This is a genomic window from Pseudomonas graminis, from assembly GCF_004364335.1.
GTDB lineage: Bacteria > Pseudomonadota > Gammaproteobacteria > Pseudomonadales > Pseudomonadaceae > Aquipseudomonas > Aquipseudomonas graminis_D.
In genome coordinates this window covers 55,304-112,974 of record NZ_SOCR01000015.1, presented here as the reverse complement: position 1 = coordinate 112,974, position 57,671 = coordinate 55,304, and the positions used below count along the sequence as shown (strand labels likewise).

General features: G+C 59.0%; 52 protein-coding genes, 2 tRNA genes and 1 pseudogene (1 of these 55 cut by a window edge). 23 read left to right on the top strand and 32 right to left on the bottom strand.

Going from position 1 to position 57,671, the window contains the following annotated elements:
* Positions 1-7: 7 nt before the first annotated feature.
* The 7 genes from EC919_RS24380 to EC919_RS24350 all read left to right on the top strand — a co-directional run bounded on the left by EC919_RS24380 (position 8) and on the right by EC919_RS24350 (position 6,092).
* On the top strand, positions 8-496 hold the full coding sequence (locus tag EC919_RS24380) for an Hcp family type VI secretion system effector (protein ID WP_133776860.1): 489 nt from the start codon (positions 8-10) through the stop codon (positions 494-496).
* A gap of 9 nt (positions 497-505) precedes the next feature.
* Positions 506-1,456, top strand: coding sequence for a hypothetical protein (locus tag EC919_RS24375; RefSeq protein WP_133776859.1), 951 nt, complete (start codon positions 506-508; stop codon positions 1,454-1,456).
* Positions 1,453-1,827: a hypothetical protein gene (locus EC919_RS24370; RefSeq protein ID WP_133776858.1), complete on the top strand. Its 375-nt coding sequence runs from the start codon at positions 1,453-1,455 to the stop codon at positions 1,825-1,827. The genes EC919_RS24375 and EC919_RS24370 overlap by 4 nt, the downstream gene beginning before the upstream one ends.
* Positions 1,828-2,769: 942 nt before the next feature.
* Complete coding sequence (locus EC919_RS24365; protein WP_133776857.1) at positions 2,770-3,126, top strand: hypothetical protein; 357 nt, start codon at positions 2,770-2,772, stop codon at positions 3,124-3,126.
* 484 nt (positions 3,127-3,610) lie between these two features.
* Positions 3,611-3,979 carry a hypothetical protein gene (locus EC919_RS24360; protein ID WP_133776856.1) on the top strand — a complete coding sequence of 123 codons (369 nt, stop codon included), beginning with the start codon at positions 3,611-3,613 and terminating at the stop codon, positions 3,977-3,979.
* A 225-nt stretch (positions 3,980-4,204) separates the two neighbouring features.
* The gene (gene ypfJ / locus EC919_RS24355) at positions 4,205-5,098 is read left to right on the top strand and encodes a KPN_02809 family neutral zinc metallopeptidase (RefSeq protein WP_133776855.1); all 894 of its coding nucleotides are present in this window, start codon (positions 4,205-4,207) and stop codon (positions 5,096-5,098) included.
* Between the two features lie 4 nt (positions 5,099-5,102).
* Entirely contained in the window at positions 5,103-6,092 is a 990-nt protein-coding gene (locus EC919_RS24350; RefSeq protein ID WP_133776854.1) for an alpha/beta hydrolase, read from the top strand.
* Between the two features lie 286 nt (positions 6,093-6,378).
* On the opposite strand, the gene EC919_RS24345 is transcribed toward EC919_RS24350, so the two are convergent.
* The 3 genes from EC919_RS24345 to EC919_RS24335 form a co-directional block, all read right to left on the bottom strand.
* The gene (locus EC919_RS24345) at positions 6,379-6,978 is read right to left on the bottom strand and encodes an HAD family hydrolase (protein ID WP_133776853.1); all 600 of its coding nucleotides are present in this window, start codon (positions 6,976-6,978) and stop codon (positions 6,379-6,381) included.
* Positions 6,975-7,844, bottom strand: a complete 870-nt coding sequence (tesB, locus tag EC919_RS24340) for an acyl-CoA thioesterase II (RefSeq protein WP_133776852.1) — start codon at positions 7,842-7,844, stop codon at positions 6,975-6,977. Before tesB ends, EC919_RS24345 begins: the two co-directional genes overlap by 4 nt.
* Before the next feature lie 128 nt (positions 7,845-7,972).
* Positions 7,973-8,536 carry a GNAT family N-acetyltransferase gene (locus EC919_RS24335; RefSeq protein WP_133776851.1) on the bottom strand — a complete coding sequence of 188 codons (564 nt, stop codon included), beginning with the start codon at positions 8,534-8,536 and terminating at the stop codon, positions 7,973-7,975.
* 127 nt (positions 8,537-8,663) lie between these two features.
* Between EC919_RS24335 and EC919_RS24330 the strand changes: the two genes are divergently transcribed.
* On the top strand, positions 8,664-9,584 hold the full coding sequence (locus EC919_RS24330) for a histone deacetylase family protein (protein WP_133776850.1): 921 nt from the start codon (positions 8,664-8,666) through the stop codon (positions 9,582-9,584).
* A gap of 191 nt (positions 9,585-9,775) precedes the next feature.
* The gene (locus tag EC919_RS24325; RefSeq protein ID WP_166650622.1) at positions 9,776-11,014 is read left to right on the top strand and encodes a TIGR03862 family flavoprotein; all 1,239 of its coding nucleotides are present in this window, start codon (positions 9,776-9,778) and stop codon (positions 11,012-11,014) included.
* Positions 11,015-11,037: 23 nt separating this feature from the next.
* On the opposite strand, the gene EC919_RS24320 is transcribed toward EC919_RS24325, so the two are convergent.
* Complete coding sequence (locus EC919_RS24320; protein WP_133776848.1) at positions 11,038-12,213, bottom strand: acyltransferase family protein; 1,176 nt, start codon at positions 12,211-12,213, stop codon at positions 11,038-11,040.
* A gap of 343 nt (positions 12,214-12,556) precedes the next feature.
* Here EC919_RS24320 and EC919_RS27990 point away from each other — a divergent pair.
* The 3 genes and pseudogenes from EC919_RS27990 to EC919_RS24310 all read left to right on the top strand — a co-directional run.
* Positions 12,557-13,702: pseudogene (locus EC919_RS27990) on the top strand (methyl-accepting chemotaxis protein); the annotation flags it as partial.
* A complete protein-coding gene (locus tag EC919_RS27985) occupies positions 13,679-14,557 on the top strand; it encodes a methyl-accepting chemotaxis protein (protein ID WP_432213845.1) in 879 nt (292 codons plus the stop codon). The pseudogene EC919_RS27990 and the gene EC919_RS27985, both read left to right, overlap by 24 nt.
* A gap of 173 nt (positions 14,558-14,730) precedes the next feature.
* On the top strand, positions 14,731-15,522 hold the full coding sequence (locus tag EC919_RS24310; RefSeq protein ID WP_133776846.1) for a substrate-binding domain-containing protein: 792 nt from the start codon (positions 14,731-14,733) through the stop codon (positions 15,520-15,522).
* Positions 15,523-15,676: 154 nt separating this feature from the next.
* Here the strand turns inward: EC919_RS24310 and EC919_RS24305 are convergent, their stop codons facing one another.
* On the bottom strand, positions 15,677-16,144 hold the full coding sequence (locus EC919_RS24305) for a metallophosphoesterase family protein (RefSeq protein WP_133776845.1): 468 nt from the start codon (positions 16,142-16,144) through the stop codon (positions 15,677-15,679).
* Between the two features lie 3 nt (positions 16,145-16,147).
* Entirely contained in the window at positions 16,148-17,356 is a 1,209-nt protein-coding gene (locus EC919_RS24300) for an MFS transporter (protein ID WP_133776844.1), read from the bottom strand.
* A 425-nt stretch (positions 17,357-17,781) separates the two neighbouring features.
* Here EC919_RS24300 and EC919_RS24295 point away from each other — a divergent pair, with 425 nt between their 5' ends.
* Entirely contained in the window at positions 17,782-18,435 is a 654-nt protein-coding gene (locus EC919_RS24295; protein WP_133776843.1) for a hypothetical protein, read from the top strand.
* 188 nt (positions 18,436-18,623) lie between these two features.
* Positions 18,624-19,640 (top strand): LacI family DNA-binding transcriptional regulator, encoded by a 1,017-nt coding sequence (locus tag EC919_RS24290; RefSeq protein ID WP_133776842.1) that lies wholly within the window; start codon positions 18,624-18,626, stop codon positions 19,638-19,640.
* Positions 19,641-19,852: 212 nt separating this feature from the next.
* Here the strand turns inward: EC919_RS24290 and EC919_RS24285 are convergent, their stop codons facing one another.
* The 6 genes from EC919_RS24285 to EC919_RS24260 all read right to left on the bottom strand — a co-directional run bounded on the left by EC919_RS24285 (position 19,853) and on the right by EC919_RS24260 (position 27,026).
* Positions 19,853-20,590, bottom strand: a complete 738-nt coding sequence (locus EC919_RS24285; protein WP_133776841.1) for an SDR family oxidoreductase — start codon at positions 20,588-20,590, stop codon at positions 19,853-19,855.
* A 2-nt stretch (positions 20,591-20,592) separates the two neighbouring features.
* Positions 20,593-22,125: an FGGY-family carbohydrate kinase gene (locus EC919_RS24280; protein WP_133776840.1), complete on the bottom strand. Its 1,533-nt coding sequence runs from the start codon at positions 22,123-22,125 to the stop codon at positions 20,593-20,595.
* A 151-nt stretch (positions 22,126-22,276) separates the two neighbouring features.
* Positions 22,277-23,365, bottom strand: a complete 1,089-nt coding sequence (locus EC919_RS24275) for an alcohol dehydrogenase catalytic domain-containing protein (protein WP_133776839.1) — start codon at positions 23,363-23,365, stop codon at positions 22,277-22,279.
* A gap of 142 nt (positions 23,366-23,507) precedes the next feature.
* Positions 23,508-24,446 carry an ABC transporter permease gene (locus EC919_RS24270; RefSeq protein ID WP_133776893.1) on the bottom strand — a complete coding sequence of 313 codons (939 nt, stop codon included), beginning with the start codon at positions 24,444-24,446 and terminating at the stop codon, positions 23,508-23,510.
* A 25-nt stretch (positions 24,447-24,471) separates the two neighbouring features.
* Positions 24,472-25,983, bottom strand: a complete 1,512-nt coding sequence (locus EC919_RS24265; protein WP_133776838.1) for a sugar ABC transporter ATP-binding protein — start codon at positions 25,981-25,983, stop codon at positions 24,472-24,474.
* A gap of 95 nt (positions 25,984-26,078) precedes the next feature.
* Entirely contained in the window at positions 26,079-27,026 is a 948-nt protein-coding gene (locus tag EC919_RS24260) for a substrate-binding domain-containing protein (RefSeq protein ID WP_133776837.1), read from the bottom strand.
* A gap of 285 nt (positions 27,027-27,311) precedes the next feature.
* Between EC919_RS24260 and EC919_RS24255 the strand changes: the two genes are divergently transcribed.
* The 8 genes from EC919_RS24255 (at position 27,312) to EC919_RS24220 (ending at position 35,240) form a co-directional block, all read left to right on the top strand.
* Entirely contained in the window at positions 27,312-28,136 is an 825-nt protein-coding gene (locus tag EC919_RS24255; protein WP_133776836.1) for an NAD-dependent epimerase/dehydratase family protein, read from the top strand.
* 66 nt (positions 28,137-28,202) lie between these two features.
* On the top strand, positions 28,203-29,090 hold the full coding sequence (locus EC919_RS24250) for a glucurono-1,5-lactonase (protein WP_133776892.1): 888 nt from the start codon (positions 28,203-28,205) through the stop codon (positions 29,088-29,090).
* Between the two features lie 372 nt (positions 29,091-29,462).
* Positions 29,463-30,224, top strand: coding sequence for a hypothetical protein (locus tag EC919_RS24245; protein WP_133776835.1), 762 nt, complete (start codon positions 29,463-29,465; stop codon positions 30,222-30,224).
* Positions 30,225-30,588: 364 nt separating this feature from the next.
* Positions 30,589-31,500: a TauD/TfdA dioxygenase family protein gene (locus tag EC919_RS24240; protein WP_133776834.1), complete on the top strand. Its 912-nt coding sequence runs from the start codon at positions 30,589-30,591 to the stop codon at positions 31,498-31,500.
* A 33-nt stretch (positions 31,501-31,533) separates the two neighbouring features.
* Positions 31,534-32,655, top strand: a complete 1,122-nt coding sequence (locus tag EC919_RS24235; protein ID WP_133776833.1) for an ABC transporter substrate-binding protein — start codon at positions 31,534-31,536, stop codon at positions 32,653-32,655.
* Between the two features lie 4 nt (positions 32,656-32,659).
* A complete protein-coding gene (locus tag EC919_RS24230) occupies positions 32,660-33,568 on the top strand; it encodes an ABC transporter permease (RefSeq protein ID WP_133776832.1) in 909 nt (302 codons plus the stop codon).
* Positions 33,565-34,353: an ABC transporter permease gene (locus EC919_RS24225; RefSeq protein WP_133776831.1), complete on the top strand. Its 789-nt coding sequence runs from the start codon at positions 33,565-33,567 to the stop codon at positions 34,351-34,353. The genes EC919_RS24230 and EC919_RS24225 overlap by 4 nt, the downstream gene beginning before the upstream one ends.
* Before the next feature lie 65 nt (positions 34,354-34,418).
* Positions 34,419-35,240 carry an ABC transporter ATP-binding protein gene (locus EC919_RS24220; protein WP_133776830.1) on the top strand — a complete coding sequence of 274 codons (822 nt, stop codon included), beginning with the start codon at positions 34,419-34,421 and terminating at the stop codon, positions 35,238-35,240.
* A gap of 32 nt (positions 35,241-35,272) precedes the next feature.
* Here the strand turns inward: EC919_RS24220 and EC919_RS24215 are convergent, their stop codons facing one another.
* From EC919_RS24215 to rlmE, 18 genes are all read right to left on the bottom strand, one after another.
* Positions 35,273-36,232 (bottom strand): sensor domain-containing diguanylate cyclase, encoded by a 960-nt coding sequence (locus tag EC919_RS24215; RefSeq protein ID WP_133776829.1) that lies wholly within the window; start codon positions 36,230-36,232, stop codon positions 35,273-35,275.
* Between the two features lie 3 nt (positions 36,233-36,235).
* Positions 36,236-37,237: a response regulator gene (locus tag EC919_RS24210; protein ID WP_133776828.1), complete on the bottom strand. Its 1,002-nt coding sequence runs from the start codon at positions 37,235-37,237 to the stop codon at positions 36,236-36,238.
* A gap of 458 nt (positions 37,238-37,695) precedes the next feature.
* Positions 37,696-38,046, bottom strand: a complete 351-nt coding sequence (locus tag EC919_RS24205; RefSeq protein ID WP_074888508.1) for a BON domain-containing protein — start codon at positions 38,044-38,046, stop codon at positions 37,696-37,698.
* A 293-nt stretch (positions 38,047-38,339) separates the two neighbouring features.
* Entirely contained in the window at positions 38,340-40,445 is a 2,106-nt protein-coding gene (gene pnp, locus EC919_RS24200) for a polyribonucleotide nucleotidyltransferase (RefSeq protein WP_133776827.1), read from the bottom strand.
* Positions 40,446-40,617: 172 nt separating this feature from the next.
* Positions 40,618-40,887 (bottom strand): 30S ribosomal protein S15, encoded by a 270-nt coding sequence (gene rpsO, locus EC919_RS24195; RefSeq protein ID WP_037015114.1) that lies wholly within the window; start codon positions 40,885-40,887, stop codon positions 40,618-40,620.
* A 151-nt stretch (positions 40,888-41,038) separates the two neighbouring features.
* Positions 41,039-41,956, bottom strand: a complete 918-nt coding sequence (gene truB, locus EC919_RS24190; protein ID WP_133776826.1) for a tRNA pseudouridine(55) synthase TruB — start codon at positions 41,954-41,956, stop codon at positions 41,039-41,041.
* A gap of 3 nt (positions 41,957-41,959) precedes the next feature.
* On the bottom strand, positions 41,960-42,361 hold the full coding sequence (gene rbfA / locus EC919_RS24185) for a 30S ribosome-binding factor RbfA (protein WP_037015118.1): 402 nt from the start codon (positions 42,359-42,361) through the stop codon (positions 41,960-41,962).
* A 161-nt stretch (positions 42,362-42,522) separates the two neighbouring features.
* On the bottom strand, positions 42,523-45,048 hold the full coding sequence (infB, locus tag EC919_RS24180; RefSeq protein WP_133776825.1) for a translation initiation factor IF-2: 2,526 nt from the start codon (positions 45,046-45,048) through the stop codon (positions 42,523-42,525).
* Positions 45,049-45,075: 27 nt separating this feature from the next.
* Positions 45,076-46,557, bottom strand: a complete 1,482-nt coding sequence (gene nusA / locus EC919_RS24175; protein WP_133776824.1) for a transcription termination factor NusA — start codon at positions 46,555-46,557, stop codon at positions 45,076-45,078.
* A 59-nt stretch (positions 46,558-46,616) separates the two neighbouring features.
* Complete coding sequence (rimP, locus tag EC919_RS24170) at positions 46,617-47,075, bottom strand: ribosome maturation factor RimP (protein ID WP_163022007.1); 459 nt, start codon at positions 47,073-47,075, stop codon at positions 46,617-46,619.
* A gap of 127 nt (positions 47,076-47,202) precedes the next feature.
* Positions 47,203-47,279, bottom strand: a tRNA-Met gene (locus EC919_RS24165).
* A gap of 97 nt (positions 47,280-47,376) precedes the next feature.
* Positions 47,377-47,462 (bottom strand) — tRNA-Leu (locus EC919_RS24160).
* Between the two features lie 44 nt (positions 47,463-47,506).
* Positions 47,507-47,890, bottom strand: coding sequence for a preprotein translocase subunit SecG (gene secG, locus EC919_RS24155; protein WP_074888489.1), 384 nt, complete (start codon positions 47,888-47,890; stop codon positions 47,507-47,509).
* Positions 47,891-47,894: 4 nt separating this feature from the next.
* Positions 47,895-48,650: a triose-phosphate isomerase gene (tpiA, locus tag EC919_RS24150; protein ID WP_133776823.1), complete on the bottom strand. Its 756-nt coding sequence runs from the start codon at positions 48,648-48,650 to the stop codon at positions 47,895-47,897.
* 66 nt (positions 48,651-48,716) lie between these two features.
* The gene (gene glmM / locus EC919_RS24145) at positions 48,717-50,060 is read right to left on the bottom strand and encodes a phosphoglucosamine mutase (RefSeq protein WP_133776822.1); all 1,344 of its coding nucleotides are present in this window, start codon (positions 50,058-50,060) and stop codon (positions 48,717-48,719) included.
* A 16-nt stretch (positions 50,061-50,076) separates the two neighbouring features.
* Complete coding sequence (folP, locus tag EC919_RS24140) at positions 50,077-50,928, bottom strand: dihydropteroate synthase (RefSeq protein ID WP_133776821.1); 852 nt, start codon at positions 50,926-50,928, stop codon at positions 50,077-50,079.
* 8 nt (positions 50,929-50,936) lie between these two features.
* Positions 50,937-52,847: an ATP-dependent zinc metalloprotease FtsH gene (gene ftsH / locus EC919_RS24135; protein WP_133776820.1), complete on the bottom strand. Its 1,911-nt coding sequence runs from the start codon at positions 52,845-52,847 to the stop codon at positions 50,937-50,939.
* 189 nt (positions 52,848-53,036) lie between these two features.
* Complete coding sequence (gene rlmE / locus EC919_RS24130; RefSeq protein ID WP_065987607.1) at positions 53,037-53,687, bottom strand: 23S rRNA (uridine(2552)-2'-O)-methyltransferase RlmE; 651 nt, start codon at positions 53,685-53,687, stop codon at positions 53,037-53,039.
* Positions 53,688-53,794: 107 nt separating this feature from the next.
* Between rlmE and EC919_RS24125 the strand changes: the two genes are divergently transcribed.
* Positions 53,795-54,103 carry a YhbY family RNA-binding protein gene (locus tag EC919_RS24125; protein ID WP_074888472.1) on the top strand — a complete coding sequence of 103 codons (309 nt, stop codon included), beginning with the start codon at positions 53,795-53,797 and terminating at the stop codon, positions 54,101-54,103.
* A gap of 170 nt (positions 54,104-54,273) precedes the next feature.
* Here the strand turns inward: EC919_RS24125 and greA are convergent, their stop codons facing one another.
* Positions 54,274-54,750, bottom strand: coding sequence for a transcription elongation factor GreA (greA, locus tag EC919_RS24120; RefSeq protein WP_133776819.1), 477 nt, complete (start codon positions 54,748-54,750; stop codon positions 54,274-54,276).
* A protein-coding gene (gene carB / locus EC919_RS24115) for a carbamoyl-phosphate synthase large subunit (RefSeq protein ID WP_133776818.1) crosses the window boundary here: on the bottom strand, positions 54,747-57,671 show its 3' portion. It continues 297 nt past the right edge of the window; only the last 2,925 of its 3,222 coding nucleotides appear in the window; the start codon falls outside the window, past its right edge; it ends in the stop codon at positions 54,747-54,749. The genes greA and carB overlap by 4 nt, the downstream gene beginning before the upstream one ends.

The window sequence follows — 57,671 nt, the reverse complement described above, 5'->3', positions numbered from 1 at the left end:
GAAACACATGGCGTTTGACGGATTCATCAAACTGGACGGGATCGACGGCGAGTCGCTGGACGAGCGACACAAGGGCTGGATGGAAATCGTCGCCTACGACTTCGGCGTCAGCCAAAGCACTTCGGCCACCGCCAGCTCAAACGGCGGCGCAGGCTCGGGACGGGCCAGCCTCAGCGACTTCAGCTTCAGCAAGCGCCTGGACAAATCCAGCGCTTCGTTGTTTGAGGCGAGTTGCGCGGGCACCCACATCAAGGACCTGACCCTGTGCCTCTACCGCGCCGGTGGGGACAAACTCAAGTACTACGAAGTGCGCCTTGAAGAGGTCATCATTTCCGACTTCAGCCAAAGCGGTGAAAGCGGCGAGCCGCTGGAACATGTGCAAATCAACTTCGGCCGCGTCCGCATTCTGTACACCCAGCAGAAACGCAGCGACGGCGCGGCAGCCGGCAATGTAGTTGGCGGCTGGGACCGCATCGCCAACAAGCGCTTTAGCTGAGGACAGCCCGTGTCCAAGCCCTACGTGTTTATCAATGACCGCATACAGACCTACTTCACACTCAAGAACCGGGTTGGCGGAGGTGCGAAGTTCGATGTGCTTAACGCGCATATTCGTAATGTTGTAGTGATGCCGGGCCAATTGGTGATTGTCAGCGACGGCTCAAACGGCACTCTCACAGCCGAAGAAACCGAGCTGATGAACCTGGCGCGAAACGTTCATCGTCAGGTTAAAGGCGCGGGGAGCCAGCTCATCGAGAACTACGACTTGCTGCAGAACATGCTCAGTTACGGATCACTGGGTATAGGCGCGGCTACCGGGAGTTGGGGCAAGCACCTTGAGGGTGTGAAGAAAACCCTGGAAGACATCGAGCGGCTTTACAAATTGTCGCTGGCGCGCGGAACACCCATCGCCCGGCAGGAATTCATCAACCAGCGGCGAGCGCTGTTTGCCGTACTTGATAAGCAATTGGAAGGCATTGCCCGCTGGGGGACGGGCTTACGCAAAAGAGGCTCTCTGAAGAAGATGCTGGGGTTGTCGACCAAGAGTTATCTGCATACGGGCGAGATCCAGGGCTATGCGGAGCGGGTTGGGCGGATCGCTAGAGTGGCGAAATTGCTGAAATTCGGGACGCCTGTTGGGATTGGGCTGAATGCAATTTCAGCAGGCCTTGAAATCAAGGAGGCATGTTCGACGGGGCGGGAGGAGTTTTGTCGAAAAGCCCGGTACGTTGAAAGTAGCAAATTTCTCGGCAGCACACTGACGGGGTACTTCGGTGGAGAATTAGGTGCATCGGCAGGAACCACGGCGTGCGCCATCGTTTTGGGAGGCCTGACGTCCGGGATAGGCGTGATCGGCTGCGGAATCGTTGGAGGCGTCGTGGGCGGATACGGCGGTGGGCTAATTGGTGAATTCTTCGGCGAAATTACTGGGGAATATCTCTATGAGTGGATGCCATGATGGACGATATACCAACAGGATTGCTCTCACTCATCATGTTACTGATGATCGCCGCTCACATTGTGTGCTCCTATATATTCTTCTACATATACTTGGAAAAGATCGAAGACTACCTACGCGATATCAAAATGATTGCCGTGAACAAGAAGTTCTACGGAGACAGCTTTCTTGGCAGAAAAATGAGAGAAAATTTCGTAACGCTAGTTGCCATCGCACCTGAAATTTTTTGGAGACAGGAGCGTATTCCAAGAGCAAAACTTCTCAAACTGCCTCCCCGACTGTTGTGGGGAGTACGAATCGTTTATTGCTCGATGGTTTTCATCGGTATGAGTGCGGTACTACTCTATTATTTCCGCGCGCCACACAGCTAAACAGAGGCAAAGTGTGGCCAACTCAAATGATAGTTTGAGTCGGCGCTTTCGAAATCTCAAACACGGAGGTGACTTCCTGAATTGTTGAATAGTGAGCAGTCACGGGTCGCCAACTTGACGTAAAGGGGGGGGAATCCCTTGGGATACACTGCAGCTATTGATGACTGGGACCCCATGATCCCTGCATATCTTACGGCCTACTATGATTAGTCTTAACCATTTCGATGTGGACCAACCTTCTGCTTTTGCTGTGGTTTGCGTACACGCATCTGGACTATCTCGAGCATCGTTTGTCAGGGAGTAAATGCATCACTGAGACGAGAAATTTATGGACGGGAGGCATGATTGGCAGGCTTATGCGACTCGGCATGGTATTTATCGTTATGTCCATGCCAAGACTCATGTACGTCAGGGGTCATGCCGAGAAAGATGCCCGCCGGAGTATCCCCCGCCCTTTGAGACGATGGATGTGGGGAATCCACATTGCGCTTCTTACCAACTTCATCGTTTCAATGGCGCTGGCGTGCCTAATAAAAATTTCTGAGCGGTCGTGACTTGCCTTAAGGTTAAAAACATGACTTACCCTACGACTACTGGCCTGCTCGGGCTGACTTTAATAATATCAATGTGGATCAATATCCTCGTCATGGCATGGTTCACCTATCGAAACATTAACCATCTTGAAAACCGACTCTCTAACTGCAAGTGCATCGGTGACACCAAAGCCGTTTGGCAAGGAGGATTAATAGGCAGGCAAATGCGGTTGAACATGGTAGTTACAGTCATTACGCTGCCCAAAGCGATGTATCGGCGAGGCCACATCACAAAAAATGCTCACCACTCTGTGCCTCTTCAGCTTGAATTGAGAATCTGGGGAATTTACAGCTGGCTTTTCGTCAACTGTACCTGCTTGGCTATATTGGCCTGGCTAATAAAATAATTATGATCGAAAAAGTCTTGTGGGTGATGGCCGTGTTTGGAAGCATATTCGTCAATATCATCATAATGATTTACTTCCAGCTCAATAAGTTAACCGCCATGGAGGAACTGCTATCAGACGTAAAACTCGTGCAGTGGAACAAAAGGGTGTGGGGCGGGGGCCTCATTGGCAGGCAGATGAGGCTGAATGGATTAGCGATGATCATCATCATGCATAAGCTTATGAACAGTCGGGGTGAGATACCTCCCGATGCAGATAAGCGGTTGTCTTCGGCGCTCAGGCTTCAACTTCAGGCGCTCTATCTTTTCTCATATGCAAACGGCGCCGCTTTAGCTTGGGTTTATTTCTCCCTAGATTGAACAAGCTTGACAGTGCTCTGCGAGACCTGTTGACCCTCATTAGGGAGGAAATTTGGAGCCGCTTCACCAATGCACTACTTAATCAGCCTACTTTAACTGGCAATGTCCTTCTGGATGATTGCGACCATCTTGACGATGACGATTTTTTGCTACCGAAAGATAGAAATAATTGAAAGTTATCTAAATGACTGCAGATGCATATCTGATGCTCGAAGGATGTGGGGCGACGGCATTATCGGAAGACAGATGCGCATGAACATGGTGACTGTCGTCCTTACTTTTCCGCATTTAATGCACCTCCGTGAAGATATTTCAAAAGACGCAAACTTAAGAGTGCCACGAAATTTAAGGACTTGGATACTCTGACTGTATATCAATCTAATTACAGTATTCGTATGCATGATCGGGCTTTATGCCTTTATCAAAGCACAGTGAGAGAAGTGACAGAAATGACCGACGAATATCTCTATGAATGGGCGCTGTAATGGTAGATATCCCTACCGGACTACTGGCACTCATTTTGACAGTGATCACGGCCTTGCATCTCGCCGGCTACTACATCTTCTTCTACATCAACTTGGAAAAAATCGAAACCCACCTATGCGATATTGAAATGTTTTCATTGAACAGAGATTTCTACGGAGACAGTCTTTTCGGACGAAGAATGAGGGAAACGTTCGTAATGCTGGTCGCAGTCGCACCTGAAATCTTCTGGAGGCAGGAGCGCATTCCTAGGGAAAAACTGCTCAAATTACCTCCCCGACTGCTGTGGGGAGTGCGGATAATTTATGGCTCGATGATCCTCATCGGCGTGAGTAGCGGACTGCTCTACTATTTTCGCGCGCCTCATTAACGCACTCAAAGGGCGTTGCCTTGGCATGGGTCTACTTCTCCGCAGGTTGAAAAACACAAATAAGGTTCCATGCTGCCAACCCCACCAAGCAGCTCTGCAGGTGAGCAATACCTCTGAAGAACCGATTCGCGAACTATTCCCCCTCCTCTCCTCTCTTAGTCCAGCAGACCAGACGTCGTACGCCCGCCGTCTACACTTCCCACACGACCAAAAGAGGATTCCCCCATGCTATGGAAAAAAGGACGTCGCAGTGACAACGTCGTGGACGCACGTGGCGATTCCGGGGGTGGAGGTGGTGGCGGGATGCGCATTGGCGGCAAGGGTCTGGGGATTGGCGGGATCGTGATCATCGTTGCGATCGGCCTGCTGACCGGGCAGGACCCGATGCGGATTCTGGGGGAGATCACCGGCCAGATGGGTTCGGAGCAGACCGCAGCGGTCAACCCGCAAACGCGCCAGGCGCCGCCGGCCAATGACGAACAGGCCGATTTCGTGCGGGCAATCCTGGGCGACACCGAGGACACGTGGCAGCAGGTGTTCCAGCAAATGGGGAGCCAGTACAAGGCGCCGACCCTGATCCTGTTCAGCGGTCGGGTGCAATCGGCGTGTGGCTCGGCCTCTTCGGCGAGCGGTCCGTTCTACTGCCCGGCTGACCAGCGCGTGTACCTGGACATGGAGTTTTTCCGTGAAATGAGTCAGCGCTTCAAAGCAGCGGGAGATTTCGCTCAGGCGTACGTGATTGCTCACGAAGTGGGCCATCATGTGCAGACCTTGCTGGGGGTTTCGGCTAAAGTTGACGCCGCCCGCCAACGCGGCATGAAAATGGAAGGTGACAACGGTTTGCTGGTGCGTCAGGAGTTGCAAGCTGACTGCCTGGCAGGTGTTTGGGCCAACAACGCACAAAAGCGTTTGAACTGGCTGGAGCCGGGTGATATTGAAGAAGCGCTGAACGCCGCCAACGCCATTGGCGACGACCGTTTGCAGCAACAGGGTCAGGGCCGGGTCGTGCCAGACTCGTTTACCCACGGCACATCTGCCCAGCGGGTTCGCTGGTTCAAGACAGGTTTTGCTCAGGGACAAATCAACCAATGCGATACGTTCGCCGCCAAGAGCCTCTGATCACATGATGAAACCGCTTTCGATCCTGTTGTTGGGCACCCTGATGAGCCTCAATGCTCATGCGGCGGATCAGGCGGTCAAATCCATCAGCCCCGACCGGCTGCAGATCAACGGGACGACCCAGGCCACGCTTGGCCTGAGCCAGAGCTGGGTCCGTCCCAGCCCGCAGGTCCAGCGGGTGGTCATTGTTTTTCACGGTCGGCTGCGCAACGCGCAAACCTACCTGCGCAGTGTCGAGCGCGCAGCCAACCAGTCGAGGCAGCGCTCGAAAACGCTGCTGATCGCGCCGCAGTTTCTCGACGAAAAGGACATCGCAGAGCACCGCCTGCCCGAGTCGGTACTGCGCTGGCACGCCAATGACTGGATGGCTGGCGAGAAGTCGTTGGGCCCCAAGCCGGTCAGTTCCTTCGTGGTCATCGATCACATCCTCAAGCGTCTGAGCGACAGCAAGCTGTTCCCCAACCTCAAGGAGATCGTGATTGCTGGCCATTCCGGCGGTGCCCAAGTGGTGCAGCGCTACGCGATGATCGGTGGCAAGGAAGACGCCTTGCTGAAGAAGGAAGGCATCAAGCTGCGTTACGTGATCGCCAATCCATCCTCTTACGCCTATTTCGACGCGACTCGGCCGGTGCCGGCTGATGCGGCGAGCTGCCCGACCTTCGACACCTGGAAGTACGGTCTGAACAAGCTGCCAGCCTATGCCGGCAAGGAAACACCGGCCGAGCTGGAGGCTGCGTACGTGAAGCGGGACATTACTTATCTGCTGGGCGAACTGGACACCGATCCCGAACACCCGGCGCTGGACAAGGATTGTGGCGCCGAAGCCCAGGGGCCTCAGCGTCTGGCCCGTGGTCACAACTACTTCGATTACCTGACCAAGCGTCATCCGGAAGGGTTGAATCAGCGCCTGGTGGAAGTTAAAAACGTCGGGCATAACGGCGACGGGATCTTCACGTCACCTGAAGGGCAGACGGCGTTGTTCAAGGCGAATTGATGTCGGTTAACGGTTGCTGTAGGTCCCGGCTGAAGCCGGTCCCACTGCCTAGACGCGGCACTACGTAGGACCGGCTTTAGCCGGGAAGAGGCCAGCATGTGCGCCATCAATTTGTGGTGAATTGACGGACGCCTTCCCGGCTAAAGCCGGTCCTACTATTCAAACGCAATCCGTCAGTGGGACCGGCTTTAGCCGGGAAGAGGCCGCTGTGAACACCACCAATTTTGTGCGAATTGACGGACGCCTTCCCGGCTGAAGCCGGTCCTACTATTTGAACGCCGCCGCATCATCTCTTTGCGCCAATCAGCGCCCGTAACGCCACGCAGTCTTCAGCATGCCAGTCGGTCAGTTCCGGCCACGGGTTATCCGGCAGGTTGACCAACACGGTCTGAGTGCCGGCCGCTCGACCACAGGCCAGGTCGAACTGATAGTCACCCACCATCACCATTTCCGAAGGCTGCACATTCCACGCGTGCGCCAGTTTCAGCAGGCCACCCGGATCGGGTTTCGGCGCCGCTTCGTCACGACCGAGCACGTCGTCCACCGCAAAGCAGTCGGCGATGCCGATGGCGTCCAGTGTCACGTGGGCAAGCTCCCGCGCGTTGCGGGTCAGAATACCGAGACGATAACCCCGCCCCGCCAGCTCCCTCACCAACTCGACAGCCCCCGCCGCGGGTTTGGACTCAATCGCCAATGCGCGCTCGTGCTCCAGCAGCCAGGCGTGTTTCGCCGCCGCCACATCGGCAGGCAGCGCAGCGAGATGCCCGAGAATGTCGTCCTCCTGGGGGATATCCAGCGCACGCTTGATCGCCGGAAAATCATGGGCAGCGACGGTCAGCGTGCCGTCCATGTCAAATACCCAGTGGCGTACCTGTGTGAGGCTCATGACCAGTCCTTGCGGTGGCGAATCAAACCTTCCTGACTGACCGAAGCAACGAGTTTCCCTGCGCGGTTGAACACGCTCCCACGGGAAAACCCACGGGAGTTGCCGGCCCATGGGCTGTCCATGGCGTAAAGCAGCCAGTCGTCAGCGCGAAGTTCGCCATGGAACCACAGCGAGTGATCGAGGCTGGCGATCTGCATGTCTTTCTGCCAGACCGTCTTGCCGTGGGGCAGCAATGACGTGGTCAGCAGATTGAAATCCGACGCGTAGGCGAGCATGTAGCGGTGCAACGCGGGGATGTCGGGCAGCGTGCCGTCGGCGCGAAACCACACGTATTTCACCGGATCCGCCGGCTTCGGGTTGTAGGGATCAGACTCCGTGACCGGCCGGAATTCGATGGGCTTGGGGCACAGCAGCTTGTCCTTCATGTGTTCCGGAATCAGCTGTTCACGCTGGCGCATCAGTTCAAGCTCCGACGGCAGGCTTTCCGGACCGACTACTTGTGGCATTTGAGTCTGGTGCTCGAAGCCCTCCTCGTCGTACTGAAACGAGGCGCTGCAGGTGAAGATCGGCTGCCCCTTCTGGATGGCCGTCACCCGGCGCGTGCTGAAACTGCCGCCATCACGGACCCGATCAACCTGATACACCACCGGCAGGTGCGCATCGCCGGGTCGCAGGAAATAGCCATGCAGTGAATGCACATGGCGCGCGTCTTCGACCGTCTTGCTCGCCGCCGACAGCGACTGACCCAGCACCTGACCGCCAAACAGCTGGCGAAAGCCAAGGTCCTGGCTGCGTCCGCGAAAGAGGTTTTCTTCGATCGGCTCCAGGCTCAACAGCGACACCAGATCATCCAGCACGTGACTCATTCAGCGTTCCTCACACGGTCGTCTCGTCGACCGTCATCACATCAATCAGGCCATGGGCGCCGAAGGTCGGCGCAGATGGAAGTGGGACGAAATGATACAGAGGTTTGTAGCCTGATTCCCGCAGCGAATCACAGGGTTGCCAGCCAGCCTTGTCGGTTGATGCGATACAACACGTGGGGCCTGAGTGGATGGCCGTCGGGCAATTTAGGATGATCGAAATTGTCAGCCGGATCGTTGCGCATGCCGATGGCCTGCATGACCTTCTGCGAGGGCAGATTGTTGACCGCCGCAAACGCCACGATTTCATCCAGATCCAGGTGCTCGAAACCGCAGCCGAGGACTGTCCACGCGGCTTCGCTGGCGTACCCCAGGCCCCAATGCTCGCGGGCCAGGCGCCAGCCTATTTCCACGGCAGGCGTGAATCCCGCTTCGAAGCCCACCACGCTCAAGCCGGTAAAACCGATGAATTCGCCGGTGTCCTTGCGCTCAAGGGCCCAGAACCCAAAGCCGTACTCGGCAAAATGCCCGCGCACGCGGCCGATCAGCTTGGCGCTTTCCATACGGCTCAAGGGCTGCGGAAAGTAGCGCATCACTTGTGGATCGGCGCACATCTGCGCGAAGGCCGGCAAATCATCATCTCGCCATTGACGCATCAACAAGCGTGCGCTGTTGAGCTCAAGAATCGGCTCCATCGATCGTCTCCCTGTGCCTCGGCTTTCAAATTCCCTACCGGCCGACGATCTTCCCGCTCAGGCAAACCGCTGTGCGGTGGTCGTCATAACTGGCAAGATTCCCCTTCGAACCAGACGCGTGCACACCATGCCCCTGCCCCTTGTTTATCACGAAGACTACAGCCCGGACTTTCCGTCCGACCATCGCTTCCCCATGGACAAGTTCCGGCTTCTGCGCGATCACCTTATCGACACCGGCCTGACATCAGATGCTCAATTGTTTCGCCCGCAGGTCTGCCCAACGGACATCCTCACGTTGGCCCATGATCCCGGTTACATCAGCCGTTATATGGAAGGCGCACTGTCGCGGGAAGATCAACGTCGCCTTGGCCTGCCGTGGACCGAGGATCTGGCCCGACGTACGGTACGCGCGGTAGGTGGCTCGTTGCTGACGGCGGAACTGGCGCTGCAACACGGACTGGCCTGTCACCTGGCGGGCGGCACCCATCATGCGCATTACGATTACCCGGCCGGGTTCTGCATCTTCAATGACCTGGCGATCATCAGTCAGTACCTGCTGCAAAGCGGAAGGGTTGACCGGGTGCTGATTTTCGATTGCGACGTGCATCAGGGCGACGGCACCGCGCGGATTCTCGAACAAACCGATGACGCGATCACCGTGTCGCTGCACTGCGAAAAAAACTTCCCCGCGCGCAAGGCCCAGAGTGACTGGGACATCCCCCTGCCAATGGGCATGGGTGATGACGATTACCTGAAGGTGGTCGACGACACGCTCAATTACCTGCTGCCGCTGTATCAGCCTGATCTGGTGCTGTACGACGCCGGCGTGGATGTACACAAGGATGATGCGTTGGGGTATTTGCAGCTGACCGACGCGGGTGTGGCCCGCCGTGACGAAGCGGTCATGCGCCACTGCCTGGGCCGGGACATTCCGGTGATGGGCGTGATTGGCGGTGGCTACAGCAAGGACCGGGAAGCGCTCGCCCGGCGACACGGTATTCTCCACCACAGTGCGCAACGAGTGTGGGCGGAGCGCGGGCTTGAATGATGACAGCACTTACCCACATCCCCTGTGGAACGGCCTGTGGATAACCTGAGCGCAAGGCCACGATCCCCTGACAGCAATGGGGTTGGCGGACACTGTACGTTTTTTAACCAGAAAGTTTTCCACAGGCTGGCCGCGTTTCACGAAGCTCGCGTAGAATGCGCGCCCCTCACCCCGCCAGTGTTCGCTCAGCCATGACGTTACCCGCCACCTCTAGCACCCAGACAGTCGTCATCATCGGCGGCGGGCCCGCCGGCCTGATGGCCGCTGAAGTGCTAAGCCAGGCGGGGCTCAAGGTGGATCTCTACGACGCCATGCCCTCGGTCGGGCGCAAGTTTCTGCTGGCTGGCGTGGGCGGTATGAACATCACCCACTCCGAGCCGTCACCTGCGTTCGTTTCCCGCTACGCCGAACGCGCCCCGGCGATCGCGCCGCTGCTGCGCAGCTTCGGCGCGCAGGCGCTGTGCGAGTGGATTCACGGTTTGGGCATCCAGACCTTCGTCGGCAGTTCGGGCCGCGTATTCCCTAACGACATGAAAGCTGCACCACTGCTGCGCGCCTGGCTCAAGCGCCTGCGTGAGTCCGGCGTAGTTATCCACACCCGTCACCGATGGCTGGGCTGGAATGCCGACGACACCTTGCGGATCGCCGGTCCCGAAGGTGAACTCGCCTTGAACCCTGCCGCCACGCTGTTGGCGTTGGGCGGGGCAAGCTGGTCGCGGCTCGGCTCGGACGGTGCCTGGTTGCCGTTACTGGAACACCGCGGGGTCAAAATCGCACCGCTGCAAGCCGCCAATTGCGGGTTCGAGGTCTCGGCCTGGAGCGAACTGCTGCGCAGCAAGTTCGCCGGCGCGCCGCTGAAGAACATCGCGATGGGCCTGCCGGGGCAAACCCTGCGGCTGGGAGAATGCGTGGTCACGCAGACCGGTGTGGAGGGCAGCCTCGTTTACGCCTTGTCCGCGCAGATCCGTGAGGCGATCAATCAGTCGGGCTCAGCCACAGTCGAGATTGATTTGCTGCCCGGCAAACCCGTGGCCGAGGTGCAAAAGGCCCTGAGCAAACCCCGCGGTTCCCGCTCGATGTCCAAGCATCTGCATAGTCAGTTGGGCCTCGACGGCGTGAAGGCCGCGCTGTTGCGTGAGCTCACCCCCGCAGCAACGTTCGCTGATCCAGCCCTGCTTGCGCTGGCGATCAAGGCCTTGCCGCTGACATTGATCCAGCCGCGCCCGCTGGATGAGGCCATCAGCACGGCAGGCGGAGTGAAGTTCGAAGCACTGGACGAGCACCTGATGATCCCGTCGCTGCCCGGCGTCTTTTGCGCCGGCGAGATGCTCGACTGGGAGGCGCCCACCGGCGGCTATCTGCTCACAGCCTGTTTCGCCAGCGGCCGCGCGGCAGGGTTGGGGATGGTTGACTGGTTGCGCCGTAAGTAAGGCTCAGCGCAACCATTGGGGATTCACGCCGCGTGATCGACCTGAGGCTTCAGGCCACCGCCGATGCCCTGCTTGACCGGCGCTTTGCCGTTCGATGCTCCGGTAACCCACTTGCCCCACTCAACGCCCTTCAGCTCGATGTATTTATGGGCCAGGGCAGCCAGGCCAATCGCCAAGAGAGTCACTGCGACCACCAGCGCGTTGTTGCCCAGTTCTGAACCGGTGTCCATGAAACGCTGACCATTGATCATTGGCGACAGATCTCGACCGGTGAGCTTCTGCGCCACGATGAATACCGTGGACAGGCAAAAGAGCGGCGCAGCGTGGGTCATGTAGATGGAGTACGACAACTTGCCCAGCACCCTGAACACGGCGGTTTTCAGAAAAGTCGAAACCAGCCCGGCCTCGAAGGCGAACACCAGCACCAGTACGCAGAACGTCAGGCTGGCAATGGGCGAGCGGTCGCTGTAGTCGTTCATCACCATCCAGTAAGTGGTGTACGTCAGCGCGATTTCGAGCACCGTCATCAGCCAGCGCACCGGCACGAATCGGTCGCGAATCAGCAGGTAAGCCAGGTAGGTAATGTTGCCGGCGAAGAAGCACGACAGACCCAGCATTGCGCGCCAGACCAGCGGTTCGTTTTCGGTGAAGATCATCGTGAATGCAACGACAGCCACACAGGCAAACATCAGAAAGCGGCTTCTCAACGAAAGCAGGCACAGCGCACCGAACAGCATGTAGATGTAGAACTCGATGCTGATGCTCCACGACGGATAGTTGAACGACATGGTTTCGGTGAGCGTCGTCCAGGCTTGCACCAGCAGCAGATTGGGCAGGATCTCTGACGGGTCGAACAGCCCGGTGAACGGCACGTTGTTGAGGGTGAAGCCTTGCTTCCAGGCCGCCCAGCGCAGCCCTTCGAAGAGGATAAACGCCAGCAGCATCACCACGTGCAGCGGGTACAGGCGGAACAGGCGCGAGATGACGAAACGCTTGAAGCCGAACTGCGGTTTAAGCCCATAGGAGTGGGCCAGGACAAAACCGCTCAGCACGAAGAAGAAGTTGAGGAGGATGTCAGCTCTGCGAAAGAACGGCAGCTCGATGAAAGCGCCCACGACATGCAGGTGATAGAACACCACCAGCAAGGCGAAAACACCTCTGAAGCTGTCTAGCGTGGTAAATCGCTGAACTGATCCCATGGCCCAACGTCCGTCCTGATTGAGAAAACGCCCTTGGCGGCAGCGACGTCTCGCGGCCTTTTTACACGGTAGGGGGTTGGCTGAATTATCAACAGTTGAAATATTTCATGTCCGACACGGACGACGGCGAAAAGATTGACGCCAGCATTTGACGAGGGCCACGCAAGTGCCAGCCGCCTGAGCTGATCGACATCCCGCATCTTCCCCCAGCCCGGCCATTGCCGGGCTTGATTGTTTCTGGGCCCCTCGTTTTCTCCACCCTGTAGCCCGCCTCGCACACGACTATCGGACAATTCTGATATCGGTTTCAGATTCTCCCCAACCTGCCGATGCATTCGTACACATGAATGTTGTGCTGGTTTTCATAACAAAAACCCTCCAGCTGACGATTTCAAATATTTACGGATTCTGGAGAGATGGAATGAACAGCTGGTTTGCAAACATCAGCGTCAACATGAAGCTGGCCCTCGGTTTCGGCGTCGTGCTTGTATTGACGGCTCTGCTGGCCCTGGTGGGCTGGAACAGCCTTGGCAACATGACCTACCGCAGCGACCGCGTTGCTGACATCACCAAACTCAGCCAGAAGCTGACCGACCTGCGGATCACGCGGCTCCAATACATGCTCAGCAACGGCGACGAAGCCGCCGCACAGACCGTGCAGACCGCGCTCGAAGGATTCAAGGCGCAACAACAATATCTGCAAAAAACCTTCACCAATCCACTGAACGTCGCGCCCATCAAGGCGTTGGGCGAGCAGATCGCTGCTTATGAGACCTCATTGAGCAAAATGCGCGAGGCCTATCAGGCGAGCGCCAGGGTTCGCACCGACATGGGCGTTGACGCGATGAAGGCGGCCGACCTGATCGCCGCAATCAGTGACGACGTGATGAAGCTTGATCCCACTGACGAACGCCGTTTCGAGCAGTATCAGGCGGTGATCAAAGCCCGCGAAGACGTGATGTTGGTGCGCTATGAAGTGCGCGGCTACACCGCCAGCGTCTCGGCCAAGACCGAAGATACGGCCATGCGCCAGCTGACCAGCACCATTGACGGCCTCGCTCCGCTCAACGCCATGTTTGGCGACACGCAGGCCGAACGCCTGAAGCAGCTTGAAGCGGCGCTGGTCGGCTATCGCCAGTCAGTGCAGGGATTCAAGTCAGCCACGGACACGATCAACACGACGCGCGCCGAGATGACCGAGGAAGGAAGCGCCATTGTCAAATTGGCCCAGCAACTGAATGACTTGCAGATCACCCTCGGCCAGGCCGACAGCCAGCAGGCGCGCACGCTGCAATTGGCCGGCACGCTCCTGGCGCTGATTCTCGGCACGCTGGCGGCAATCATCATTACCCGTCAGATCACCCGTCCGCTTCAACAAACACTGGCAGTGGTCGATCGCATCGCCTCTGGCGATTTGTCCCACAACATGGTCGTGACCCGCAAAGATGAACTGGGCGTTCTGCAAATGGGCATCCAGCGCATGGGCGCCACGCTGCGCGAATTGATTGGCGGCATCCGTGACAGCGTCACGCAAATCGCCAGCGCCGCTGAAGAGCTGTCGGCCGTGACTGAACAGACCAGCGCCGGGGTGAATAGCCAGAAAGTGGAAACCGACCAGGTCGCCACCGCGATGCACGAAATGTCAGCCACCGTTCACGAGGTGGCGCGCAACGCCGAACAGGCATCGGTCGCCGCTTCTGCCGCTGACAAGCAGGCGCGCGAGGGCGACAAAGTGGTGGGCGAAGCGATCGTGCAGATCGAAAAACTGGCCAACGAAGTGGTCCGTTCCACCGACGCGATGTCCGTGCTGGAACAGGAAAGCGACAAGATCGGCAAGGTCATGGACGTGATCAAGGCCGTTGCCGAGCAGACCAACCTGCTGGCCCTCAACGCTGCCATCGAGGCCGCCCGTGCCGGTGAAGCCGGTCGCGGTTTTGCCGTGGTCGCCGACGAGGTCCGTGGCCTGGCGCAACGCACCCAGCAATCCACCGAGGAAATCGAAGGCCTGGTCGCCGCGCTGCAAAACGGTACGCGCCAGGTCTCGGAGATCATGCTCAGCAGCCGCAACCTAACTGACAGCTCGGTCGCCCTGACGCGCAAAGCCGGAACGTCGCTGGAAAGCATTACCCAGACGGTGTCGAACATTCAGGCGATGAACCAGCAGATCGCTGCCGCCGCCGAGCAGCAAAGCTCGGTGGCCGAAGAGATCAGCCGCAGCATCGTCAACGTGCGCGACGTGTCCGAACAGACCGCCGCCGCCAGCGAAGAGACCGCCGCTTCCAGCGTCGAACTCGCCCGATTGGGCAATCAGCTGCAAATGCTGGTCAGTCACTTCAAGGTGTAAAACCGCATTATCTGCGTCGGGCGAAAAGCCTCCCGGCGCAGGCGGTGCGAGGGGTTGAAGACGAAACGCGCAGGCGTATCGGCAAGAAAGGGATTTACTGATCTCACAATTGCCACATACTGCCCGCGCTGTTTTATTTCGTCATATTCATCTCCAACGCCGGGTTTATCTCCATGAAAAGAATGTTGCCGTATCTCCTCAGTGCCGCCCTCTCCCTCGTCCCAGTCGCTTTTTCCCATGCCGCTACTGCACCTGCACCTGTCCAGCTGGTCGTGCTGAGTTCGGGCGGGATCATGGGCGCGTTCAAGGCTGTAGCCCCCGATTACGAGCAGCGCGCCGGCGTGAAGCTGCAAGGCGAGGTGGCGCCTTCAATGGGCGCGACGCCCCAGGCCATTCCCAACCGACTGGCCCGCCATGAGCCGGCGGACGTTGTGCTGATGGTCGGTGCAGCGCTGGACAAGTTGATCAAGGACGGCAAGGTCGATCCGAAAACCCGCGTTGATCTGGGCAAATCTTACATCGCCATGGCCGTGCGCCATGGCGCGCCGCATCCGGACATCAGCACCATGGAGGCCTTCAAGCAGACCCTGCTGGACGCCAAAAGCATCGCCTATTCGGACAGCGCCAGCGGCGTGTACCTGTCCCGCGTTCTGTTCAGCCAGATGCACATCGCCGACCGGATTCAGAGCAAAAGCCGCATGATTCCTGCCGAACCCGTCGGCGAAGTGGTCGCACGGGGCGACGCCGAGATCGGCTTTCAGCAGTTGAGCGAGCTCAAGCCGGTGGACGGCATCGACATCATCGGCCTGATCCCCGACCAGGCTCAGCAGATGACCCTCTATTCCGCGGGCGTCGTCACCCAGAGTAAACACCCTGAACAGGCGAAGCAGTTTCTGGAATTCCTGAGTTCATCGGCGGCCGCCCCGGCCATCAAAGCCAGCGGCCTGGACCCGATCGCGAAATAGCTGAGGGGTTAGGCGGCGACCGCAGTCAATTGTAGGAGCGCGCTTGCCCGCGAAGGCGGCGTGTCAGGCAGTCGATTCGTCACTGCCAGAACGCCATCGCGGGCAAGCGCGCTCCTGCGCCTGTCAGCAAAGGCGAGACCAAGACACGCCGGGCTTATGTCAGCACCAGTTCGATCAGCTCACCGCGCACGTCATCACCCTGGATGTGCAGCATGCCCACCGTGATCGGCAATTTGAAGCGACGCGGTCCGGCGCTGCCCGGATTGATGAACAGCACGCCGTCGCGCACCTGCTGCGAGGGCCGGTGAGAGTGCCCGGTGACCACGACGCGCACCTCCTCCGGCAATGATTTGGGTACATCGGCCAGTATGTGCGTGGTGTAAATCGCCACATCGCCGATCCGCAAAACCGCTTCATAGGGCACGTCGCACGCCCAGGCATCGTCGGTATCGTTATTACCTCGCACCACCGTCAGTGGCGCGATAGCCTTCAACGCGTCGAGGATCTCTGGCTTGCCAATGTCGCCGCCGTGAATCAGGTAATCGCAGCCCTGCAACGCCTCCAGGGCCTGAGGGCGCAGCAGGCCGTGGGTGTCCGAGATCAAGCCGACTTTTACGCTCATTGCTCAGCTCCCGGACGCCGACGCAGCGGACTGTTTTGATTGCACGCGCTTCATGCTGATCATCGCCAGCAGGGCAACCACGGCCACCAGCGAGGCGAAGAATTCGCCCACATGCTCCAGACCAAACACCCGCACGCTGAAACCCACCGCCACCACTGGCACAGAAATCGACACGTAAAGCACCACGAAGAAGGCGGATGTCACCGCAGCCTTCTGATCCGCCGGGCTGCTGGCGGTAACCGCGCCCATGCCGGCGCGCAGGATCATCCCCTGCCCGATGCCTGCCACCAGACCCGCCGTGATCAACAACCCCAACTGCGACGTGGCAATGCTCAGCCCCAGACAGATCATGCCGATGATCAGCCCGATGCAGCCAAGCGTCATGTGGCGGTCCTTCGGCAGCACCTGCAGCAACGCCTGGCCGATGATCGAGGCGACGAAAAACAACCCGATGACAGCGCCGATCAACAGCCCGCCATGCTCATGCATGACGTGAATCATCACCGACGGCACCATGCTGGTGAACAGACCGGCCACGCTGAAACCGGCCAGCCCGGCGATGGACGCGGAGATAAACACGCTACGCACTGAAGCTGGAACCGAAGGCTTCTGAATACCCAGTTTCAGGGTCGCCGGACGCTGCACGGTTTCGCGAATCAACGCGATACCGACCGTCGCCAGCACGAGCATCACCAAGTGCACGTAGAACACCAGGTGCAGCGCATCCGGCAGAAACTGCGAAGTAAAGCCAGCCAGCAAAGGCCCGATACCGAGGCCGAACATATTGGCAGCGGTGGCCACCAGCGTGGCGTTCTTCCAGGTCTTTGGGGCCAGTTCGATGACAGCGACCGTTGCCGTGCCGGTCATGATGCCCGCGCTGAAACCGGAGAAAAGCCGTCCGACCAGCAGGCCGCCAATCGAATCGCTGAACAGAAAGATCACCGCGCTGACCGCCCCCATCGCCAGCCCTGCCAGCAGCAACGGCTTGCGTCCCAGTTGATCGGACCAACTGCCCACCGCCAGCAACGCTGCAATGACGCCCGCCGCGTAGATCGAGAAAATAATGGTCAGCCAGCTTGCGTCGAAGCCGAGCCGCTGTTGATAGAGCGCATACAGCGGCGTGGGCAGCGTGGTGCCGACCATGGCGATAAGCAACGCACAGGCGGCGAAGATGAAATCGCGCGTGGAAGAAGGGGAAGCAGGCAAGGACATGAGCGCTCCGGGCACCGGTATAAACAAGACACGCAGTGTCGCCGATACAGACCAGGCAAGGTAGACCCGAGAGTGCTACCCAGAGCCATGCTCGGGCAATTTTGAAGTATGCGTGAACATATTCATCATCATGTTAAACACTTTGACTTTGCGCACTTCGCGTCCATAGAGCCGGATGAAAGTCCGAACACGACAATAGTGACGCGATAATCAGCGTGAAAACGCAGGTTTAAAAAACCGCAATACCGGATATCACAAAAGACTTTTACGGAATGGGAGAAGAATTAAAAGAGTGAACTAATCCGAGATTTGGCTGGCCCGGAAAAGTTCTTTAGAGTCGCGCCCCTTCATACCCGTCCGGCAGTGAAAAACTTGTGAATAATGATCTACAACTTGTTAAATCGGCATTGACTCGATTCGGCGTCATGTTGGCGCTTACGCTCTTCAGTATCGGCATGGTGTTCATCGACATCTTCATCGCCAAGAGCGACATCCTCGAAACCTCATTCACCGAAGTCAGCCAGGAACTCATGCTGGCGATCATTGCCGGTTTGTTCTGGGTCTCTGCGCGCCAGCCGGGGCAACGCGGCGTCGGCATCCTGATTGGCGGCTTCTTTGCCTGCATGCTGATTCGTGAGCTGGACGGGCTGTTCGACCCGATCAGTCACAGCTTCTGGCTGTGGCCTGCCCTGCTCACCGCGGGCACCTGCGTTTACAAGGCATTGGGTTACAAGAACGCGTGGCGCGACGTGGTTTCCGGGCTCGCCCGTTTTTCGATTCGCCCGGCGTTCGGTTTCATCATGGCCGGTCTGTTGGTGCTGATCTTCTCGCGACTCTTCGGCATGGGCTCGTTGTGGCACGGTATCCTTCAGGGCGGCTACGCGAGGTTGGCGAAAACCACCGTCGAAGAAGGTGTCGAACTGCTGGCCTACAGCATCTGCCTGGGCGGCGCGCTGGATTACTTTATGGAGTTGCGCCGCGATCTTTCGCGCTTTGACGAGCTCACCGAACTGCAGATTTCGAGGCCCGTCAAAGCCAGACCTCGCGCTGTTGCCGAGGCCATGGAAACCAGCGTCTGAATCTGACGCCTGCGTAGCGGCCCAGCGTCATCAGACACTCAGCCGGTGTCCGAAAACAAGCCGTCGGATTGCCTGTCCGGCCCGACATCGGCATCCCTTTCGCGCCCTCCATCGTGCTAGCCTTGGCACTCTTTGGAGGGATGCGACTGCCCCGCAGGTTGTCCCGGATTTCAGGCAGCCAATCGCCCATGAGCAAGAAAACCCCCGTTACCATTTCCGACATCGCCCGCCGCGTGAACATGACGCCTGTCACGGTTTCCCGGGCGCTGAACAAACCCGATCTGGTCAAGCCCGCCACTTTGGCGCGCATTCTGGAAGTGGCGCAAGAACTCGATTACGTCCCCAATGCCTTTGCCCGCAGCCTCAAGCGCAGCGAGAGCATGATCATTGGTGTCATTACCGCGTCGGTGGACAACCCTTTCTACAGCGAGATGATCAAGGCCATCTCACGGGAGGCGAAAACCCGCGGTTACACCATCATGCTGGTGGACACCGACGGCTCCGAAGAACTCGAAGCCAAGGCGGTGGATACCCTCCTCAGTTATCGCGTGGCCGGCATCGTACTGTCGCCGGTGTCGGACGAGCCGGCGTACCAGCCGGTCTACCTGAGCCGGCTGAGCAACGGCGACATTCCCGTGGTGCAACTGGACCGAGCGCTGCCTGCCAGCCCGTTCAGCCATGTGGTGCTCGACAACTATCACAGCGGCCTGAAAGGCGCGCGTTACCTGCTGGCGCAAAGCCCGGCGATGCGGCGCATGTTAGTGCTGACCGGCCCTGCGCATTCGCGGATTTCCGAGGAACGTCTGAAGGGCGTGAAGGCGGCAATCGCCGAGAGCGGCAAGCCCGTGCAACTGGATGTATTTGCCGGGGACTACACCCTGGAGCCGTCCCACCAGAGCACGCTGGATTACCTGCGCGACCATCCAGTGCCGGACGCCATTTTCGGTTTTAACCAGCTGATCACCCTGGGTGCCATGAAAGCCCTGCGTGACCGCGATATCGCCCACCACAGCGTGGCCATCTGCGGTATCGACCGGCTGCCGTTTGCCGATATCTTCGGCATCCCCATCGCCTGCATTGCTCACGACGCCTCGCTGGCCGGAAGCAGCGCGGTGAAGATGCTGATGGAGCGAATCGAGGATCGGCATCTGCCGAAGGCGCAGGTGGTGATTGTCGGGGAGCTGGAGAATGGAATCAGCCGGTAGCCCGAACCTGTAGGAGCGCGCTTGCCCGCGAACTCGGTCTATCAGAGGAACAGTTTGCGCTGACACACCGCAATCGCGGGCAAGCGCGCTCCTACAATGTTTTGAGTCAGTCGGCAGATTCGTGTTTGTCGGGGGATTTGCGTTAGTCGGCAGAGTCGCGGTGGTCGGGGGATGGGTGTTTGTCTGCCATATCTGCGCCACACCCCAACCCTTCAACGGCTCGTATACCCCCCATCAATCGGCAACGACACACCGCTGATCATCGACGCCGCGCTGCTCAGCAGGAAGAGAATCGGCGCTGCGACTTCTGCGGTTTCAGCGAAGCGGCCGAGGGGAATGGCCGCCAGCGCCGGATCGCGTTTGCTCGGCTCGCCCCAGGCCATCTGCGCCATGGGCGTCAGCGTCACGGTGGGGTTTACGCTGTTGACGCGAATCCCGTGCCGCCCCCATTCGCCACACTGCACACGGGTCATGGCATCCATCGCGCCCTTTGATGCGCAGTAGCTCAAATGGTCGTCCAGCGCCACCAACGAGGCCTGGCTCGACACATTGACGATGCTCCCCGCCACGCCTTCAGCGATCATCTTCTTCGCCACCGCCCCCGCGATCATCGCCGCCGCCCGCACGTTGACCGCCATGACCTGATCGAACGCCGCAGCGCTCACCTCGGTCGCGGATTCCAGTATGGAAATCCCGGCGCAGTTGACCAGGCCGTGCATCACCGGCAAGTCCGCCAGCACTGCGGCCAATGTCTGATGATCGGCCACGTCCACGCGCAACGGCTGGCAGCCCTGCACGGCGAGTTTCTCCAGAGCTACTGTATCGCGGCCCATGGCATACACCTCGGCGCCACTGTTCAGCAGCTGCTGCGCGACCTCCCAGCCAATGCCGCTGCTGGCGCCGGTGACCAGAATGCGCTGGCCGCTGAAATCAAATCGAGCCGTGTTCACAGTTACGCTCCCTGCAAGCGATGCATGATCGGTTTCAGCGCCGGATACAGCGCCACGTAATCGGCGAAAAGTCGGGAATACAGCGCGACGTTCTCCGCTTGAGGCTCGGCCCGGCGCTCCAGTTGAACCCAGCCTTTGTGAACCTGCGCCTCATCCACCAGCCCGACTGCGTGGGCGGCCAGCAAGGCTGCACCGAGCGCCGCTTCGACTTCCTGGACGATGGTGTAGACCGGGAAGTGGGTGACGTCGGCGATGATCTGCATCCACAGGTCCGAGTGGCTGGCGCCGCCGACCACGATCAGCCTAGGGTCCAGGGATTGCGCGCCTTTGGTGCCCGCTTCGATGTTGTGCCGAAGCGCGAACGTGACGCCTTCGAGCACCGCGCGATAGAGGTGAATCCGGCTGTGATAGAGGCTCAGGCCGACAAAGCTGCCGCTGGCTTTGGCGTCCCACACCGGGCTGCGCTCGCCCATCAGGTACGGCTGGAACAACACGCCGTCGCTGCCGGCCGGGATCTTCATCGCTGCACGTTCGAGAATGACGTGACTGTCTTCGCCGCTCTCACGCCCCTGCTGCTCTTCGGCCTGACAGAACTGCTCGCGAAACCAGCTGACCGAGGCGCCGGCGGTGATCGCGCCGCCGAAGATGTACAGGTCTTTGTCGCCGTTAAAGACGTGGGGGAAACTGACCAGACCGTGGCGGGCATCGACCTGCTGATTGAGGTAGCCCCAGCACATGCTGGTGCCAATCATTGCCACGTGGTTGCCGGCCTGGGTAACGCCAGCGGCGAAGGTCGCCATAGCGGCATCGACACCGCCACCGAGCAGTGGCATGCCAGGGGTAAGCCCAAGACGGTCGGCCCATTCGGGCAACAGGCCGCCGACCACATCTGCGGAGTGAACCAGCCGCTCGGGCATCATCGACGCCGGGATGCCCAGCGCGTCGAGCATCTCGGCCGACCAGCCCCGCGCCTCGACGTAGTAGACGCCGCCGATGTTGCCGGCAGAACTGTGGTCCACCGCGACCTCGCCGGTCAGGCAGTAATTGATGTAGCTGTTGGGCGGCAATAGGTAGCGCGTATCAGCCCAGACCTGCGGCTGTTTGTCCTTGAGCCAGAGCATTTTGGTGAAGCCGTAATAGCTGTCCACCGAGTTGCCGGTGATCGTGTACAGCCGATCGAGATCAACGTGCTGATTGACCCACTCGACCTGAGCCTCGGCGCGGCGGTCCATCCAGATCAGGCACGGATACAAGGGCTTGATCTGCGCATCGACCGCAATGCCGGAGCCGCCGTACAGGCTGCTGACGCACAGGGCTTTGACGCTGTCTTTAGGCACATCGCTCTTGCCCATGCAGGCGGCGACGCAGATTTCCACGGCGTCGAGCCAGACCTGCGGCCATTGCTCGGCCCAGCGCGGTTTGGGTGTGTCGACCTTATAGCCGTGGCTGTGCTGCGCGATGATCCGGCCTTGGCCATCGACCAGCAATGCCTTGGTGCTTTGGGTGCCGATGTCGACACCGATGACGTAATCCATCCGGGTGCGCTCTTGTTGTTATTGGGTTGTTTGAGGCGTGCCACGGTCCCCCTGCAGGAGCAATCGGAGGTCACGACGGTCGCGAAAGCGTTGTGTCAGGCACACCGCATCGCGACCGTCGTAACCTCCGATTGCTCCTACAGAGACAGCGTTATCCGTTAACGGGCTTGAGCAGCACTTTGATCGACTTGGTCGAGTCCGCCAGGGCGAACGCTTCGGCGTAGTCGTCAAGGCCGAAGTCATGGGTGACGATGCCTTCGGACGTCACCAGCCCGCGCTCGAACAGGTCGATGGCAATCGGGTAGCAATACGGGCCCAAGTGAGCGCCGCGCACGTCGAGTTCCTTGCGATCGCCGATGATCGACCAGTCAGCGCTGGTCTCGGCGCCGAACACGCTGAACTCCACGAAGCGGCCCAGCTTGCGGATCAGGTCAAGGCCTTGGGTGACGCCAATCGGCACGCCGGTGGTCTCGATATAAACGTCGCAGCCGTAGCCGCCGGTGAGGCCGTTGATAATCTCTTTTGCGTTGTCGCGGCCTGGGTTGATCACCACATCGGCGCCGAATTTTTTCGCCAGCTCCAGACGCTCGTCGACCATGTCGATGACCACCAGCTTCTTCGGCGTTTTCAGCGCAGCCACTTGCACCATGCACAGGCCCAGTGTGCCGGCGCCGGCGATCACCAGTACGTCGTCGAGCTGAACGTCACCACGGTTCACCGTGTGAATCGAACAGGCCATCGGCTCGATCAGCGCCGAGTCTTCCAGCGACACCGACTCGGGAATGTGATGCACGATCGCGGTCTTCGGGATGCGCATGTACTGCGCCATGCCGCCCTCGGCGACGTCCTTCTGGAAGCCGAAGATGTTGTGCACTTCGCACATCCAGTACTTGCCGGACTTGCAGAACTTGCACTTCTCGCACGGGACGATCTGCTCGGCGATAACCTTGTCCCCCACCTTCACGCCGAAGTGCTCTTCCGCGCCCTCGCCCACCGAATCGACATAGCCGAAGAACTCGTGACCCGGCACCACCGGCGCCTTGACCCACGGGCTCTCGCCGCCCCAAAACATCGCCGCGCCCGAGTGGCATTTGCAGTCACTGGCGCAAATCCCGCAGGCACCGATGCGGATGACCAGTTCATTGGCCCGCGCGACGGGCTTGCTGATCTGCTCCAGACGGTAGTCTTTCGGCGCATGGCAGACGACGGCTTGCATGGTGTTTGTTGTGTTTTGTTCCATGTCGGTTCACCTGTTTGGGTTTGTTTGATGACCTGTCGGAGCGCGCTTGCCCGCAATGGCGGCGGACCCGTTGCATTAATGTCGTCTGACACGACACCATCGCGGGCAAGCGCGCTCCTACAGGTGAGGGTTCGATATCGGTTTATTTGTGCCGCTGCCGACTGATGAAGATCGCCAGTAAAATGATTCCGCCCTTGATCACGCTTTGCACATAAGGCGAGACGCCCAGCATGTTCAGGCCGTTGTTCAGCACGCCCAGGAGCATCGCGCCCACCAGCGTGCCGATGATCACGCCGCGACCGCCGGCAATCGAGGCGCCGCCCAGTACAACGGCCGCAATGGCGTCCAGCTCGAAACCGACGCCGGCATTCGGTTGCCCGCTCATCAGCCGCGATGACAACACCAGCCCGGCAATCGCCGCCGTCAGCCCGCTGATCGAGTACACCAGCAGCTTGAACCGCGAGGCGCGCACGCCGGACAGCCGCACGGCTTCTTCGTTGCCGCCGATGGCATAAACGTAGCGACCGACGCGCGTGTGTTGCAGCAGCACCCAGGCGAAAAAGTACGTCGCCAGCATGATCAGGATAGGCACCTGAATGCCGAACAGCGTGCCGCGCCCGAACCAGGCGAACCAGTCCGGCATGCCCGCAATCGGGTAGCCGTCGGTGTACATCAGGCCCAGCCCGCGCGCGATGCCCATGGTCGCCAGGGTGACGATGATGGGCGGCATTTTCAGGTACGCGACGAAGATGCCGTTGCCCACCCCGAAGCCCACGCCAATCAGCAGTCCGATGAGGATCGCAATCGGCGCCGGGACGCCTGCGACCATCAGCCCGGTGGTCAACGTGCCGGACAGCGCCATCACCGGTCCCACCGACAAATCGATGCCACCGGTGAGGATCACGCAGGTCATGCCGACCGCGATGATGGCGTTGATCGACACCTGGCGGGCGATGTTTTCCAGGTTCGCGCCGGTGAGAAACTTGTCGCTGGCGAAGATCATGAAGACCGTCACCACCACCAGACCGACGAAGGGATAGAAGGCGGGCGAGCGGATCAACCGGGCGAAGTTGAGCTGCATCCGGTTCGGCTGCGCGGTCAGGGGTTTAATGGAGGTGTTCACTGTTCAGGCTCCCGGTGGCGTGGCGCATCACTTCCTGCGGATTGATGGCCGAAGCCTCCAGCACGTTGACGATGGCGCCTTTGTTGAAAACGGCCACGCGGTCGCACATACCGATGATTTCCGGCAGTTCCGAAGAGATCATGATGATCGCGAAGCCTTGTTCGGTGAGTCTGCGCATCAGGGTGTAGATCTCCGCCTTAGCGCCGACGTCGATGCCTCGGGTCGGCTCGTCGAAGATCAGGATGTCGCAGTGGTGATTGATCCAGCGCGCGATGACCACCTTCTGCTGATTGCCGCCGCTCAGGTTGATGACCCGGCTTTCACAGCTCGGCGCCTTGATCGACAGCTGCTTCATCAGCTCGGCGGTGGTGGTGTCTTCCTTGTGCCGATCCAGCAGGTGCGCTGCGCCTTCGTACTTGCCCAGGTTGTTCAGGGAGATGTTCTCGCGAATGCTGAAATCCACGATCAGCCCTTCGCTCTTGCGGCTTTCCGGCAACAGGCCGATGCCACTGGCCAGTGCCTGCGCCGGATCGTTGAGGTGCGCCGGCTGACCGCGCAGCAGCACATCTTTGCTGACCACAGGCAACGCGCCGATCACACCCAATGCCAGTTCCGTACGCCCGGACCCGACCAGCCCGGCAAAGCCAAGAATCTCGCCCTTGTGCAGATTGAAACTGTTGTGCGGGCCGTTGCGGGTGAGCTGGATGTCACGCACTTGCAGCACCACTTCGCCCTGGGCGCGGGACTGCTTGGGCGGAAAGCTCGCTTCCAGACGCCGCCCCACCATCATCTCCACCAGCGTGTCGATGTCGCTGTTGGCGACGGTCAGAGCGCCGACATTGGCGCCATCGCGCAGCACGCTGATGCGGTCGCAGACCTGAAAAATCTCCTCCAGATGGTGGGAGATGAAGATCACCGCCACGCCCTGGCTTTTCAGCTCGCGCATGATGTCGAACAGCAGCTCGGCCTCGGACGGCGTCAGAGTGGCGGTCGGTTCGTCGAGAATCAGCAAACGCGCTTCAAGGGCCAGTGCCTTGGCGATCTCGACAAACTGCTGCTCAGCCACGCTCAAGTGCTGCACCGAGCAGTCCAGATTGATCTTCACGCCGAGGCGGTCGAACAGCGCGATGGCTTTCTCGCGCATCTCGCCTTTACGCAACAAGCCGAAGCCGTTGACGATCTCGTGACCGAGGAAAATATTCTCCACGGCGTTGAGATAGGGGATCAGGCTGAATTCCTGAAAGACGATGCCGATGCCGGCGGCAATGGCCTCGTTGTAGGTCGCGAAATGCTGCTCGGCGCCATCAATGAGAATGCTGCCTTTGTCCTGATGCTCGACGCCCGCGAGGATCTTCATCAGGGTGGATTTCCCCGCACCGTTCTCACCGAGCAAGGCGTGAATCTCGCCGCGCTCGACCTGCAGGTTGATCGACTTGAGCGCCTGCACGCCGGGGTAGCTTTTACAGATGTTTTCCAATTGCAGAAGGCAGCTCATGGGCACCTCGTCGCAGCAGAAAATCGCTGCGCAACTCACATCAATCCGTGGCGCCCGCCTGGAAAAAAAGCTTCAGGCGAGCGGCGCCACGCCCGTTACCAGCTGAAGGTCTTCGCCTTGGCCTGATCCACCAGCAGGATGTCGACCGGGATGGTCGCCGGGACTTGTGAGCCCCACTTCTTGGCGAGCGCCAGCCCCAGGGCCAGACGTACCTGGTCGCGTGGGTATTGAGCGGAAGTGGCGATGAACTTGCTGTTGGGCTTCTGGATTTCCTTGATGGCTTCGGGCGCGCCGTCGACGCTGGTCAGCTTGACGTCCATGCCGCTGGACTCGATGGCGGCCAGGGCGCCAAGGGAACCGTTGTCGTTGACGCTGAACAGGCCTTTGAGATTGGGCTGCGCCTGCAGCATGTTTTCAGTCACGGTCAGCGCTTGATCGCGCTCCTGCTTGCCGTTCTGAATGCTGACAATCTTGATGTCTTTGTACTTGCCCAGGGCTTCCTTGCAGCCGCGCACGCGCTCGAGAATCGGCACCACGGCGATACCGTCGAGAATCCCGACGTCGCCCTTTTCGCCGATGTTTTTGGCCAGGTAATCGCAGGCCTGCACGCCCGCGTCAAAGTTCTTCGAGCCGACGAAGGAATCCAGCGGGCCATTGGCCTGGGCGTCCACCGCAACCACCACCACGCCCTTGTCGTGAGCCTGCTTGACGGCGGACTGAACGCCGACCGAATCGGTCGGGTTGATGATCAGGATATCGATGCCTTTCTGCAGCATGTCTTCGATGTCGCTGATCTGCTTGGACACGTCATGGCGCGCGTCAGTGACCAGCAGCGTTGCACCGATGCTGGCAGTGGCGTCTTGAAGGGCATCCTTCATGGTCACGAAATAGGGGTTGTTGATCTCTTGAAACGAGGCACCGATTTTCAGCGGACCGGCCTTGGCGGCGTCTGCGGCTTGAACGTTGAGGGCACTGCCGCAAGCGACAGACACGGCGAGGGAACAGAGAACGGCGGAAAAGCCCTTCTTGAGGCGAGTTGTCATAGCGAAAAATCCCGTTGTTTTTATTGTTAAAGCGGAAATGTCATCGTTAACATTTTCGAAATTAGCAGAGAAACAGGGGGTCCGCAATATCCGCCGGCGACCGTTGGTAACCCCGGCATAACCACCGTTGGGCGAGTAGGCTGGCGCGACCGGGTGTTGACGGCCTCATGGGCTTAGACCTTACATCGCGTTGACAAAATTTGCGCGGCCTGCCGATAATCCCGCACACGTCATACGACAACCGATGACACCATAAAAACAACATCAGAATCAGGGCTTCCCACGATGACTGAATTAAACGCCCAGGCCCCGCTCAACCGCATTTTGCTGACGGGCGCCGCTGGCGGCCTCGGTAAAGTCCTGCGCGAAAGCCTCCGTCCGTTTGCCAACATCCTGCGTCTTTCCGATATTGCCGACATTGCACCGGCAGCCGGCCCCCACGAAGAAATCCAGATCTGCGACCTGGCCGACAAAGAAGCGGTTCATCAGTTGGTCGAAGGCGTCGACGCCATCGTTCACTTTGGCGGCGTCTCGGTGGAGCGGTCCTTCGAAGAAATCCTCGGCCCGAACATCTGCGGCGTTTTTCACATCTACGAAGCGGCGCGCCGCCATGGCGTGAAGCGAGTGATCTTCGCCAGCTCCAACCATGTGATCGGTTTCTACCGTCAGGATGAAGTCATCGACGCCAGCGCCATGCGTCGCCCGGACAGCTATTACGGCCTGTCGAAATCCTACGGCGAAGACATGGCCAGCTTCTATTTTGATCGCTACGGCATCGAGACCGTCAGCATCCGCATCGGCTCCTCATTCCCTGAAGCACAGAACCGCCGCATGCTCGCCAGCTGGCTGAGCTACGACGACCTGACCCAATTGATCGAGCGCGGCCTGTTCACCCCGAACGTCGGCCACACCATCGTCTACGGCGCGTCGGACAACAGCAAGGTCTGGTGGGATAACCGCCTGGCCAATCACCTGGGCTACCAGCCGAAAGACAGCTCCGAGCCATTTCGCGCCAAGGTCGAAGCGCAGCCAATCCCGGCTTCCGACGACCCCGTCATGGTTTACCAGGGCGGTGCGTTCGTGGCGTCCGGGCCATTTGGCGACGAGTAAGCATCGACGGCGACCAGGCCGACTGCGAGGTCGGCCTTCCGTAATAAAAACCAGGGAATGATCGTCTTGGACGCAGAGCTGATTCTCGATGCACGCAACGCCACCGGTGAATCGCCGGTGTGGAGTGTCCAGGAACAGGCGCTCTACTGGGTCGACATACCGGCCCGTCGCCTCCATCGCTGGACTTCGCAAGACGGTCTGACCAAGCGCTGGGAGGCGCCGGAAATGCTCGCCTGCATCGCACGCTACGGCGACGGCAGCTGGCTGGCCGGCATGGAAAGCGGGTTGTTCCGGCTTCATCCCCAGGACGACGGGACTGTCACCACGCAACTGCTCAGCAGCGTTGAACACGCCAGCGACAACATGCGCTTCAACGATGGCCGCTGCGACCGCCAGGGCCGCTTCTGGGCCGGCACTATGCTCATGGACATGGCAAAGGCGTTGCCGGTGGGTGCGCTGTATCGCTACAGCGCCGGCCAGGCAGAGCCGCTGACCGCGCAGATGACCGACATGATCGTACCCAACGGCCTGGGGTTTAGCCCGGACGGCCGTATCATGTACCTCTCCGATTCCCACCCTTGCGTGCAGAAGATCTGGGCGTTCGATTACGACATCGACACCGGCACGCCACGCAACCGCCGACTGTTCGTCGACATGAATCACCACGCCGGCCGCCCCGACGGCGCAGCAGTCGACGCCGACGGCTGCTACTGGATCTGCGGCAATGACGAGGGCGTGATCCATCGTTTCACCCCTGAGGGCAGGCTGGATCGCTCGCTCACGGTGCCGGTGAAAAAGCCCGCCATGTGCGCCTTCGGCGGCTCGAATCTGGACACCCTTTACGTCACCTCGATACGCCCAGGCGGGGACCTCAGCGACCAGCCACTGGCCGGCGGCGTGTTCGCGTTACACCCGGGCGTCCAGGGCCTTGAAGAACCCCTGTTCAAGGGCTGAGGCACACACTCGGCCCCGCTCTCCCCTGAGCCGGTCTGGAAATCGTCGAGCGGGTGAAACGCAATGCCATACAGATGCCATCAGCCCCTGATTTAATAATTGTGACGGGGCGATGACATATCTCGTGACACAACGCCGAGACACCCCGCAGCCCTTCTACTTAGCGCATCCTGCGTCGATCTGTTTCATAAACGGACATAAAACCCCGTTTTTTGCGTCGAAATTAACATTTTGAAATATTCTCAACTTGCACGTGGATAAAGCTGTGCTAGCTGCTAGGCTCTGGCCTCGCCCGGCTGAAACGGTACATCTCAAGCAGTAGGTCCGATGGGCTTCTTCGTTCCTCGGTCCATGTCATGAGGTTGCCGCCAGATGCCTTACACGACTTTTTCGGAAGCTCAGGTCCAGAGCTTGATCAAGGCCATCGACAGTGACGGATACGCTGTCTTGCCGGGCTGGGCCAGCCCCTCCCAACTCGAAGCGTTGCAAGCGCTGGTTGCCCGCACGGTTGCCGACTCTGGCAACGACTACGTGGCGCTCTCGGGCCGGCAGGCCGTGCAGGGGACACCGCTGCATGACTGGGGCACGTCGCGAGACTTCATCGATTTATGTCGGCGCATCGTGGCAGGCGTCACCGGTGAGGGCTCCAGCGAAAACGGCATGACCCAGACATTGCGCTGCCTGACCGGCAGCGGCGGGCTTCGGGAATCGCTGATCTTCCATTACGACTCGTTTGTGCTGACCACCATCATGCCGGTCTGCATGCCCACCACCGGAGAACGCGGCGACCTGCTGATGCTGCCGAACCGTCGGCCGATCCGCCGCTCGTACTTCGCCAACCTCCTCGACAAGGTGCGAGTGGACAACCGCTGGGTGCAGCGCCGCCTCAGAAGCAAAGTCGCAAAGGATGACAGCGCCTTTACCCGCATCGTTATGCAACCCGGCCATCTGTACCTGTTCTGGGGCTATCGCTCACTGCACACCAACATGCCCGTGGCCGGAGACGCCCTGCGCGCCACGGCGGTGTTTCACTACCACAACGTCCATGGAAGCAGCTCGCTGGCCAGCCGACTGCGTCGATCACTCGGCACCTGGAAGGGTCAAGGGCTGCAACAAGACGTGCCGCAGACGTGAAGTGATCCAGTGGGGCAACAGTCTTGATGCCCTACGGATGAGTGCTGACTGGACACCACTCTTTAGGAGCCGGCTTGCTGGCGAACCCCGTTGTATCGGTCGCGCGCGAACTGCCTGCAAGAACGCATTCGCCAGCAAGCCGGCTCCTGCAGACCGCAAAAGAGGCGGCATCATGGTCGTCCAAAGGTCCGTGCGACAGGGATGCGCTAGCCGGCGACGCGTAGCGTCGCTTATGACATAACACCCATGACATTAACCCCACGCATAAACTCTCCTTCTATATTTATGCCAAATGGTGATTAGCGGAGCGCTGATTTATATCCTTATGATCTGAGCCACACCACCCCAGAGTGAGGTTCAGGACATGGCGATTCAGATCAAACCCGTTGCGGGGAAAATCGGTGCCGAGGTGACCGGCGTCAAACTTTCCGCCGACGTCTCCGCTCAAGATTTCGATTTCATCAATCAGGCGCTGCTCAAGCACAAGGTGCTGTTCTTCCGTGAGCAGTTTCTCAGCGACGAACAACATGAAGGCTTCTCCCGCCGCTTCGGTGACCAGGTGCCTCACCCGACCGTTCGCTCTGCCGAGAAAAGCAGCGCCATCCTGCATCTGGACGCCAGGGAGACCCGGGCTAACTCGTGGCACACCGACGTAACCTTCGTCGCCAACTACCCGAAAATCTCGATACTGCGCGGCGTGGTCATCCCGCCCTATGGTGGCGACACGGTATGGGCCAACACGGCGGCTGCCTACGCGGACCTTCCCGACAGCCTGAAAACCCTCGCCGACGGCCTCCGGGCGCTGCACACCAACGTCTATGACTATGCGGCGCCCCGCGACACCGGCGAAGCGGGCGTGAAACGCTACCGCGAGCAGTTCACCGCCGAAGTTTACGAGACCGAACACCCACTGGTGCGCGTACACCCTGAAACCGGCGAGCGCAGCCTCTTGCTCGGCCACTTCGTCAAACAGATTCAGGGCGTCAGCAGCAACGACTCGAAACAGCTGATTTGCCTGTTCCACGATCGCATCACACATCTGGACAACACAGTGCGCTGGCGCTGGAGCGAAGGCGACGTGGTGATCTGGGACAACCGCTCAACTCAACACATCGCCGTCAACGACTACGGCCAGGCCGAGCGCGTGGTGCGTCGTACCACTGTGGCGGGTGACATTCCGGTCGGCGTCGACGGACGCGCCAGCCAAGCCATCAAACCCACACCCGAAACCCTCTCGCCCAAAACAGAAGCCGACAAGAAACACCTGGCTGCCTGATCGCGCGCCCCCACTCTCCAAGGAAGAACCGTCATGGCAAACGCCAAGCGAACATCTCTATTCAGCAAAACAAGCGTAGCTACCGCACTGGCGGCGCTGCTGATGATGCCCTTGGCCGAAGCCGAAGCCGATGTTCTGCGCATTGGCGTGGCCAGCGCCGGTGGCGGTGATCCGGTCACGTTCAGCGGCTCGCCATTGGGCATCGTGCGCAACCAGCAGCTCCTCGAAAAAGCCTTTGCCGGCACCGACACCGAAGTGCAGTGGTTCTTCTTCAAGGGCGCCGGGCCGGCCGTCAACGAGGCGCTGTCCAATCAGCAACTGGACTTCGCCTACGAAGGCGACTTGCCCGCGGTAGTCGGCCGCTCCAATGGCCTGGACACCAAATTGCTTGCGGCCATCGGCGTGCGCTCGAATGTGTACCTTGCCGTGCCGAAAGGCTCCGACATCAAGACCGTCGAAGACCTCAAGGGCAAGAAGGTCGCGGTGTTCCGCGGCACCAATGGCCATCTGGTTTCGATCAAGTTGCTCGCCGATCACGGCATGACCGAGCGCGAACTGAAAGTGATCAATCTGGACAGCGGCAGCAGCCAGGCCGCGCTGGCGTCAAAAGGGGTCGACGCCGCATTCGGCGGTCGCGAACTGTTCAAGCTGCGCGATCAAGGGCTGGTCGACATCATCTTCGACAACCCTGACAACAACGTGCGCTACACCCGCCAATGCGCGCTGGTGGTCCGTGGCGATTACGAAAAACAGCACGCCGATAACGTGCAGAAAGTCGTCAACGTATTGGTCGATGCCGCGCGATGGGAATCTGAAGCCGGCAATCGCGACGCGGTGCTCAACGAGTGGGCGAAGACCAATGAACCGCTGGCCTCGCTGCAAGCTGACTTCAATCGACTGGATTTGCGCGACAGCGCTTCGCCGCTGGTGGATGAATTCCTGCGCGACCGTTATCAGGCCGTCGCCGATCAGGCCAGGGACGAGAAAATGATCCGCCGCCCCGTCAGCGTGGACGGCTGGTTCGACACTCGCTATCTGGACAACGCCCTCAAGGCCAAAGGCCTGGAGCACTACTGGACGGCCTACGGCGCGGACGGTAAAGCCGCGAACACGGCGACGGCGTCCTCGGACAAATCCGTCAACAACGGAGGCTGATGTCATGGCCCGAGCCACCGCTGAAACGCTCGATCGGCAGCACCTCCCGGCGAAAACCCTGGCGCCGGTCAAGCGTCTGCCACGTTCACCGGCCCGCGTCCCTCGCCGCGTCCCGGTTGTGAAAAACGACACGGCCTGGCGAACTCGCGCCGCAAATATCGCGCTGGCCTGGTTGCTGCCCATCGCGCTGCTGGGTCTGTGGTACCTCGGCACTGAACGCGGGTGGCTGTCGGAGCAAGTGCTGCCGCCGCCCGCGTTCGTTTACCAGACGCTGGGCGATCTGGTCAGCAGTGGCGACCTGTGGCTGAACGCGTCTGCCAGTCTGCAGCGCGTGCTGGTGGGCTTTCTGATTGGCTCGGCGCTGGGGATCACCCTGGGGCTGGCGATGGGTTTGTCGAAAACCGTCGAGGATTATCTGCTGCCGACCTTCAACGCGCTGGTGCAGATTCCGGTACTGGGCTGGATGCCGTTCGCGCTCCTGCTGCTCGGCATCGGCGAACCGCTGAAATACGTACTGATTGCCCACGCCGCGCTGGTTCCAGTGACGCTGTGTACGCTGCAAGCCTTCCATGAAGTGCCCAAGCGGCTGCTGGAAGTGGGCCGCGCTTACGGGTTCAGCCAACGCCAGATTGTCACCGATATCGTCCTGCCCTCCGCCGTCGCGCCGATCTTCACCGGCCTGCGCCTGGGCTTCACCAAAGCCTGGCTGTCGCTGGTGGTGGTTGAGCTGCTGGCGTCCAGCGAAGGGTTGGGCTACCTGATCGCCTACGGTCGGCAATTGTTTCAGCTGGATCTGGTCATGGCCGCCGTAGTGGTGGTCGGCACCATCGGGCTACTGATCGACCGCGGGTTCGAGTTCGTCGAGCGGCGCCTCAACCGAGGCCGCCCGAGCAAGACCGGGAGACTGGCATGAGCACACTGACAATTCCACACGCCGCCCAGACCCACCGCTATCGAGGTTGGGTGGTTCCCATCGTGGCGGTTGCGGTCTGGTGGCTTGCCTCCAGTCAGGGCTGGAGCAGCTCCGGCTTGTTGGTCTCTCCGCAAAAGGTCGCCGTCACCGCCTGGGAGCAGGTGACGTCCGCGCAGTTCTGGCGCGCGATTTCCGCCAGTCTGACCCGTGACCTGAGCGGCTTCTTCATTGGCACCACACTGGGCTTGGTGCTCGGTTGCCTGCTGGGGTTTTCACGGTTGTTCGAGCGATTGGTGGGGCCGAGTTTCAATACCTTCAAACAGATCTCGTTGTTCGCCTGGATCCCGCTGATCTCAGTGTGGTTCGGGCTGGGCGACGTCGCCAAAGTGGTGTTTCTGTCACTCGCCGCACTGGTGCCGGTGGTGGTCAACACGTGCGACGGCTTGCGCAGCGTTTCCCCCGCTCTGCTGGAGGTCGCGAAGGTGTACGGCTTCAACCGCTGGCAGACAATCATCGGCGTCATGCTGCCGGCAGCGCTGCCTTCGATCTTCACCGGCATCTACCTGGCGCTGGTGTATTCGTGGCTGGCGACCATCGGTGCGGAATACTTGCTGGTGTCGGGCAGCGGCATCGGCAACACGTTAATTGATGGCAGCGAGCACTTCATGATGGACCTCGTGCTGTTCGGCATGATCGTCATCGGGCTGGTCGGTTGGGGGCTTAACGTCCTGGCACGCGTTCTAGAACGACGCCTGCAACGGCTGTACGGCATCGCCCCGCGCTGAGGCCAACATGTTCAGCCTCAATCGAATCTCTCGCTTCGCTCAATCGAATATTTAAAGGAAAGCCCATGTCCGCCACTCAACCGCTTACCGCGCAGCCCGTCGCCAAGGCCATCTTTCGATCGCAGGGCAATGGCCTGCGCCTGGAAAACATCAGCAAGCATTTCACCAATGCAGGTGCCGACACCCAGCTGCAGGTGCTGGATAACGTCCAGCTGGACATCGCGCCGGGGGAGTTCATCACCATCGTTGGCGCCAGTGGTTGTGGCAAATCAACGCTGCTCAGGCTGATCCTCGGCCTGGACGAGGAATTCGACGGCCGCATATTGCTGGATGACAAGCCAATCAGGGGCACGGGCCTTGAGCGGGGCATCGTGTTTCAGGATCACCGGCTTTTCCCGTGGCTTACGGTTGAACAGAACGTCGCGGTCGGCCTGAAAAACGCACCGCTGAGCGCCGCGCAAAAACGCGAGACCGTCCGCGAACACATTCAATTGGTGGGTCTGCAGGACTTCACGGAGTCATACCCGCACCAGATTTCCGGCGGCATGGCGCAACGGGTGGCGATTGCCCGCGGCCTGGTCAACCGGCCCAGCGTGCTGCTCCTCGACGAACCGTTCGGCGCGCTGGATGCGCTGACCCGAACGCGCTTGCAGCGTGAGTTGCAGCACATCTGGCAGCAGGAAAAGATCACCATGGTCCATGTCACCCACGATGTGGATGAGGCGGTTTATCTCGGTGATCGGGTGGTGGTGATGCAACCGCATCCGGGGCGCATCCGGCGTATCGTCGACGTGGACCTGCCACGCCCGCGCAATCGCAGCGACGCGCGGTTTATCGCGCTGAGGGATGATGTGCTCAGCGATTTCGCGGAGTTGTCCCAGGGGTGAAGGCAGCCTTAGATGCAGAGGTTATCTGGCCTTCAATCCGAGGCATCCACCGACACGCGATTGCGCCCGTTTTTCTTGGACTCGTACAGCGCCTGATCCGCGCGTTCGATGAGCATCTTGTAGTCGTCCATCGGCGAGGTCATGTCAGCGACGCCCAGGCTGATCGTGCAATGAATGGCTTCGCCTTCCTGCATGACGTCCAGCGCCTCGACGGCGGCGCGCAGACGCTCGGCGAACATGGCGCCGCCTTGCTTGTCCGTGTCGGGCAGCAGCACCGCGAACTCTTCGCCACCGTAACGACCCGCGATGTCAGCGTCGCGGATGTGCTCACGCACAACGTCCGCCACCCGCTGGATCACCCGGTCGCCGCATTGATGCCCATGGGTGTCGTTGACGCGTTTGAAGTGGTCGATGTCGAACATCACCAACGCCGCCGTGGTGCCGTAACGCACATGCCGTGCATGCTCCAGACGCAATGCTTCTTCCCAGTGGCCGCGGTTGTACAGGCTGGTCAGGCGATCGGTGCTCGATAGCTTCTGCAGCTCGCGGTTGGCCGCCTGCAGTTGCAGACGGTTCGTCGCCACATCGGTGACGTCGTAAATCACCAGACACACATGGGTCACCGCCCCGGTCGTCGACCGCAGCGGATACATTGTGGTGTTCTGGTACATGAAGTCTTCTTGCCCGGTGATGGGCTGATAGCTCTTGAAATGAACCAGATAAGGGCGCTGCTCCCAGATCGTAAACGCCGGGGTGCCAAGGGTAATCACGCTGTCGATCTTGTTTTTCAGCCAGCGTTCTTTGATCTCCGGGAACAACGAAAAGAACGAACGGGTTGCCGCTTCATACGACAGTATCCCGGAACGGTTCTCCATGAAGGTGTTCCAGACCTGCACACGGTATTCCTGATCCAGCACCACCACGCCGACGTCGATGTTCTGCGTCACGGTGAGCAGCCAGTGCAATTCCTTGAAATCGATACGATCGTTCATGAATCAGCTCATCAAGTGGGCGAGTTTCCCCGATAGCAGCTCGACCGAGTCTTCGGTGAACAACATCAACAGGTCGAAATGGATGTTATGGCCTTCCAGGCTGTAACTGATCTCTACGGCCAGGGTCTTCTTCCAGCGCCGCTCGTTGAGACGGATCAGCTCTTCAATGCCACTGTGCAAACCCAGCACTTGGGGGTGACTCTGGGAAAATGCGACATCGAGCTGCTCCGCAATGCTGCTCAGACAAGCGCCGATCAGGATCGAAGACAAGTCCAGCAACATTTCCATGTCAGAGTAGTCGGCGTCATCGACCTTCATCAGCTGCGCCATGTCGGCGATTTCCGAATCATGAAACAACAACAGCGCTTCGCCGGCGATGCCACCACCGATATAGCCCTGACACACCGCCGTGAGCCGGTCGTTGGCCTGGGCGTCGGCCAGCGCCATGTGCAACTCGCCCACTTCCAGCATGTTGACGTTGGGCACCGGCAGCTGCACAAATACGCCCAGCACCCGCGCCAGCAAAGCGCCCGCGCGGCCCATTGCGACGTTAACCGTCTCGCGGAAGGCGTCATTAAAACTGATGGCGGCCTGGTCGACGCTCGATGCCGAGGCGAGAGATGGACTCGCACCCTGCCCCAACAGGCCTAATCGTAGAAGGGTTTGCTGCAATTCATCCGGATCGGCCGGTTTTTTCAGGAAGGCCAGCGCGCCCAGTTCGAGGGTACGGCGCACCGCCTCTTCCTGAACGTCGCCAGACACGACTATGACGCTGGTCTGCAGGCTTTCTGCGCGAATGGCGGCCAGCGTCTGGTAGCCGTCCATTTCCGGCATCGTCAGATCCAGCAACACCACGCGCCCCAGCCCCTGACGAATCGCCTCGATTCCTTCACGGCCGTTGATTGCCGTGGTCACTGACACGTCCCACTCGGGCGGCAGGGCTTTCATCAGTTGCTTGCGCGCCATGTTGGAGTCGTCGCAAATCAGTAAGGGAATCGTGGGCATCTACTTCTCACAGCAAAAGAGTTTCAGGCCTGGCCCGGCGTAAAGCAGCGTCACAACAGGTGAGCATAGACTCACTCCAGACTGTAGCTGATGAAAGGTCATCAAAGCGTTAAGCCTGTGGGTAGATTCTTCACCCGTTCAACAACGGGCTGCGTGATATGCAATTACTGTGCACAGCTGCTCTGCTGCTTCCTGAGTGAGTGGGTCATACCTTTTCATTTGGATGCTAAAGCGCCCAGTAGAGTAGCGCAGCGCATGTGGCGAAAATGTGTCGAATGCACCCGTCACTGGGGTGACACGGAGGAAGATGTGCCGAAATCCGCACACAAAAAAACCCCGACGCGAGCGCCGGGGCTTTTGTTGGCCACATTATCGTGACCCTAGCATGAACCTTGAATCCGTCGGCTGACGACTTTCACACTGCCAGCCGGGCATTCAACAGGTTCTGCCGAGTGAAATTACTCAGCTTTCAGGCCATCAGCCGAAACAGCTTTCACGCCTTTGATTTTCTTGGTGATCGCTACAGCGGTGGTTTTCTGTGCTTCGGTGACGGCGACAGTCGACGACAGGGAAACCACACCTTTGTTGGTCTCAACCTTGATGTCGGAGCCTGGAATGCCCTTCTCGGTCAGCAGGTCGGATTTGACCTTGGTGGTGATCCAAGTGTCAGAAGTAGCTTCTTTGGTTTTGGCGACTTCATTTGCAGCTACAGTCATTGGAGCTTGAGCAGAGGTCTGAGCCATGGCTACGTTGGCCATAGTCAGAGTCAGAGCAGTGGCGGTAGCAGCAGCAATAGCGAACTTCTTCATACGGGTAACTCCTGTTTTTCTCAGAATCTGCGCCAATCTGATTGGCTGCAGGGTTACCTATATGTCGCAAGCGCTGTGCCAATCCCGGAATCGAACAAGATTCCTTATAAATCAAAGACTTATATTTTCGTGGATCCACGAGTGTCGTGCAGATTGCCCGCTTTGGGAAAGTTCCGCTTGCAAGATGCATGTTCTGACCAGCTGCCAAGCGACGGCCTGCACCCCTAAGCCATTAATTGCATTCAAAAAAAAGAGCCCCGAAGGGCTCTTTTTCATCAGCGACAAGAGGCGGGTTAGACGCCCGATGCCTTGGCAGCTGCGACGTCTTTGATCGACAACTTGATGCGACCGCGGTTATCCACGTCCAGCACCAGGACTTCGACTTCCTGACCTTCTTTCAATATGTCGGTGACTTTCTCTACGCGAGCGTCGCTCAACATGGAGATGTGCACCAGACCGTCTTTGCCCGGCAGGATGTTGACGAACGCGCCGAAGTCGACGATGCGCTCAACCTTGCCGATGTAGATCTTGCCGATCTCGGCTTCAGCGGTGATACCCAGAACGCGCTGACGTGCAGCTTCAGCCGCTTCCTTGGTTTCGCCAAAGATTTTGATCGAGCCGTCGTCTTCGATGTCGATCGACGCCTTGGTCTCTTCGCAGATGGCACGGATGGTCGCGCCGCCTTTGCCGATCACGTCGCGGATCTTGTCGGTGTCGATCTTCATCGCGATCATGGTCGGTGCGTTTTCCGACAGCTCGGTGCGCGACTGACCAATGATGGTGTTCATCTGACCCAGGATGTTCAGACGCGCTTCCAGCGCCTGACCCAAAGCGATCTCCATGATCTCTTCGGTGATGCCCTTGATCTTGATGTCCATCTGCAGCGCGGTCACACCTTTGGCGGTACCGGCCACTTTGAAGTCCATGTCGCCCAGGTGGTCTTCGTCACCCAGGATGTCGGTCAGGATGGCGAACTTCTCGCCTTCTTTAACCAGACCCATGGCGATACCGGCAACCGGCGCCTTCATCGGAACACCAGCGTCCATCAGGGCCAGCGAAGCACCACAAACCGAAGCCATGGAGCTGGAACCGTTGGACTCGGTGATTTCCGACACGACACGAATGGTGTACGGGAACACGTCGGCAGCAGGCAGCATGGCCTGAACCGAACGGCGAGCCAGACGGCCGTGACCGATTTCACGACGACCTGCGCCACCCATGCGACCACACTCGCCCACCGAGAACGGAGGGAAGTTGTAGTGCAGCATGAACGGGTCTTTCTTCTCGCCTTCGAGGGTGTCGAGCAGCTGAGCGTCACGCGCGGTACCCAGAGTGGCCACGACCAGCGCCTGAGTTTCGCCACGGGTGAACAACGCCGAACCGTGCGTCTTCGGCAGAACGCCGACTTCGATGTTCAGCGGACGAACAGTCTTGGTGTCGCGGCCGTCGATACGTGGCTTGCCGTTGACGATGTTTTCGCGAACGGTGCGGTATTCGATTTCGCCGAAGGCGGCTTTGACTTCGCTGGCGGACGGGCTGCCGTCTTCAACAGCCAGCCTGGCAACAACCTGATCCTTCAGCTCACCCAGGCGAGCGTAGCGATCGGCCTTGACGGTGATGGTATAGGCCTCGGAGATCGCTGCGCCGAACTCGGAGCGGATAGCGCCCAGCAGTTCAGTGGCTTCAGCTTTCGGCGCCCAGTTCCACGTTGGCTTGGCAGCTTCGGCGGCCAGCTCTTTGACGGCCTTGATGACCGACTGGAATTCGTCGTGGGCGAACAGCACGGCGCCCAGCATCTGGTCTTCGGTCAGCTCTTTGGCTTCCGATTCAACCATCAGTACCGCTTCTTCGGTACCGGCAACGACCATGTCCAGGCTCGATGCTTTCAGTTGCTCGTAAGTCGGGTTCAGCAGGTAGCCGGTGCTTTCGTGGAAAGCAACACGAGCGGCACCGATCGGGCCGTCGAACGGAATGCCGGAGATAGCCAGGGCTGCCGAAGTACCGATCATCGCAGCGACGTCCGGATCGGTTTTCTTGCTGGTGGAGACGACGGTGCAGACAACCTGCACTTCGTTCATGAAGCCTTCGGGAAACAGTGGGCGGATCGGACGGTCGATCAAACGCGAGGTCAGTGTTTCTTTTTCGGAAGGACGGCCTTCACGCTTGAAGAAACCACCAGGGATCTTGCCAGCGGCGTAGGTCTTTTCCTGGTAGTGAACGGAAAGAGGGAAAAAGCCTTTGCTTGCGTCTGCATGCTTGGCGCCGACCACAGTCACGAGAACGGTGACGTCGTCGTCAACGGTGACCAATACAGCACCAGAAGCTTGACGGGCAATACGGCCAGTCTCGAGGGTTACGGTCGATTGACCGAATTGAAATTTCTTGATTACCGGGTTCACGGTTTCCTACCTTCTTTGTGGCTCTTGGGGAACTGGTTTCTTGCGAATTCTTGGGCAGCGAGGGGAATCGGACCCTTCGGCAGTCCAGATACAACTAGAGGCTGGGAGCCCGCCAGCCCACTGGGAAAACCAGCGGAACGTGACGACCAACCAACCTCTATCCGAGTCGTTATTAGCGACGCAGACCCAGACGACCGATCAGGGCGCTGTAACGGCTAACGTCCTTACCTTTCAGGTAATCCAGCAGCTTGCGACGCTGGTTTACCATACGGATCAGACCACGACGGGAGTGGTGATCCTTACCGTTGGCCTTGAAGTGGCCTTGCAGTTTGTTGATGTTGGCGGTCAGCAGTGCAACTTGCACTTCTGGCGAACCAGTATCACCAACAGCTTGCTGGTAGTCGGTTACGATCTGAGCTTTATCTTCAACGCTGAGTGCCATGTGGGCATTCCTTTTATCAAGAAACCGCTCCAGGGAGACGGTTTCAACAGGCCGAGAGCTGACTCTCGTATTTAAATGTGAGGAGTGACCATGCCTGTTAACAGCCACCCTCGTACCGCCGTGCCAGGAAACCCTGCCGCGACGGGTCCGGTCACTCTGACCGAATCAGTCGACGTGGCGCAATGCGCCCGTCTTCACTTACTTCACCGATCCCGATGAAGCGTCCTTCATGATCCTGCACCCGCACCATGCCGAACTTCGGCGCGTCGGGGGCTCTCACTGGCTGACCATGCAGCCAGTAAAACGAACTGTGCTCTGAGAACTGCAGCAGCGGCCAATCCAGCAACCCGCTGTCCGATGGCATCAGGAAGCGATCAACCGCTTCGTTCCCGCCTTCGGCATGTACCGCTTCGAGCTCTTCAAGCGTTACCGTCTGGGCCAGCGTGAAAGGACCGGCCTGGGTGCGACGCAACTGAGCGACGTAAGCACCGCAGCCCAGCTTTTCACCGATATCTTCCACGAGGGTCCGAATATAGGTGCCTTTGGTGCAGTCGACAGCCAAACGAGCCGTCTCACCTTCACACGCCAATAATTCCAGGCGCGCAATAGTAACAGAACGCGGTTCGCGCTCCACCACTTCCCCTGCCCGGGCCAGCTTGTATAACGGCTGACCGTCTCGCTTGAGGGCGGAGTACATCGGCGGTATCTGACTGATATTCCCGCGAAATGCCGGCAGCACCGCTTCGATATCCGAGCGACCAACGGTCACTGGCCGCGTCTGCAGGACCTCACCCTCGGCGTCGGCCGTGGTGGTGGTCTTGCCGAGCTGCATCAGGGTTTCATAGCCCTTGTCGGAGTCGAGCAGGTACTGGGAAAACTTGGTCGCCTCGCCGAAGCAGAGCGGCAGAACACCGGTTGCCAGCGGATCGAGACTGCCCGTATGGCCGGCTTTTTCTGCGTTGAGCAACCAGCGCACTTTTTGCAGCGCGGCGTTGGATGTGAACCCCAGCGGCTTGTCGAGCAGGATGATCCCGCTGACGTTACGGCGAATACGCTTGACCTGAGCCACGCCTTATTCCTCCGAACCGTCTTGCTTGGGTGCCGTTTGGTGCTGACCATCTTCAGCCACTGCACGCTCGATCAATGCCGACAAATGCGCGCCACGGGCAACGCTTTCGTCGTAATGGAAATGCAGTTGCGGGACGCTGCGCAGCTTCATCTCACGCGCCAGCTGCATCCGCAGGAAGCCTGCAGCAGCGTTGAGCACTTTGATTGACTGCGCGATTTCTTCGGCGCTGTCCTGGCCCATCACGGTCATGAAGATTTTCGCGTGGCCGACGTCACGGCTGACATCGACGGCGGTGATGGTCACCAGCCCCACGCGGGGGTCTTTGATTTCACGACGGATCAACTGTGCCAGCTCACGCTGCATCTGATCGCCGATACGTTGGGTACGGCTGTATTCTTTTGCCATGTCTTGTTACCTGTCACTGCTGACCCATGGCAAAAGCCATGTGGTCTGAAAGCGGCAAACGCCCGGCCTGGCGAGAGCCGGACCGGGCGTTGCGTTTAGAGTCCATGACCGACACCTGGCATTTTCATGCGGCGCAAGCCATGACTCCTGAAGCTCGCGATTTAGAGGCTGCGAGCCACTTGGACCTTCTCGAAGACTTCGATCTTGTCACCGACCTTGACGTCGTTGTAGCTCTTGACGCCAATACCGCATTCCATGCCGGCACGTACTTCGGAAGCGTCATCCTTGAAGCGACGCAGGGATTCCAGCTCGCCTTCGAAGATGACGATGTCTTCACGCAGTACACGGATTGGACGGTTACGGAAGACAACGCCTTCGATGACCATGCAACCTGCGATCGCGCCGAATTTCGGCGAGCGGAACACGTCGCGGACTTCAGCGATACCCAGGATGTTCTCCCGAACGTCGCTGCCAAGCATGCCGGTGAGGGCCTTCTTGACGTCTTCGATGATGTCGTAGATGACGTTGTAGTAACGCATATCCAGACCTTCCTGCTCGACGATCTTGCGCGCGCCAGCATCAGCACGCACGTTGAAACCGAACAGTACAGCGTTGGAGGCCAGTGCCAGGTTGGCGTCGCTTTCGGTGATACCACCGACACCGCCGCCCACGACGCGCACTTGCACTTCGTCGTTACCCAGGCCATTCAATGCACCCTGCAACGCTTCCAGAGAACCACGGACATCGGATTTGAGGACGATGTTGAGTGTCTTCTTCTCTTCCTGACCCATGTTCTCGAAGATGTTTTCCAGCTTGCCGGCGTGAGCGCGGGCCAGCTTGACTTCGCGGAACTTGCCTTGACGGAACAGAGCCACTTCACGGGCTTTCTTCTCGTCGGCAACAACGCTCATCTCGTCGCCAGCGTCTGGCGTACCGTCCAGGCCGAGAATCTCGACAGGGATCGACGGACCGGCTTCTTTGATTGGCTTGCCGTTCTCGTCGAGCATTGCCCGAACGCGACCGTAGTTGGAGCCAACCAGAACCATGTCGCCTTGACGCAATGTACCGTCCTGAACCAGAACAGTCGCAACCGGGCCACGGCCCTTGTCCAGACGCGATTCAACTACAACACCACGACCCGGAGCTGACGGCGTCGCCATCAATTCCAGAACTTCGGCCTGCAGCAGAACGGCCTCAAGCAGCTCGTCAACGCCAGTACCCATCTTCGCGGAGACAGAGACGAAAGGAGTCTCACCGCCCCACTCTTCGGACGTTACGCCGTGAACGGACAGTTCACTGCGGATACGGTCCAGGTCAGCGCCCGGCTTGTCGATCTTGTTCACGGCAACAACCAGCGGAACACCAGCAGCCTTGGCGTGTTGCACGGCTTCGATGGTCTGCGGCATGACGCCGTCGTCGGCAGCGACAACCAGAATCACGATGTCGGTTGCCTTGGCACCACGAGCACGCATTGCGGTAAACGCAGCGTGACCCGGGGTATCGAGGAACGTCACCATGCCACGCTCGGTTTCCACGTGGTACGCACCGATGTGCTGGGTGATACCACCGGCTTCGCCAGCAGCAACCTTGGCGCGACGGATGTAATCGAGCAGCGAGGTCTTACCGTGGTCAACGTGACCCATGACCGTTACAACCGGCGCACGGGAGAACGTCTCACCTTCGAACTTCAGGGACTCGGCCAGGGAATCTTCCAGCGCGGTATCGCTGACCAGGGTCACTTTGTGGCCCAGTTCTTCAGCGACCAGTTGGGCAGTTTCCTGATCCAGAACCTGGTTGATGGTGGCTGGAGTACCCAGCTTGAACATGAACTTGATGATCTCGGCAGCTTTGACCGACATCTGTTGAGCGAGATCGCCCACGCTGATGGTCTCGCCAATTTTCACTTCACGAACGACAGGGCCGGTAGGGCTCTGGAAACCGTGCGCGTTGCGCTTCTTCAGCTTGGCCTTGCCGCGACCGCCGCGACGGAAGCCATCGCTTTCTTCGTCGGTAGTACGAGGCGCAACGCGTGGCGTTGGCGCCTTTTCCTTGACCGATGCACGGTGCGGAGCGTTCTTGCGATCGCCGTCACCACCGCCGCCGCTGCGACGATTGTTGTCGTCGTTGCGTGGTTTGTCAGGGCGACGCTGTTCGTCTTTCTTGCGATCGGCAACAGGCGCAGGTGCCGCAGCCGGAGTTTCCCGGGCTGGTTCGACAGCTTGCGGTGCCGGTGCCGGCGCTGCAACAGCCTCGGCAACCGGTGCACCCGACGAAGGCTGACGGCGCGCTTCTTCTTCGGCACGCTGACGGGATTCTTCTTCAGCCTTTTGACGAGCGGCATTTTCTACCGCACGACGTTCGTCCAGCTCGCGCTTGCGTTCGGCTTCGATTTCTTCCGGGCTGCGCTGAACAAAAACTTTCTTCTTGCGTACTTCAACGCTGATGCTTTTGCTGCCAGCAACGCGAAGGGTACTGGTGGTCTTGCGCTGCAAGGTAATCTTGCGCGGCTCTTCCACCTTGGCCTTGTGACCGCTTTTCAGGTGGGTCAACAGGGCTTGTTTTTCGATATCGGTCACAACTTGTTCGGCGGCGTTGTGCGGCAAACCTGCCTCACGCATCTGCTGTAACAGGCGCTCTACCGGTGTGTCGACCGTCTTGGCCAGTTCTTTCACCGTGACTTGCGTCATGCACTTCTCTCCTCAGGCCGCATCTACTTACTCGAACCAATGGGCTCGGGCGGCCATGATCAACTTGCCGGCACGATCATCGTCAATGCCGTCGATGTCGAGCAGATCGTCAATAGACTGCTCGGCCAGGTCTTCGCGGGTAATTACGCCGCGCACCGCCAGTTCCATCGCCAAATCCTTGTCCATACCCTCAAGCGAGAGCAGGTCTTCGGCCGGATGGGCGTCTGCCAGCTTTTCCTCAGTAGCGATGGCTTTAGTCAACAAACGATCCTTGGCACGAGCGCGAAGCTCGTTGACGGTGTCTTCGTCAAAGCCGTCGATGTTGAGCATTTCTTCCAACGGTACGTAGGCAATCTCTTCCAGGCTGGTGAAGCCTTCGTCTACCAGAACCTGAGCGAGATCCTCATCGACTTCCAGCTCGTCGATAAAGTTGCGCAGGATGTCACCGGTTTCCGCTTGCTGCTTGGCCTGGATGTCCGATTCGGTCATCACGTTAAGGGTCCAGCCAGTCAACTGACTGGCCAACCGCACGTTCTGGCCACCGCGGCCAATCGCCTGGGCGAGGTTGTCTGCGCCTACAGCGATGTCCATGGCGTGGGCATCTTCATCAACGATGATCGCTGCCACTTCGGCAGGCGACATGGCATTGATGACGAACTGCGCCGGGTTATCGTCCCAAAGCACGATATCCACACGCTCGCCGCCCAACTCGCCGGAAACAGCCTGCACGCGCGAACCACGCATGCCGATGCACGCCCCTTGCGGGTCAATGCGTTTGTCCTTGGAGCGAACTGCGATCTTTGCACGCGAACCAGGATCACGAGAGGCAGCCATCACCTCGATGAGTCCTTCGGCGATTTCCGGAACTTCAATCCGGAACAGCTCGATCAGCATTTCCGGCGCGGTACGCGACAGGATCAGCTGAGGGCCACGGTTTTCGGTGCGGATCTCTTTGAGCAGTGCACGAACGCGGACACCCACGCGGAAAGTCTCCCGCGAAATGATGTCTTCACGCGCCAGCAGAGCTTCGGCATTGTTGCCAAGGTCGACGATGACATTGTCACGCGTAACTTTTTTAACAGTGCCGGAAATGATTTCGCCCAGACGCTCACGGTAGGCGCCCACGACTTGAGCTCGCTCGGCTTCGCGAACTTTCTGCACAATGACTTGCTTGGCAGTCTGCGCAGCGATGCGGCCGAACTCGATGGAATCAATCTTTTCTTCTACTACGTCGCCAACGTTGGCACCCGGGTGCGTCAGGGCAACCTTGCTCGGCCATGTCTCGATCGCCGGGTCGTCGAGATCGTCTTCTTCGACGACGGTCCAACGACGGAAAGTCTCGTAGGCACCTGTTTGACGATTGATCTCGACACGCAGGTCTACTTCGTCTTCAAAACGCTTTTTGGTGGCCGTGGCCAGTGCTATTTCGAGCGCTTCAAAAATTACATCGGCCGGTACGCCTTTTTCATTGGATACCGACTCAACAACCAGCAGTACTTCTTTGCTCATCGTACGCCTCGCCTTTCGCAAGCCATTGGATCCGCGGGATCCGCTGTATCTGGCACGTCTTAGTCAAACGTGGGAATAATGTTGGCTTTGTCGATCAGATCGATCGGCAACAGAAACTCGTGATCTTCAACCTGGACCACGACGTCCTGCTCCTCCACCCCGCGGAGAAGGCCCTGAAAGTTGCGTCTACCTTCAAACGGAGAACGCAGCTTTATCTTCACTTGTGCCCCGGCAAATTCCGCAAACTGCTCAATGGTAAACAGTGGGCGTTCCATGCCTGGAGAGGAAACTTCGAGCGTGTATTCGGAGCTGATCGGATCTTCCACATCCAGAATACCGCTGATCTGACGGCTGACGATCGCGCAATCGTCCACCAACACGCCGCCTTCTTTATCGATATAGACGCGCAACATCGAGTGCCGCCCTTGAGACGAATACTCGATACCCCAGCATTCATAGCCTAGGGCCACGACCACCGGGGCCAACAAGGCCTGCAACTCTTCTAGCTTGCTCGACACCTGAACCCCCTCGTGCATGCTGCAAATAAAAAATGGGCAAAAGCCCAATCATGAAAACGCCTGCGAAAAGCGGCGTCATAAAGTGTCCAGCTAACAAAAAGCCCCTGAAAAGGGGCTCCGCTAAAACTGGTTGCGGGGGCTGGATTTGAACCAACGACCTTCGGGTTATGAGCCCGACGAGCTACCAGACTGCTCCACCCCGCGACAAAGCTGGGGCGGAAGTATACGACCGATCCAAATTTGGGTCAATCCGACACATCCACCTACAAGAAAGCCCGCTACTGCGGGCTTTCTTGTTAATTGGTACCGAGAAGGGGACTCGAACCCCTACACCCTATGGGCACAACCACCTCAAGGTTGCGTGTCTACCAATTCCACCACCTCGGCATTACAACTCTTTTGCAGCCCCAAAAACAGCTGCGAATCCGGTGTTACTTTTGCTCTGGAGTTGCAGGAACATCAGCAGGTACTGCAGCTGGTTTCTGTTGCCCTTCCAGAACCGGAACATCATCTGCTGCCGGCTTTTGCTTCACTTCCAGTACCGCCGGATTTGGCAAACCTACTTGAGTCAGCTGGTGAGCTTTCTCTTTAGCAAAGTAACCTAACCCTAAGCTAGTCATGAAGAAACAGGCGGCAAGTATAGCAGTAAGTTTACTGAGAAAGGTAGAGGAACCTTGCCCACCGAACACAGTATTTGATGCACCTGCTCCAAATGACGCGCCTGCGTCGGCACCTTTACCCTGCTGCAGCAAAACCAGAGCAACAACGCCCAGAGCACCCAGCAGATGAAGAACGACTACGACTGTTTCCAGCATTTTTTCAGTTTCCCGCGGCGCGAATGATCGCACCGAACTCATCTGCATTCAGGGAGGCACCACCAATGAGGCCTCCATCGATATCCGGCATGCCGAACAGTTCGACCGCATTGGCCGCCTTCACGCTGCCGCCATATAGAAGACGCACACCTTGTGCGACTTCAGAATTCTCTTTCTTCAGCTGCGCACGAATCGCCGCGTGCACTTCCTGGGCCTGGTCCGGCGATGCAGTCAATCCGGTACCAATGGCCCAGACTGGCTCATAAGCAATGACTGCATTTACGAAAGCACCGATGCCGAGCTCTTCGATGATGCTGCCAAGCTGCTGCCCGACAACCTCAAGCGTCTTGCCGGCCTCTCGCTCCTCAAGAGTCTCGCCGATGCAAAGTATCGGCGTCAGACCCACTGCCTGGGCAGCCTCGAACTTGCGATTAAGGACCTCAATGCTCTCGCCCATTATCTGGCGACGTTCCGAGTGACCGACAAGCACAAACTTGCAACCTGCATCGGCCAACTGAGTCGACGACACTTCACCAGTCAACGCACCCTGCCCTGCCTGATGGGCGCAATTCTGCGCACCGACAGATATCGACTGCCCTTCCAGGCAATCAACCACAAAACTCACGTGCAGGCTTGGCGGGAAGACCGCCACATCTACGCCACCCGGGAGGGCGAGATTTGCAAGACCCTCGATCAGCTCAGCGACGCTGGCGCGGGTACCGTGCATCTTCCAGTTACCAGCTACCATAGGGCGACGCATGCTGTACCTCGTCGGTCAAAGTGGGCGCAGATGTTACCCAACAGTTTCAACACTGGCAAGCCGAAATCAGGCGCAAACTTCCGCAACCAGTTTTGCCAGTTCATCGGCATAGCTGCGGACCAGGATTTCGTCCTCGCCCTCAACCATTACCCTCACCAGCGGCTCGGTACCGGACTTGCGCAGAAGCACACGTCCACGCCCGCCCATGGCGGCGGTCACGCGATCACAGGCCTCAATAACCGCGGGGTGTTTGACCGGATCAACGCCTCCCCCCTCAAAGCGCACATTGATCAATACCTGAGGGCATTTCTTCAGGCCTTCGAGCGATTGTGCGAGGCTCTGGCCGGTACGTTTCATCGACAGCAGTACCTGCAGTGCAGCGATGATCGCATCACCCGTCGTGGTATGCCGGAAGCACACGACATGGCCCGAGTTCTCGCCGCCCACTTGCCAGTCGCGCTCCAGGAGCTCAGCGATGACATATCGGTCGCCGACGTTGGCGCGCACGAACGGGATGTTGAGATCAGCAAGTGCCAACTCCAGCCCGAGGTTGCTCATCAGGGTGCCAACGACACCTCCCTGCAACTGGCCACGCTCTTGAAGGTCCCGCGCAATGATGTAAAGCAGCTCATCACCATCGACGATCGCACCCGTGTGGTCGACCATCAGCACACGATCGCCGTCACCATCAAAACCGATGCCCAGATCAGCGCCATGCTCGACAACAGCGGCCTGCAACGCTCCCATGTGGGTGGAACCGCAGTTGTCATTGATGTTGAGCCCATTGGGCGCCGCCGATAGCACAGTGACCTCGGCGCCAAGCTCTCGAAACACATTCGGCGCTACCTTGTACGTCGCCCCATGAGCGCAATCGACAACGAGCTTCAGCCCGTCGAAATCAGTACTGGTGGGAACGCTGCTCTTACAGAATTCGATGTAACGCCCCGCGGCGTCGTTGATACGCGACACCTTGCCGAGTTTCTCGGACTCCTCGACGGTCATCGGCGAATCGAGCAGCTCCTCAATCATCAGCTCGATCTCGTCAGGGAGCTTGGTGCCCTGCCCGGAGAAGAATTTGATGCCGTTGTCGTAATGCGGGTTATGCGATGCGCTGATCACGATCCCCGCTTCGGCATGGAATGTACGAGTCAGATACGCGATCGCAGGCGTCGGCATCGGACCGAGCAGCATCACGTCCGCACCGGCAGCAGACAAGCCGGCTTCGAGTGCCGATTCGAACATGTAGCCCGAAATACGGGTGTCCTTACCCACAAGGATCCGGCATGCGCCCATTTTCCGGAAGGCCATCCCTGCCGCCCATCCCAGCTTTAACATGAAATCAGGGGTGATCGGGAATTGGCCTACGCGACCGCGGATACCGTCGGTACCGAAATATTTTTTAGTGCTCATGGGTGCTCCAGATTTCTTATTTTGCTGATTCAACAGCAGCAATCATACGCACCACGTCTACCGTCTCCGGGACGTCGTGCACACGCAGAATTTTTGCGCCTTTAACCATCGCCATGGCGGCAAGCGCCAGTGCACCATGCAAACGCTGATCAACAGGCTTGTCGAGAACCTTGCCGATCATGCTCTTGCGGGATACACCGACCAACAAAGGACGACCCAATGCATGGAGCGCTTCCATATGCTTGAAGAGGCTCAGATTATGCTCAAGGGTCTTGGCGAAGCCGAACCCTGGATCAAGGATAATCCTCTCGACGGGGATACCTGCCGCGACGCACTGCTCCATGCGCTCGCGCAAGAAGGCGCTGACCTCCCCAACCAGGTCAGTGTAGTGAGGGTCATTCTGCATGTCCGTCGGCTCGCCGCGCATGTGCATCAGGCAAACGGGTAAACCCGTCGCCACAGCGGCGTCCAGCGCCCCGTCACGGCGAAGCGAGCGAACATCGTTGATGAGCCCTGCACCCAGGCGTGCAGTCTCGCGAATGACGGCCGGCGTCGAGGTATCTACAGAAATGATCACATCCAGCTCGGCGCTGATCGCCTCGACGACAGGCGACACGCGCTCCAGCTCTTCAACAGGGGAAACAGATCGCGCACCGGGCCGCGTTGACTCACCCCCGACATCGATCAGGGTCGCGCCAGCCAGCATCATCGCCTCGGCATGACGCAGCGCCAGGTCTCGCTGCGCGAAACGGCCGCCGTCCGAGAACGAATCAGGAGTGATATTAAGGATTCCCATCACGTGCGTGCGGGATAAATCAAGAACCCGGTTGCCGCAAGGCAACCGGGTCGGGTGAAGCGCAGAAGTCATGTCAGACCTTAGTGTTCAGCAGCAGGGCCGCCAATAGGCGATTCCGGACGCGGACCTACAGGTGCGATCGGGGTGCCCGAATCTCCGGAGCCACCTTCCCAATCACGAGGCTCGCGTGGTGTGCGGCCGGCCATGATGTCATCGATCTGCTCGGCATCGATGGTCTCGTATTTCATCAAAGCATCAGCCATCGCTTCCAGCTTGTCACGGTTGTCCGTGAGGATCTGTCTTGCGGTGCCGTAGCACTGATCAATGATGCTGCGCACTTCGGAGTCAATCAGACGGGCAGTGTCACCGGAGAGGCTGGCATTCTGACCACCACCGCCGCGACCCAGGTAGCCGCCTTCTTCTTCATCCGAATACATCAACGGACCGAGCTTCTCGGACAGGCCCCATTTGGTGACCATGTTTCGAGCAATCTGACTGGCCCGCATGATGTCGTTGGAGGCACCGGTGGTCACGCCATCGAAGCCCAACGTCATTTCCTCCGCAATCCGCCCGCCATACAGCGAGCATATCTGACTGATCAGGGCACGCTTGGACAGGCTGTAGCGATCTTCCTCGGGGAGGAACATCGTCACACCCAACGCACGACCGCGGGGGATGATCGACACTTTGTAGACCGGATCATGTTCTGGCACGACACGGCCGACGATGGCATGACCCGCCTCGTGATATGCCGTATTGCGCTTCTCTTTGTCGGACATGACCATCGATTTGCGCTCAGCGCCCATCATGATCTTGTCTTTCGCCAACTCGAATTCTTTCATCTCGACGATACGCTTACCGGTACGGGCAGCGAACAGCGAAGCCTCGTTGACCAGGTTGGCCAGATCAGCACCGGAGAAACCCGGGGTACCGCGAGCGATCACGCCTGGCTGAACGTCGTCACCCATTGGCACTTTGCGCATGTGTACTTTAAGAATCTGCTCACGACCGCGGATATCGGGCAAGCCCACGACCACTTGGCGGTCGAAACGGCCCGGACGCAGCAGCGCAGGGTCGAGAACGTCCGGACGGTTAGTGGCGGCGATCACAATGATGCCGTCGTTCATTTCAAAGCCGTCCATCTCAACCAGCAGCTGGTTGAGCGTCTGCTCACGCTCGTCATGACCGCCGCCCATGCCGCCACCACGATGGCGACCTACGGCATCGATCTCGTCAATGAAGATGATGCAAGGCGCATGCTTCTTGGCTTGTTCAAACATGTCACGAACACGGCTTGCACCCACGCCGACGAACATCTCGACGAAGTCGGAACCGGAAATCGTGAAAAACGGGACCTTGGCTTCACCCGCGATAGCCTTCGCTATCAGGGTTTTACCGGTACCCGGAGGGCCCACCATCAAGACGCCGCGAGGGATCCGACCGCCCAGACGCTGGAACTTGCCAGGGTCGCGCAGAAACTCGACCAACTCGCCGACTTCTTCTTTGGCTTCATCACAACCAGCCACGTCAGCCAGTGTGGTTTTGACCTGATCCTCGGACAGCAGACGCGCTTTGCTCTTACCAAAGCTCATCGGTCCGCCTTTGCCCCCTGCACCACCTTGCATCTGGCGCATGAAGAACATGAAGACAGCAATAATCACGAGGATAGGGAAGCTGGCGACGAGAAGCTGAGTCCAGATGCTTTGCTGCTCTGGCTGCTTGCCTTCGATCACAACGTTGTTGTCGACCAGATCCCCGATCAAACCGTTGTCCTGGATGGCAGGGCGGATGGTCTTGAAGGAGTCGCCGTCGCTGCGTTTGCCGGTGATGACGTAACCGTCAACGGCAACTTTCTCGACTTTGCCGTCTTTCACCTGCTGGATGAATTCGGAATAGTTGAGGGTCTGCGGCTCGTTAGGACTGGAGAAGTTGTTCATCACGGTCACGAGAACCGCCGCGATGATCAACCACAGGATCAAATTCTTTGCCATATCGTTCAATTAGCTACCCTCTGAAGCAAGCTCCACGCTGGAGCGTGCCTCGCATGATATTTACCGGCCTAACGTACTACAGATCCTACAGGCGTGGCAGGCGGCGTCTGTAACCCTTTGTGAAACTTTGACTACGCGATGTTGGTTACGCTCCCTTGATAAAGCCATTTGAAAAAAGCTATCGCTTGATCAGAGTCGCTCATCGCTTGCCGATCCTTCTATGCCGCGAAACCCGCGACCCAACAAATACTGTTCTCGGGAGCGGTCCCGCGACGACAAAGGTTTACGCATCTGCACCTTGTCGAACAACTTGCGGATGTCCTTGTGATACACGTCGAAGCCCTCACCCTGGAAGACCTTAATCAGGAAATCGCCACCAGGACGGAGCACACGACCGGCCAGATCCAGCGCCAGCTCGCAGAGAAACATTGCGCGGGGCATGTCCACAGCGCTCAATCCACTCATATTGGGGGCCATATCTGAAATCACAAGGTCCACCTGTGTATTACCGACCGCCTCGAGGATCTGGGCAAGCACTTCATCCTGCGTGAAATCCCCCTGAATGAAGGTCACGTCGGGGATGCTGTCCATTTCCAGGATGTCGGATGCGATCAAACGGCCCTGACCACCAATCAGACGACTGGTCACCTGCGACCAGCCTCCGGGCGCTGCACCCAGGTCGATCACCGTCATGCCGGGACGGATGATTTTATCCTTCTCCTGAATCTCGAGGAGCTTGTAACTGGCGCGAGAACGGTAGCCGTCCCGCTGCGCCATTTTGACGTACTTGTCGTCGAAGTGTTCTTTAAGCCAGTTATGGCTGGTTTTGGAACGTGCCACGGAGCACCTCAAAAAATTAGGACGAGTCGCGATTAACCGGGCGGTCCCGGACTCGCTCGGGTAAACTGGCCGCCGCTTTTTACAAGATCAGACGCAGAGGTCAGATTATGCCGCTCACTCAAGAGCAGAAGAAACAATACAAATCCATTGGTCACCATCTGAAACCGGTGTTGATGGTGGCGGACAATGGTCTGACTGAAGGTGTGTTGGCCGAATTGGAGCGCGCGCTGGGCGATCACGAGTTGATCAAGATCAAACTCAACATCCTCGACCGCGAAAGCCGCCTGGCAGCCATCGCTGAGCTGTGCAAAGTCGGCAAGGCCGATCTGGTGCAGGTCATCGGCAAAATGGCGCTGATTTACCGCAAGAACCCGAAGGTGAACAAGCAGCTGTCCAACGTCCATCGCTTCAACTGATCCTGTCCGGTCAGCGGCGAACAAGCGCTGACCGTCAGATTCGGTGCCCACCTGCATAGATGAGCGCCGACCCGGTCATACCAGAGCTGCGACCGCCGGTTCGAAAGATCAGACAATGACCTTCGAACCCGCTGCCTGAATCAACACCCGCGCAATGCGGGTGTCGATCATCAAACGTGACGCACTTCCACGATTTCGTACTCGATCACACCGCTCGGCGTTTTCACAGCTACGACATCGCCCTCTTCCTTGCCAATCAAAGCGCGAGCGAGGGGCGAACCCACCGAAATCTTGCCCAGTTTGAAGTCAGCCTCGTCCTCACCCACGATGTGGTAGATGACGCGATCGTCCGTCTCCACGTTGGCGATTTCGACGGTAGTGCCGAAGATCACTTTGCCGGTGTGAGGGATCGTGGTGACGTCGATGATTACCTGATTCTGGATCCGGCCTTCGATGTCGCGGATACGCGCTTCGACCATGCCCTGCTGTTCGCGGGCGGCATGGTATTCAGCGTTTTCCTTGAGATCGCCCAGCTCACGCGCAGTCCCGATGTCCTGGCTGAGCTTGGGACGAACCACCTTGGTCAGGTGTGCGTGTTCTTCTTCCAGGGCGCGAGCGCCCTGAACGGTCATTGGGTACTTGATCATGCTTTCAGTCCTGCATGTAGATCCTGCAAGCGGCGTACGGTTTTTTCAGGACCGAATTTCAGCGCTTCACAGATGGCCTCGCCTGCAGCGATGGTCGTGGTGCAGTAGATCTTGTGCTGCAGGGCATTACGGCGAATGGAGTAGGAATCGGCGATCGACTGGCGGCCCTCGGTCGTGTTGATGATCAGGGTGACTTCGTCATTCTTGATCATGTCGACCACGTGTGGACGGCCCTCGGTCACCTTGTTGACGCGGCGGACTTTCAGCCCGGCCTCTTCGATCAGGCGTGCGGTGCCAGCGGTTGCAACGATGTCGAAGCCCAGCTCGATCAAGCTGCGTGCGACACCTGCCACCAGCGGCTTGTCGTCGTCACGCACACTGATGAAGGCCGTGCCGCCAGTCGGCAACACTTCACTGGCGCCCATCTGGGCTTTTGCGAAGGCTTCGCCGAAGGTGTCACCGACACCCATGACTTCGCCGGTCGATTTCATCTCTGGGCCGAGGATCGGGTCAACGCCCGGGAACTTGGCGAATGGGAACACTGCCTCTTTCACGCTGTAGAAGTTCGGGATGATCTCCTTGGTGAAACCGAGTTCTTTCAGGGTTTTGCCGGCCATGACGCGAGCCGCAATCATCGCCAGCGAGACACCGATGCACTTCGAAACGAACGGCACCGTTCGCGATGCGCGCGGGTTCACTTCGATGACGTAAATATCCTCGCCCTGCAATGCCAGTTGCACGTTCATCAAGCCGACAACGCCAAGCTCCAGGGCCATTTTCTTGACCTGATCACGCATTTCATCCTGGATGTGGGCTGGCAGCGAATACGGTGGCAGCGAGCATGCCGAGTCACCGGAGTGAACGCCGGCCTGCTCGATGTGCTGCATGATGGCGCCGATCACCACATCGGTACCGTCGCAGACCGCATCAACGTCCATCTCGATGGCGCAGTTGAGGAAGTGGTCAAGCAGCACCGGGCTGTCGTTGGACACTTGAACCGCTTCACGCAGGTAGCGCTTGAGCTCGTCTTCTTCGTAGACGATCTCCATCGCACGACCGCCCAAGACGTAGGACGGTCGCACCACCAGCGGGTAGCCGATCTTCGCGGCGGCCCGAATGGCTTCGTCTTCGCTGCGCACGGTGGCGTTTGGCGGCTGACGCAGATTGAGTCGCTCGACCATTTGCTGGAAACGCTCGCGATCTTCTGCACGGTCAATGGCGTCCGGGCTGGTGCCGATGATAGGCACGCCTGCGGCTTCCAGCGCGCGCGCCAGTTTCAACGGGGTCTGGCCGCCGTACTGAACGATCACGCCTTTCGGCTTCTCGACGCGGACGATCTCCAGCACGTCTTCCAGGGTCACAGGCTCGAAGTACAGACGGTCAGAGGTGTCGTAGTCGGTCGATACGGTTTCCGGGTTGCAGTTGACCATGATGGTCTCGTACCCGTCTTCACGCAGCGCCAGCGCAGCGTGCACGCAGCAGTAATCGAACTCGATGCCTTGGCCAATGCGGTTAGGACCACCACCCAGAATCATGATCTTGTCGCGATTCGTCGGGTTGGCTTCGCACTCTTCCTCGTACGTGGAGTACATGTAAGCGGTGTCGGTGGCGAATTCGGCAGCGCACGTGTCAACGCGTTTGTAAACCGGCAGCACGTCCAGCTTGTGACGGTGCGTGCGCAGGTTTTTCTCGGTCACACCCAGCAGCTTGGCCAGGCGTGCATCGGAGAAGCCCTTGCGCTTGAGGCGATACATCAGGTCGCGGTCAATCGCCGACAGGCCGAGGGTCTTGACCTTCTCTTCATCCTTGATCAGATCTTCGATCTGCACCAGGAACCAGGGATCGATCATGTTCATGCCGAAAATCTGTTCAACCGTCATGCCGGCGCGGAAAGCGTCGGCAACATACCAGATGCGCTCGGCACCCGGAACCGTCAGCTCGCGCTTGAGAATACTCATGCTTTCCGGATTGCTCAGGTCCAGCTTCGGATCGAGACCGCTGACACCTACTTCCAGGCCGCGCAGGGCTTTCTGCAGGGATTCCTGGAAGGTCCGGCCGATGGCCATGACTTCGCCGACCGACTTCATTTGAGTGGTCAGGCGCGCGTCGGCTTTGGCGAACTTCTCGAACGCAAAACGTGGCAGTTTGGTGACGACGTAGTCGATCGATGGCTCGAACGACGCCGGGGTCTTGCCGCCGGTAATTTCGTTCTGCAGTTCGTCCAGGGTGTAGCCGACAGCCAGCTTGGCTGCCACTCGCGCGATCGGGAAGCCAGTAGCCTTGGAAGCCAGCGCAGAAGAGCGAGAGACCCGTGGGTTCATCTCGATCACGACCATGCGGCCGGTGTCGGGGCAGATCCCGAACTGAACGTTCGAGCCGCCTGTCTCGACGCCGATCTCACGCAGGACCGCCAGCGAGGCATTACGCAGGATCTGGTATTCCTTGTCCGTGAGGGTCTGTGCCGGCGCGACGGTGATGGAGTCGCCGGTGTGCACGCCCATTGGATCGAAGTTCTCGATGGAGCAGACGATGATGCAGTTGTCCTTTTTGTCGCGGACAACTTCCATTTCGTATTCTTTCCAGCCGATCAGCGACTCGTCGATCAGCAGCTCTTTGGTCGGCGACAGGTCAAGACCGCGGGCGCAGATTTCTTCGAATTCTTCGCGGTTGTACGCGATGCCGCCACCGGTGCCACCCATGGTGAAGGACGGACGAATGATGCACGGGAAGCCCAGCTTTTCGAGGACCGTGTTGGCCTCTTCCATGCTGTGGGCGATACCGGAACGCGGGCACGCCAGGCCGATGGACTTCATGGCCTTGTCGAAACGCGAACGGTCTTCAGCCTTGTCGATGGTGTCGGCATTGGCGCCGATCATTTCAACGCCGAACTTTTCCAGAACGCCTTCGCGCTCCAGGTCCAG

Bases quoted from the DNA above. Each gene is read 5' to 3' on its own strand.
- EC919_RS24380 (WP_133776860.1), top strand. From the start codon at position 8: ATGGCGTTTGACGGATTCATCAAACTGGACGGGATCGACGGCGAGTCG.
- EC919_RS24370 (WP_133776858.1), top strand. From the start codon at position 1,453: ATGATGGACGATATACCAACAGGATTGCTCTCACTCATCATGTTACTG.
- EC919_RS24365 (WP_133776857.1), top strand. From the start codon at position 2,770: ATGATCGAAAAAGTCTTGTGGGTGATGGCCGTGTTTGGAAGCATATTC.
- EC919_RS24360 (WP_133776856.1), top strand. From the start codon at position 3,611: ATGGTAGATATCCCTACCGGACTACTGGCACTCATTTTGACAGTGATC.
- ypfJ (WP_133776855.1), top strand. From the start codon at position 4,205: ATGCTATGGAAAAAAGGACGTCGCAGTGACAACGTCGTGGACGCACGT.
- EC919_RS24350 (WP_133776854.1), top strand. From the start codon at position 5,103: ATGATGAAACCGCTTTCGATCCTGTTGTTGGGCACCCTGATGAGCCTC.
- EC919_RS24345 (WP_133776853.1), bottom strand. From the start codon at position 6,978: ATGAGCCTCACACAGGTACGCCACTGGGTATTTGACATGGACGGCACG.
- tesB (WP_133776852.1), bottom strand. From the start codon at position 7,844: ATGAGTCACGTGCTGGATGATCTGGTGTCGCTGTTGAGCCTGGAGCCG.
- EC919_RS24335 (WP_133776851.1), bottom strand. From the start codon at position 8,536: ATGGAGCCGATTCTTGAGCTCAACAGCGCACGCTTGTTGATGCGTCAA.
- EC919_RS24330 (WP_133776850.1), top strand. From the start codon at position 8,664: ATGCCCCTGCCCCTTGTTTATCACGAAGACTACAGCCCGGACTTTCCG.
- EC919_RS24325 (WP_166650622.1), top strand. From the start codon at position 9,776: ATGACGTTACCCGCCACCTCTAGCACCCAGACAGTCGTCATCATCGGC.
- EC919_RS24320 (WP_133776848.1), bottom strand. From the start codon at position 12,213: ATGGGATCAGTTCAGCGATTTACCACGCTAGACAGCTTCAGAGGTGTT.
- EC919_RS27985 (WP_432213845.1), top strand. From the start codon at position 13,679: ATGGGCATCCAGCGCATGGGCGCCACGCTGCGCGAATTGATTGGCGGC.
- EC919_RS24310 (WP_133776846.1), top strand. From the start codon at position 14,731: ATGAAAAGAATGTTGCCGTATCTCCTCAGTGCCGCCCTCTCCCTCGTC.
- EC919_RS24305 (WP_133776845.1), bottom strand. From the start codon at position 16,144: ATGAGCGTAAAAGTCGGCTTGATCTCGGACACCCACGGCCTGCTGCGC.
- EC919_RS24300 (WP_133776844.1), bottom strand. From the start codon at position 17,356: ATGTCCTTGCCTGCTTCCCCTTCTTCCACGCGCGATTTCATCTTCGCC.
- EC919_RS24295 (WP_133776843.1), top strand. From the start codon at position 17,782: ATGTTGGCGCTTACGCTCTTCAGTATCGGCATGGTGTTCATCGACATC.
- EC919_RS24290 (WP_133776842.1), top strand. From the start codon at position 18,624: ATGAGCAAGAAAACCCCCGTTACCATTTCCGACATCGCCCGCCGCGTG.
- EC919_RS24280 (WP_133776840.1), bottom strand. From the start codon at position 22,125: ATGGATTACGTCATCGGTGTCGACATCGGCACCCAAAGCACCAAGGCA.
- EC919_RS24275 (WP_133776839.1), bottom strand. From the start codon at position 23,365: ATGGAACAAAACACAACAAACACCATGCAAGCCGTCGTCTGCCATGCG.
- EC919_RS24270 (WP_133776893.1), bottom strand. From the start codon at position 24,446: ATGCAGCTCAACTTCGCCCGGTTGATCCGCTCGCCCGCCTTCTATCCC.
- EC919_RS24265 (WP_133776838.1), bottom strand. From the start codon at position 25,983: ATGAGCTGCCTTCTGCAATTGGAAAACATCTGTAAAAGCTACCCCGGC.
- EC919_RS24260 (WP_133776837.1), bottom strand. From the start codon at position 27,026: ATGACAACTCGCCTCAAGAAGGGCTTTTCCGCCGTTCTCTGTTCCCTC.
- EC919_RS24255 (WP_133776836.1), top strand. From the start codon at position 27,312: ATGACTGAATTAAACGCCCAGGCCCCGCTCAACCGCATTTTGCTGACG.
- EC919_RS24245 (WP_133776835.1), top strand. From the start codon at position 29,463: ATGCCTTACACGACTTTTTCGGAAGCTCAGGTCCAGAGCTTGATCAAG.
- EC919_RS24240 (WP_133776834.1), top strand. From the start codon at position 30,589: ATGGCGATTCAGATCAAACCCGTTGCGGGGAAAATCGGTGCCGAGGTG.
- EC919_RS24235 (WP_133776833.1), top strand. From the start codon at position 31,534: ATGGCAAACGCCAAGCGAACATCTCTATTCAGCAAAACAAGCGTAGCT.
- EC919_RS24230 (WP_133776832.1), top strand. From the start codon at position 32,660: ATGGCCCGAGCCACCGCTGAAACGCTCGATCGGCAGCACCTCCCGGCG.
- EC919_RS24225 (WP_133776831.1), top strand. From the start codon at position 33,565: ATGAGCACACTGACAATTCCACACGCCGCCCAGACCCACCGCTATCGA.
- EC919_RS24220 (WP_133776830.1), top strand. From the start codon at position 34,419: ATGTCCGCCACTCAACCGCTTACCGCGCAGCCCGTCGCCAAGGCCATC.
- EC919_RS24215 (WP_133776829.1), bottom strand. From the start codon at position 36,232: ATGAACGATCGTATCGATTTCAAGGAATTGCACTGGCTGCTCACCGTG.
- EC919_RS24210 (WP_133776828.1), bottom strand. From the start codon at position 37,237: ATGCCCACGATTCCCTTACTGATTTGCGACGACTCCAACATGGCGCGC.
- EC919_RS24205 (WP_074888508.1), bottom strand. From the start codon at position 38,046: ATGAAGAAGTTCGCTATTGCTGCTGCTACCGCCACTGCTCTGACTCTG.
- rpsO (WP_037015114.1), bottom strand. From the start codon at position 40,887: ATGGCACTCAGCGTTGAAGATAAAGCTCAGATCGTAACCGACTACCAG.
- rbfA (WP_037015118.1), bottom strand. From the start codon at position 42,361: ATGGCAAAAGAATACAGCCGTACCCAACGTATCGGCGATCAGATGCAG.
- infB (WP_133776825.1), bottom strand. From the start codon at position 45,048: ATGACGCAAGTCACGGTGAAAGAACTGGCCAAGACGGTCGACACACCG.
- nusA (WP_133776824.1), bottom strand. From the start codon at position 46,557: ATGAGCAAAGAAGTACTGCTGGTTGTTGAGTCGGTATCCAATGAAAAA.
- secG (WP_074888489.1), bottom strand. From the start codon at position 47,890: ATGCTGGAAACAGTCGTAGTCGTTCTTCATCTGCTGGGTGCTCTGGGC.
- tpiA (WP_133776823.1), bottom strand. From the start codon at position 48,650: ATGCGTCGCCCTATGGTAGCTGGTAACTGGAAGATGCACGGTACCCGC.
- glmM (WP_133776822.1), bottom strand. From the start codon at position 50,060: ATGAGCACTAAAAAATATTTCGGTACCGACGGTATCCGCGGTCGCGTA.
- folP (WP_133776821.1), bottom strand. From the start codon at position 50,928: ATGACTTCTGCGCTTCACCCGACCCGGTTGCCTTGCGGCAACCGGGTT.
- ftsH (WP_133776820.1), bottom strand. From the start codon at position 52,847: ATGGCAAAGAATTTGATCCTGTGGTTGATCATCGCGGCGGTTCTCGTG.
- EC919_RS24125 (WP_074888472.1), top strand. From the start codon at position 53,795: ATGCCGCTCACTCAAGAGCAGAAGAAACAATACAAATCCATTGGTCAC.
- greA (WP_133776819.1), bottom strand. From the start codon at position 54,750: ATGATCAAGTACCCAATGACCGTTCAGGGCGCTCGCGCCCTGGAAGAA.